At 30.7% G+C, this 57,671-nt stretch carries 61 protein-coding genes, 1 tRNA gene and 1 riboswitch (1 of these 63 running past the window's edge); of the genes, 28 read left to right on the top strand and 34 right to left on the bottom strand.

From position 1 onward, the window contains the following. Positions 1-3,008, bottom strand: the 5' portion of a protein-coding gene (gene dnaE / locus RSC72_RS04110) for a DNA polymerase III subunit alpha (RefSeq protein ID WP_332543496.1). 1,396 nt of this gene lie to the left of the window's left edge; the window shows 3,008 of its 4,404 coding nt (coding positions 1-3,008); its start codon is at positions 3,006-3,008; its stop codon lies off the left edge, out of view. 124 nt (positions 3,009-3,132) lie between these two features. On the opposite strand from dnaE, the gene RSC72_RS04105 reads away from it, so the two are divergent. Together RSC72_RS04105 and RSC72_RS04100 are read left to right on the top strand one after the other, a co-directional pair. Then, positions 3,133-3,633, top strand: a complete 501-nt coding sequence (locus RSC72_RS04105) for a hypothetical protein (protein ID WP_332543495.1) — start codon at positions 3,133-3,135, stop codon at positions 3,631-3,633. Between the two features lie 11 nt (positions 3,634-3,644). After that, on the top strand, positions 3,645-4,010 hold the full coding sequence (locus RSC72_RS04100) for a DUF7674 family protein (RefSeq protein WP_332543494.1): 366 nt from the start codon (positions 3,645-3,647) through the stop codon (positions 4,008-4,010). A gap of 20 nt (positions 4,011-4,030) precedes the next feature. Here the strand turns inward: RSC72_RS04100 and RSC72_RS04095 are convergent, their stop codons facing one another. Then, the gene (locus RSC72_RS04095; protein ID WP_332543493.1) at positions 4,031-4,399 is read right to left on the bottom strand and encodes a MerR family transcriptional regulator; all 369 of its coding nucleotides are present in this window, start codon (positions 4,397-4,399) and stop codon (positions 4,031-4,033) included. Between the two features lie 9 nt (positions 4,400-4,408). Then, positions 4,409-5,359, bottom strand: a complete 951-nt coding sequence (locus RSC72_RS04090) for a M23 family metallopeptidase (protein ID WP_332543492.1) — start codon at positions 5,357-5,359, stop codon at positions 4,409-4,411. Positions 5,360-5,458: 99 nt separating this feature from the next. On the opposite strand from RSC72_RS04090, the gene alaS reads away from it, so the two are divergent. From alaS to RSC72_RS04070, 4 genes are all read left to right on the top strand, one after another. Further along, entirely contained in the window at positions 5,459-8,068 is a 2,610-nt protein-coding gene (alaS, locus tag RSC72_RS04085) for an alanine--tRNA ligase (protein ID WP_332543491.1), read from the top strand. An 85-nt stretch (positions 8,069-8,153) separates the two neighbouring features. After that, positions 8,154-9,062: a DMT family transporter gene (locus tag RSC72_RS04080; protein WP_332565868.1), complete on the top strand. Its 909-nt coding sequence runs from the start codon at positions 8,154-8,156 to the stop codon at positions 9,060-9,062. A 186-nt stretch (positions 9,063-9,248) separates the two neighbouring features. After that, positions 9,249-9,665, top strand: coding sequence for a nucleoside-diphosphate kinase (locus RSC72_RS04075; protein WP_332543489.1), 417 nt, complete (start codon positions 9,249-9,251; stop codon positions 9,663-9,665). Between the two features lie 100 nt (positions 9,666-9,765). Continuing rightward, a complete protein-coding gene (locus RSC72_RS04070) occupies positions 9,766-10,221 on the top strand; it encodes a copper resistance protein NlpE (RefSeq protein ID WP_332543487.1) in 456 nt (151 codons plus the stop codon). Between the two features lie 139 nt (positions 10,222-10,360). Here the strand turns inward: RSC72_RS04070 and RSC72_RS04065 are convergent, their stop codons facing one another. The 6 genes from RSC72_RS04065 to RSC72_RS04040 form a co-directional block, all read right to left on the bottom strand. After that, positions 10,361-11,101, bottom strand: a complete 741-nt coding sequence (locus RSC72_RS04065) for an acyl-[acyl-carrier-protein] thioesterase (protein WP_332543485.1) — start codon at positions 11,099-11,101, stop codon at positions 10,361-10,363. Between the two features lie 13 nt (positions 11,102-11,114). Next, the gene (gene ribH / locus RSC72_RS04060) at positions 11,115-11,612 is read right to left on the bottom strand and encodes a 6,7-dimethyl-8-ribityllumazine synthase (RefSeq protein WP_332543483.1); all 498 of its coding nucleotides are present in this window, start codon (positions 11,610-11,612) and stop codon (positions 11,115-11,117) included. Between the two features lie 115 nt (positions 11,613-11,727). Next, a complete protein-coding gene (locus tag RSC72_RS04055) occupies positions 11,728-12,435 on the bottom strand; it encodes a tetratricopeptide repeat protein (RefSeq protein WP_332543482.1) in 708 nt (235 codons plus the stop codon). 74 nt (positions 12,436-12,509) lie between these two features. Continuing rightward, the gene (locus RSC72_RS04050; RefSeq protein ID WP_332543480.1) at positions 12,510-13,106 is read right to left on the bottom strand and encodes a porin family protein; all 597 of its coding nucleotides are present in this window, start codon (positions 13,104-13,106) and stop codon (positions 12,510-12,512) included. Positions 13,107-13,116: 10 nt separating this feature from the next. Then, positions 13,117-13,887, bottom strand: a complete 771-nt coding sequence (locus tag RSC72_RS04045; protein WP_332543478.1) for an ABC transporter ATP-binding protein — start codon at positions 13,885-13,887, stop codon at positions 13,117-13,119. Further along, positions 13,887-14,633, bottom strand: coding sequence for an MlaE family ABC transporter permease (locus RSC72_RS04040; protein ID WP_332543477.1), 747 nt, complete (start codon positions 14,631-14,633; stop codon positions 13,887-13,889). The genes RSC72_RS04045 and RSC72_RS04040 overlap by 1 nt, the downstream gene beginning before the upstream one ends. A 53-nt stretch (positions 14,634-14,686) precedes the next feature. On the opposite strand from RSC72_RS04040, the gene RSC72_RS04035 reads away from it, so the two are divergent. Together RSC72_RS04035 and RSC72_RS04030 are read left to right on the top strand one after the other, a co-directional pair. After that, on the top strand, positions 14,687-15,277 hold the full coding sequence (locus RSC72_RS04035; RefSeq protein WP_332543475.1) for a SprT-like domain-containing protein: 591 nt from the start codon (positions 14,687-14,689) through the stop codon (positions 15,275-15,277). A 9-nt stretch (positions 15,278-15,286) separates the two neighbouring features. Continuing rightward, a complete protein-coding gene (locus RSC72_RS04030) occupies positions 15,287-16,381 on the top strand; it encodes a mannose-1-phosphate guanylyltransferase (protein ID WP_332543473.1) in 1,095 nt (364 codons plus the stop codon). 68 nt (positions 16,382-16,449) lie between these two features. Here the strand turns inward: RSC72_RS04030 and RSC72_RS04025 are convergent, their stop codons facing one another. Beyond that, positions 16,450-17,424, bottom strand: a complete 975-nt coding sequence (locus RSC72_RS04025; protein ID WP_332543472.1) for a hypothetical protein — start codon at positions 17,422-17,424, stop codon at positions 16,450-16,452. A 138-nt stretch (positions 17,425-17,562) separates the two neighbouring features. Then, positions 17,563-17,973, bottom strand: coding sequence for a hypothetical protein (locus tag RSC72_RS04020; RefSeq protein WP_332543471.1), 411 nt, complete (start codon positions 17,971-17,973; stop codon positions 17,563-17,565). Positions 17,974-18,062: 89 nt separating this feature from the next. On the opposite strand from RSC72_RS04020, the gene RSC72_RS04015 reads away from it, so the two are divergent. From RSC72_RS04015 to RSC72_RS04000, 4 genes are all read left to right on the top strand, one after another. Next, complete coding sequence (locus RSC72_RS04015) at positions 18,063-18,959, top strand: glycerophosphodiester phosphodiesterase family protein (protein WP_332543469.1); 897 nt, start codon at positions 18,063-18,065, stop codon at positions 18,957-18,959. Further along, positions 18,960-20,558, top strand: a complete 1,599-nt coding sequence (gene bshC, locus RSC72_RS04010; RefSeq protein ID WP_332543467.1) for a bacillithiol biosynthesis cysteine-adding enzyme BshC — start codon at positions 18,960-18,962, stop codon at positions 20,556-20,558. Between the two features lie 42 nt (positions 20,559-20,600). Further along, entirely contained in the window at positions 20,601-22,466 is a 1,866-nt protein-coding gene (locus tag RSC72_RS04005) for a LysM peptidoglycan-binding domain-containing protein (RefSeq protein WP_332543466.1), read from the top strand. A gap of 128 nt (positions 22,467-22,594) precedes the next feature. Beyond that, the gene (locus RSC72_RS04000; protein WP_332565871.1) at positions 22,595-23,764 is read left to right on the top strand and encodes a dicarboxylate/amino acid:cation symporter; all 1,170 of its coding nucleotides are present in this window, start codon (positions 22,595-22,597) and stop codon (positions 23,762-23,764) included. A 121-nt stretch (positions 23,765-23,885) separates the two neighbouring features. On the opposite strand, the gene RSC72_RS03995 is transcribed toward RSC72_RS04000, so the two are convergent. Continuing rightward, entirely contained in the window at positions 23,886-26,291 is a 2,406-nt protein-coding gene (locus RSC72_RS03995) for an outer membrane beta-barrel family protein (protein ID WP_332545884.1), read from the bottom strand. Between the two features lie 189 nt (positions 26,292-26,480). Here RSC72_RS03995 and RSC72_RS03990 point away from each other — a divergent pair, with 189 nt between their 5' ends. From RSC72_RS03990 to RSC72_RS03965, 6 genes are all read left to right on the top strand, one after another. Further along, a complete protein-coding gene (locus RSC72_RS03990; protein WP_332545883.1) occupies positions 26,481-27,245 on the top strand; it encodes a Rossmann-like and DUF2520 domain-containing protein in 765 nt (254 codons plus the stop codon). Then, positions 27,242-27,766, top strand: coding sequence for a KdsC family phosphatase (locus RSC72_RS03985; protein WP_332545882.1), 525 nt, complete (start codon positions 27,242-27,244; stop codon positions 27,764-27,766). Before RSC72_RS03990 ends, RSC72_RS03985 begins: the two co-directional genes overlap by 4 nt. A gap of 264 nt (positions 27,767-28,030) precedes the next feature. Continuing rightward, on the top strand, positions 28,031-28,615 hold the full coding sequence (locus tag RSC72_RS03980) for a Maf family nucleotide pyrophosphatase (protein WP_332545880.1): 585 nt from the start codon (positions 28,031-28,033) through the stop codon (positions 28,613-28,615). A gap of 75 nt (positions 28,616-28,690) precedes the next feature. Beyond that, positions 28,691-29,257: a nicotinate (nicotinamide) nucleotide adenylyltransferase gene (gene nadD / locus RSC72_RS03975; RefSeq protein WP_332545879.1), complete on the top strand. Its 567-nt coding sequence runs from the start codon at positions 28,691-28,693 to the stop codon at positions 29,255-29,257. Between the two features lie 18 nt (positions 29,258-29,275). Then, the gene (locus RSC72_RS03970) at positions 29,276-29,740 is read left to right on the top strand and encodes a hypothetical protein (RefSeq protein ID WP_332545878.1); all 465 of its coding nucleotides are present in this window, start codon (positions 29,276-29,278) and stop codon (positions 29,738-29,740) included. A 16-nt stretch (positions 29,741-29,756) separates the two neighbouring features. Continuing rightward, entirely contained in the window at positions 29,757-30,197 is a 441-nt protein-coding gene (locus RSC72_RS03965; protein WP_332545877.1) for a GNAT family N-acetyltransferase, read from the top strand. Here the strand turns inward: RSC72_RS03965 and RSC72_RS03960 are convergent. The 3 genes from RSC72_RS03960 to pth are packed head-to-tail and all read right to left on the bottom strand — an operon-like array spanning position 30,194 to position 31,393. Continuing rightward, positions 30,194-30,424, bottom strand: a complete 231-nt coding sequence (locus RSC72_RS03960; RefSeq protein ID WP_332545876.1) for a DUF3820 family protein — start codon at positions 30,422-30,424, stop codon at positions 30,194-30,196. The two genes, RSC72_RS03965 and RSC72_RS03960, sit on opposite strands and share 4 nt — an antisense overlap. Beyond that, entirely contained in the window at positions 30,424-30,837 is a 414-nt protein-coding gene (locus tag RSC72_RS03955) for a rhodanese-like domain-containing protein (protein WP_332545875.1), read from the bottom strand. Before RSC72_RS03955 ends, RSC72_RS03960 begins: the two co-directional genes overlap by 1 nt. Continuing rightward, a complete protein-coding gene (gene pth, locus RSC72_RS03950; RefSeq protein ID WP_332545874.1) occupies positions 30,827-31,393 on the bottom strand; it encodes an aminoacyl-tRNA hydrolase in 567 nt (188 codons plus the stop codon). Before pth ends, RSC72_RS03955 begins: the two co-directional genes overlap by 11 nt. 105 nt (positions 31,394-31,498) lie before the next feature. On the opposite strand from pth, the gene RSC72_RS03945 reads away from it, so the two are divergent. The 3 genes from RSC72_RS03945 to RSC72_RS03935 all read left to right on the top strand — a co-directional run bounded on the left by RSC72_RS03945 (position 31,499) and on the right by RSC72_RS03935 (position 35,182). Beyond that, on the top strand, positions 31,499-32,014 hold the full coding sequence (locus tag RSC72_RS03945) for a TlpA family protein disulfide reductase (RefSeq protein WP_332545873.1): 516 nt from the start codon (positions 31,499-31,501) through the stop codon (positions 32,012-32,014). A 184-nt stretch (positions 32,015-32,198) separates the two neighbouring features. Then, positions 32,199-33,179, top strand: a complete 981-nt coding sequence (gene gshB / locus RSC72_RS03940; RefSeq protein WP_332545872.1) for a glutathione synthase — start codon at positions 32,199-32,201, stop codon at positions 33,177-33,179. Then, entirely contained in the window at positions 33,176-35,182 is a 2,007-nt protein-coding gene (locus tag RSC72_RS03935; protein ID WP_332545871.1) for a flavohemoglobin expression-modulating QEGLA motif protein, read from the top strand. Before gshB ends, RSC72_RS03935 begins: the two co-directional genes overlap by 4 nt. Positions 35,183-35,232: 50 nt before the next feature. Here the strand turns inward: RSC72_RS03935 and RSC72_RS03930 are convergent, their stop codons facing one another. The 7 genes from RSC72_RS03930 to RSC72_RS03900 all read right to left on the bottom strand — a co-directional run bounded on the left by RSC72_RS03930 (position 35,233) and on the right by RSC72_RS03900 (position 45,057). After that, a complete protein-coding gene (locus tag RSC72_RS03930) occupies positions 35,233-35,472 on the bottom strand; it encodes a hypothetical protein (protein ID WP_332545870.1) in 240 nt (79 codons plus the stop codon). Beyond that, positions 35,473-38,661: a GEVED domain-containing protein gene (locus RSC72_RS03925; RefSeq protein ID WP_332545869.1), complete on the bottom strand. Its 3,189-nt coding sequence runs from the start codon at positions 38,659-38,661 to the stop codon at positions 35,473-35,475. 113 nt (positions 38,662-38,774) lie between these two features. Continuing rightward, positions 38,775-40,055, bottom strand: coding sequence for an APC family permease (locus RSC72_RS03920; RefSeq protein WP_332546152.1), 1,281 nt, complete (start codon positions 40,053-40,055; stop codon positions 38,775-38,777). A 70-nt stretch (positions 40,056-40,125) separates the two neighbouring features. Beyond that, positions 40,126-42,519 (bottom strand): TonB-dependent receptor plug domain-containing protein, encoded by a 2,394-nt coding sequence (locus RSC72_RS03915; RefSeq protein ID WP_332546150.1) that lies wholly within the window; start codon positions 42,517-42,519, stop codon positions 40,126-40,128. 64 nt (positions 42,520-42,583) lie between these two features. Continuing rightward, positions 42,584-42,688, bottom strand: a riboswitch (SAM riboswitch). A gap of 61 nt (positions 42,689-42,749) precedes the next feature. Then, positions 42,750-43,346: an aminotransferase class IV gene (locus tag RSC72_RS03910; RefSeq protein WP_332546148.1), complete on the bottom strand. Its 597-nt coding sequence runs from the start codon at positions 43,344-43,346 to the stop codon at positions 42,750-42,752. Then, positions 43,330-44,289, bottom strand: coding sequence for an aminodeoxychorismate synthase component I (locus RSC72_RS03905; protein WP_332546146.1), 960 nt, complete (start codon positions 44,287-44,289; stop codon positions 43,330-43,332). Before RSC72_RS03905 ends, RSC72_RS03910 begins: the two co-directional genes overlap by 17 nt. A gap of 15 nt (positions 44,290-44,304) precedes the next feature. Then, a complete protein-coding gene (locus RSC72_RS03900) occupies positions 44,305-45,057 on the bottom strand; it encodes a hypothetical protein (protein ID WP_332546144.1) in 753 nt (250 codons plus the stop codon). Positions 45,058-45,129: 72 nt separating this feature from the next. Here RSC72_RS03900 and RSC72_RS03895 point away from each other — a divergent pair, with 72 nt between their 5' ends. Both RSC72_RS03895 and RSC72_RS03890 read left to right on the top strand, forming a co-directional pair. Then, the gene (locus tag RSC72_RS03895; protein WP_332546143.1) at positions 45,130-45,702 is read left to right on the top strand and encodes a nitroreductase family protein; all 573 of its coding nucleotides are present in this window, start codon (positions 45,130-45,132) and stop codon (positions 45,700-45,702) included. Positions 45,703-45,808: 106 nt separating this feature from the next. Next, on the top strand, positions 45,809-46,630 hold the full coding sequence (locus RSC72_RS03890) for an alpha/beta hydrolase (RefSeq protein WP_332546142.1): 822 nt from the start codon (positions 45,809-45,811) through the stop codon (positions 46,628-46,630). Positions 46,631-46,665: 35 nt separating this feature from the next. Here the strand turns inward: RSC72_RS03890 and RSC72_RS03885 are convergent, their stop codons facing one another. Together RSC72_RS03885 and RSC72_RS03880 are read right to left on the bottom strand one after the other, a co-directional pair. Further along, a complete protein-coding gene (locus RSC72_RS03885; RefSeq protein ID WP_332546140.1) occupies positions 46,666-47,163 on the bottom strand; it encodes a GNAT family N-acetyltransferase in 498 nt (165 codons plus the stop codon). Between the two features lie 23 nt (positions 47,164-47,186). Beyond that, a complete protein-coding gene (locus tag RSC72_RS03880; protein WP_332546139.1) occupies positions 47,187-47,648 on the bottom strand; it encodes a DinB family protein in 462 nt (153 codons plus the stop codon). 134 nt (positions 47,649-47,782) lie between these two features. On the opposite strand from RSC72_RS03880, the gene RSC72_RS03875 reads away from it, so the two are divergent. From RSC72_RS03875 to RSC72_RS03865, 3 genes are all read left to right on the top strand, one after another. Then, entirely contained in the window at positions 47,783-48,883 is a 1,101-nt protein-coding gene (locus RSC72_RS03875; RefSeq protein WP_332546138.1) for an Mrp/NBP35 family ATP-binding protein, read from the top strand. Positions 48,884-48,898: 15 nt separating this feature from the next. Beyond that, positions 48,899-49,192, top strand: coding sequence for a NifU family protein (locus tag RSC72_RS03870; RefSeq protein ID WP_332546137.1), 294 nt, complete (start codon positions 48,899-48,901; stop codon positions 49,190-49,192). A gap of 110 nt (positions 49,193-49,302) precedes the next feature. Continuing rightward, entirely contained in the window at positions 49,303-50,073 is a 771-nt protein-coding gene (locus RSC72_RS03865; RefSeq protein WP_332546135.1) for a DUF3108 domain-containing protein, read from the top strand. Between the two features lie 29 nt (positions 50,074-50,102). Here the strand turns inward: RSC72_RS03865 and RSC72_RS03860 are convergent, their stop codons facing one another. The 3 genes from RSC72_RS03860 to RSC72_RS03850 form a co-directional block, all read right to left on the bottom strand. Next, positions 50,103-50,492 (bottom strand): DUF1398 domain-containing protein, encoded by a 390-nt coding sequence (locus RSC72_RS03860; RefSeq protein ID WP_332546133.1) that lies wholly within the window; start codon positions 50,490-50,492, stop codon positions 50,103-50,105. Positions 50,493-50,504: 12 nt separating this feature from the next. Then, the gene (gene aat / locus RSC72_RS03855) at positions 50,505-51,149 is read right to left on the bottom strand and encodes a leucyl/phenylalanyl-tRNA--protein transferase (RefSeq protein WP_332546132.1); all 645 of its coding nucleotides are present in this window, start codon (positions 51,147-51,149) and stop codon (positions 50,505-50,507) included. Between the two features lie 90 nt (positions 51,150-51,239). Next, positions 51,240-51,611 (bottom strand): DUF3127 domain-containing protein, encoded by a 372-nt coding sequence (locus RSC72_RS03850; RefSeq protein WP_332566259.1) that lies wholly within the window; start codon positions 51,609-51,611, stop codon positions 51,240-51,242. A gap of 118 nt (positions 51,612-51,729) precedes the next feature. Between RSC72_RS03850 and RSC72_RS03845 the strand changes: the two genes are divergently transcribed. Both RSC72_RS03845 and RSC72_RS03840 read left to right on the top strand, forming a co-directional pair. Next, positions 51,730-51,811, top strand: a tRNA-Leu gene (locus RSC72_RS03845). A 341-nt stretch (positions 51,812-52,152) separates the two neighbouring features. Beyond that, the gene (locus tag RSC72_RS03840) at positions 52,153-52,386 is read left to right on the top strand and encodes a CsbD family protein (protein ID WP_332546822.1); all 234 of its coding nucleotides are present in this window, start codon (positions 52,153-52,155) and stop codon (positions 52,384-52,386) included. A gap of 55 nt (positions 52,387-52,441) precedes the next feature. On the opposite strand, the gene RSC72_RS03835 is transcribed toward RSC72_RS03840, so the two are convergent. Genes RSC72_RS03835 through RSC72_RS03805 form a run of 7 tightly spaced genes read right to left on the bottom strand, consistent with a single transcriptional unit; the run spans position 52,442 to position 57,506 of the window. Next, positions 52,442-53,563: a GTP cyclohydrolase gene (locus RSC72_RS03835; RefSeq protein WP_332546824.1), complete on the bottom strand. Its 1,122-nt coding sequence runs from the start codon at positions 53,561-53,563 to the stop codon at positions 52,442-52,444. Between the two features lie 45 nt (positions 53,564-53,608). Then, positions 53,609-54,130: a DUF4833 domain-containing protein gene (locus tag RSC72_RS03830; RefSeq protein ID WP_332546826.1), complete on the bottom strand. Its 522-nt coding sequence runs from the start codon at positions 54,128-54,130 to the stop codon at positions 53,609-53,611. Between the two features lie 53 nt (positions 54,131-54,183). Beyond that, positions 54,184-54,822, bottom strand: coding sequence for a VTT domain-containing protein (locus RSC72_RS03825; protein WP_332546828.1), 639 nt, complete (start codon positions 54,820-54,822; stop codon positions 54,184-54,186). Between the two features lie 55 nt (positions 54,823-54,877). Further along, positions 54,878-55,543 (bottom strand): DedA family protein, encoded by a 666-nt coding sequence (locus RSC72_RS03820; protein ID WP_332546830.1) that lies wholly within the window; start codon positions 55,541-55,543, stop codon positions 54,878-54,880. A 9-nt stretch (positions 55,544-55,552) separates the two neighbouring features. Next, positions 55,553-55,918: a YraN family protein gene (locus tag RSC72_RS03815; RefSeq protein WP_332546832.1), complete on the bottom strand. Its 366-nt coding sequence runs from the start codon at positions 55,916-55,918 to the stop codon at positions 55,553-55,555. Positions 55,919-55,927: 9 nt separating this feature from the next. Further along, the gene (upp, locus tag RSC72_RS03810; RefSeq protein ID WP_332546834.1) at positions 55,928-56,563 is read right to left on the bottom strand and encodes a uracil phosphoribosyltransferase; all 636 of its coding nucleotides are present in this window, start codon (positions 56,561-56,563) and stop codon (positions 55,928-55,930) included. Positions 56,564-56,567: 4 nt separating this feature from the next. Next, positions 56,568-57,506 carry a S66 peptidase family protein gene (locus tag RSC72_RS03805; protein ID WP_332546835.1) on the bottom strand — a complete coding sequence of 313 codons (939 nt, stop codon included), beginning with the start codon at positions 57,504-57,506 and terminating at the stop codon, positions 56,568-56,570. Between the last annotated feature and the right edge of the window lie 165 nt (positions 57,507-57,671).

Genomic DNA, 57,671 nt, shown 5'->3' with positions numbered 1-57,671 from the left:
CCCATCGCTTTACGCAAAACATCGGCATCACCTTTTGAGAAACCTGCTAATTTTTGCGAAAGTAACATTACTTGCTCCTGATAAACGGTAATTCCGTAAGTTTCAGACAAATATTCTTCCATCGCATCCAAATCATATTTTATCGGTTCTTCACCATTTTTACGGCGAACAAAAGACGGAATATATTCGATAGGACCGGGACGATAAAGAGCATTCATGGCAATTAAATCTCCAAAAACTGTTGGTCGAAGATCTTTCATGTATTTCTGCATTCCGGCAGATTCGTACTGAAAAACTCCTACTGTTTCACCACGTTGAAAAAGCTCGTACGTTTTCTCATCATCAATTGGAAGCGCATCTGGATCAATCTCAATTCCTGTTCTGGCTTTTACTAATTTGACAGTATCTTTGATTAAGGTTAATGTTTTTAATCCCAAGAAATCCATCTTCAATAATCCAGCACTTTCTGCAACCGAGTTATCAAATTGCGTGACATATAAATCTGAATCTTTCGCCGTTGTAACTGGTACATAATTCGTAATATCATCTGGTGTAATAATCACTCCACACGCATGAATACCCGTGTTACGAAGAGAACCTTCTAATATTTTTGCTTGCTGAATAGTTTCTGCTGCTAAATCATTTCCATGCGATAATCGCTTCAATTCACTTACCGAATCAAACTCTTCGGGTTTCAATGATTTTTTTAGAACATCTTCGTCTAAATTGAAGATTTTCGCCAATTTCATATTTGGAATTAAACCTGCAACACGATTAGCATCAAACAATGGTAAATCCAAAACACGCGCAGTATCTTTTATAGAAGATTTTGCCGCCATTGTACCATACGTAATGATCTGTGCCACTTGGCTTGCTCCATATTTATCAATCACATAATCCATTACCAAAGATCGACCTTCATCATCAAAATCGATATCAATATCGGGCATGGAAACACGATCTGGATTTAAGAAACGTTCAAAAAGTAAATCATATTTAATAGGATCTAAATTGGTAATCCACAAACAGTACGCAACTGCAGAACCCGCTGCTGATCCACGTCCTGGACCTACAGAAACATCCATAGAGCGTGCTGCTGCAATAAAATCTTGCACAATCAAGAAATAACCCGGATAACCTGTTTTTTCTATTGTTATTAATTCAAAATCTAAACGTTCTTTTATTTCGTCTGTTAATTCTGGATAACGCTTTTTTGCACCTTCGTATGTTAAATGTTTTAGATAAGCATTTTCGCCTCGTTTTCCTCCATCTAAATCATCTTCATGATTGATAAATTCTGCTGGAATATCAAATTTTGGAAGTAATACATCACGATAAAGCGTGTATTCTTCCACCTTGTCTATAATTTCTTGAATATTAATAATTGCATCAGGCACATCTTGAAACAAGTGTTTCATTTCTGTTTCTGACTTAAAATAATACTCTTGATTTGGTAAACCAAAACGAAATCCGCGACCTCGACCAATTGGTGTAGATTGCTTTTCGGCATCGCGAACACACAACAAAATATCGTGTGCATTAGAATCGTCTTGATTGATATAATACGTGTTATTTGTCGCCACAATTTTTACATCATGTTTACGCGCAAATGCTATCAAAGTCTGATTTACACGATCTTCATCTTCTTGACCATGACGCATTAATTCAATATAAAAATCTTCGCCAAATTGCTCTTTCCACCAAAGCAAAGCTTCTTCGGCTTGTTTTTCTCCAAGATTTAAAATTTTATTCGGAATTTCTCCTTGAAGATTTCCTGATAAAATAACTAAATCTTCTTTATATTCTTCGATAATCGCTTTATCAATTCGTGGCACATAATAAAAACCTTCTGTATATGCCTTCGACGCCATTTTTGCTAAATGATGATAACCATTTTTATTTTTTGCAAAAACAACGATTTGATAACCATTATCTTTTTTTGATTTATCTAAATGATTTTCGCAAACAAAAAATTCTGAACCAATAATTGGTTTTATAACAACTTCTGTCGGCTCTTTTCCTTCTTCTATTAGTTCTTCATTTTTTGATTTTGCAGCCTTGTTGTGATTTTGTACAGCAGCGTTAAAATGAAATGCACCCATCATATTTCCATGATCGGAAATTGCCACAGCAGACATTTTATTTTTTGCCGCAGCTTTCACCAAATCATTAACTGAAATAGTAGATTGTAAAATAGAAAACTGAGAATGATTGTGTAAATGTGCAAATTGTGCTTTTTTAAATTGCGCTAAAACTTCATCAGAAATTTCTACAATTTCATCATCACCTCCTTCTTTTATTTTTGCTTTTGCAATTTCTTCAGAAGCTTTTTTAAGATTGATGTGATTTAAGCCAACTGGCTGAATATTGGTTTGATTGATTTCATTAAATCGAACAAAATAATCATCCTCAACATTTAATTCTTGTTTCGTGAAAATTTTGGTACGAATCAATTCAAAAAAACAACGCGTAGTCGCCTCCACATCGGCTGTTGCATTGTGCGCTTCGCCAAACGGAACTTGAAATAAATACTGATGTAATTCTGTTAACGTAGGCAATTTATAACGACCACCACGACCACCAGGAAGTTTTAATAAACCTGCTGTAATTTCTGTACAGGTATCTAAAACAGGAATTTCTGTTAAATTATTTTCATAATTCAAACGATAAAATTCTGCTCCCATAATATTGATGTCGAAACCAAGATTTTGACCAACAATAAATTTAGCTTTTCCTAAAGCTTCAGAAAATTTATCTAAAACTTCTTTCAGAGGAATACCTTTTTCGGTTGCTAAATCTGTCGAAATTCCGTGAATACGTTCCGAATCATAAGGAATATCAAAACCATCTGGACGAACCAAATAATCTTGATGCTCGATTAATTGTCCCATTTCGTCGTGCAATTGCCATGCAATTTGTATACATCGTGGCCAATTGTCCGAATCCGAAATAGGCGCATTCCAATTTTTCGGAAGACCAGTCGTTTCTGTATCGTATATTAAGTACATTGAATTTTCGTTTGAATCTGTAAATTTACGAAATCTTAGCAGAAGATTTTCTTATGATAAGTTAAGAAAAAATCGTCTTAAAATCTATTTTATAATTAGTACATTTAAATCAACTAATTGATTTATGCAAAATAAAGTACTCTATATTATTTATTGGACTGTAATATTTATTGTTTCAACTTCTATGTTTGTTTATGGAATTATAAAACCTTTTCAGTTCATGGAAATAAATAATTCTGTAAATAATCTATCAGAAGGGCATAAGTTGATGTGGAATTTCTATAGCTACACAAAGACTTATCCTATAATAATTGGAGTTTTTGAAATAATTGGTGCAATTGGTTTATTATTTAACCGTACCAGAATTTTTGCTTGTTTATTATTAACTACAATTTTAGTAAACATTATTTTACAAGATTATTTCTATGAAATTTCCGCACTAAATTCTTCCATATTTTATCAAATCTTAATTTTTATCATTTTATTAATTGATCGAAAAAAAGTTGTTGAAATATTTTCAAAATTATTTGAAGTTAAAACTAAAATAAAACCAAATTGGCTTTTAATTGTTCTTAGTTTACTATTTGCAGTTGGATTTAAATTAATAGAAACTAACTTTTTATAAACAAAAAAAAGATGAATAATTTTGAAGAACTAGATAACATTATATCTAAAATGATTAAAGATAAACTTTATGAAATGGTTCCTGAATATTCTAATGAGAAAAATAATGAGGATGGTATTTATTTTTTCATGAACGAATTTACTTTGTCATTAATTGATGAAATAGAACAATCTCAATCAAATAAATTTATAGATAATTCTTTTAAGTTCATTAATCATCTTGGAGAAAGTAATAATCTAGAAATACTAAATATTGTTAAAGTAGGAGTTTTAGAAATTTTATACACATCTGAAAACTTAAAAAGACAAAAAATAGAAAAATTACTGAGTGAAAAACTTAGACTTATTTTTCGAGATTTTTCAAAACACTATTATTAAAAAACAAAAAAAAGATGAACTTAATTCAGTTCATCTTTTTCTAAAATTTCTTCCGATTCAAAACTCATTTTAAGTTTGATGAGTTCATCTTTTATATTTTCAAGACGTTTTACAACATCTATTTCTTCTTTTGTTGTAATAATTCCCTTTTTACCAATTGCTTGTTTAGCGCCATCTAACGTATATCCTTTTATTTTTACCAAATAATAAATGTTCTTGAAACAATCAATATCATTTTTGGTAAACAATCTATTGCCTTTTGCATTCTTTTTGGGTTGAATAATTTCAAACTCTTTTTCCCAAAAGCGAATCAACGATGCGTTTACATCAAAGGCTTTGGCAACTTCGCCAATCGAGTAATATAGTTTATCTGGCAGGTTTACATTCATTATCAGGGTTTAATCCAAAGATAATGACATTTTTTTAGAGTTTTGATAAATTTTAATGAAATCATCTGGATCTACATCATTATAAAAATACATCACAGGATCTACGGTTTCTCCATTTTTATGAATTTCATAATGCAAATGCGCTCCAGTAGACAATCCTGTCGATCCTACATAACCTATTACATCACCACGTTTCACATTTTGTCCACTACGAACTTTTGCGCGCGACATGTGTGCATACAAACTTTCGTAACCATTTCCATGTTTCAAAACAACCATATTTCCGTAACCAGAATTAAATTCAGAAACTTTTACAGAACCATCTCCAGTTGCATAAATTGGCGTACCTGTAGATGCTGCAAAATCTAAACCTTTGTGCATTTTGTTTACTTTAAGTATCGGATGAAAACGAGTTCCATAACCAGAAGCCAAACGATTTACATATTTATCTGCAACAGGTTTTAATACTGGCATTGACGATAAATTTGCATCTTTAACGCCTGCAGAACGTAAAACCTCATTCAATGATTTTGATTCAGCCTCGATTTTATCAATCAATTTCTCAATATCTTCTGCTGTATAATTATCTATTTCGCTGTTCACAGAATCTATGTTCTCACTAACGCGCATATCATAAATTGTACGGTAAACATTCTGATCTTTTGCTTTAATTTCTTCTAAAGCAACTTCAACTTCTTTAAATTTTTTATGTAATTCTTGATTTTCATTCTCCATCTTTTCCAATTCAGCTAATAATTTGCTTTCATTGTTTTTAAATTTTCCTGCTCGAAGTGAATATTCAGAATCATTAAAATGATAACCAATCATACCTGCAGAAATTGTCGATAGACACAAAAAAAGTAGTACGTATAATCCTGTTTTAGAAGTTTTCTGAATTCTTTTCTTCATCCAACTCATTATAAATTTTACAGAATTATACTTATAGTTTTTATTTTCCATTACTTAACCAACCTTTTATTATCTTTGTAAAACGTTTGCAAAGTAACGAATATTGTGCGAGCTAACGTGTTAATCAAATGATAAAAATAATTTAAATAGATGAATTCCAAAGATATAAGAAAAGAATTTTTGCATTTTTTCGAAACAAAAGGCCATTTAATTGTAGACTCAGCGCCAATTGTTTTGAAAGATGACCCGACATTAATGTTCAATAATTCGGGAATGGCACAATTCAAAGAATACTTTTTAGGAAACGGAACACCAAAAAGTAATCGTATCGCGGATACACAAAAATGTCTTCGTGTTTCTGGTAAACATAATGATTTGGATGATGTAGGAAAAGATACTTATCACCACACCATGTTTGAGATGTTAGGAAACTGGTCTTTTGGCGATTATTTCAAAACTGAAGCTATTGCTTGGGCATGGGAATTGTTGACAGAAAAATACGGAATTTCTAAAGATCAAATTTACGTAACTGTTTTTGAAGGAGATAAAGGCGACGGAACATCTTTGGATAAAGAAGCGTTAGAACTTTGGAAACAACATATTGCAGAGGATAGAATTCTTTTCGGAAATAAGAAAGATAATTTCTGGGAAATGGGTGATATCGGACCATGTGGACCATGTTCTGAAATTCACGTAGATATTCGTCCAGAAGCAGATCGTTTAGCTGTTGACGGAAAATCTTTGGTTAATATGGATCATCCACAAGTTGTGGAGATTTGGAACTTAGTATTTATGCAATATCAGCGTAAAGCGGACGGTTCTTTAGAATCTTTACCTGCTCGTCACATTGATACAGGAATGGGATTTGAGCGTTTAGCAATGGTTTTACAAGGAAAAACGTCTAATTATGATACAGATGTTTTTCAACCAACAATTCAAAAATTAGAAGAAATTTCGGGAGTAAAATACGGAGCAGCAGAAAAAACAGATATTGCAATTCGTGTTATTGTTGACCATTTACGCGCTGTTGCATTTGCAATTGCAGATGGTCAATTACCATCAAATACAGGAGCTGGTTATGTAATTCGTCGTATTTTACGTCGTGCAATTTCTTACGGATACCGTTTCTTAGGACTTAAAGAGCCTTTTATTTATCAATTATATCCAGTTTTGAAAGCTGAAATGGGCGATTTTTTCCCAGAATTAGTAAAACAAGAAACAATTGTAACTGGAGTTATTCGCGAAGAAGAAGCTTCTTTTTTACGTACAATAGAACAAGGATTAAATCGATTAAACCAAATCATTGAGCAATTAGGAGATTCTAAAATTATTCCTGGAGATGTTGTGTTCGAATTGTATGACACATTTGGTTTCCCTGCAGATTTATCTCGTATTGTTGCAGAAGATCACGGTTTCACAATTGATGAAGCTGGTTTTGAAGCTGAAATGGCAAAACAAAAAGAACGTTCTAAAAAAGCAACTGCTTTGGTAACGGACGATTGGGTTATTTTGGATGATAAAGGGAACGAAACGTCTATTGCTTACGACAACACAGAAGCTGAAGTAAAAATTACACGTTACAGAAAAGTAAAAAATAATAAAGGAGAATTTTTCCAATTAGTATTCAACCAAACGCCATTCTATGCAGAATCTGGAGGACAAGTTGGTGATACTGGAACAATTTCTACGTTGAATGAAACAATTGAAGTTGTTGACACGAAGAAAGAAAATAATTTAGTTATTCATTTTGTAGAGACTTTACCAGAAAATGTAAATGCAACATTCAATGCAAAAGTTGATACAGAAAAACGTAACGAAATAACAAAAAATCACTCTGCAACACATTTGATGCACGAAGCTTTACGCGAGGTTTTAGGAACACATGTAGAGCAAAAAGGTTCTTATGTTGGAGATGATTATTTACGTTTTGATTTTTCTCATTTCGCTAAAATGACAGATGAAGAAATCGCAATCGTTGAGCAAAAAGTAAACGATAAAATTGCGGAAGCTTTACCATTAATCGAAAAAAGAGATTACGATATCAAAGATGCAATTGCAGAAGGTGCAATGGCTCTTTTTGGAGAAAAATATGGAGATAAAGTTCGTGTAATTCGTTTTGGTTCTTCAATCGAATTATGTGGAGGTACACATGTAAAAAACACGGCTGACATTCGTTTGTTCAGAATTTTATCTGAATCTTCTACTGCGGCAGGAATTCGTCGTATCGAAGCTATTTCATCAAACAAAGCAATCGAGGCATACAAAGAAGCAGAGAAAAACTACAACGAAGTTTTAGTTGCTCTTAAAACGAAGAATGATGCTGTAAAAGCGGTTCAACATTTATTAGATGAAAATGCTGAATTGAAAAAACAGTTAGAATCTTTTGTTGCGCAACAAGCTTCTGCTGAAAAAGCAACTTGGAAAGCCGCTATTCAAACTATTAACGGTGTTAATTTCTTAGCTGTAAAAACTAATTTAGATACAAATACTGCAAAGCAAAATGCCTTAGATTTGACAAAAGAAATCGAAAATGCATTTATCGTTGTTGGTACAAATGATGTGGTAAAACCATCAATCACAATTTCTATCGCAAAAAATCTTGTAGACGAAAAAGGCTACAACGCAGGACAAATTGTAAAAGAAATTGCCAAACACATCAACGGTGGCGGAGGTGGACAACCTTTCTTAGCGACTGCTGGTGGTAAAGATGTTTCGGGATTAGATGCTGCTCTAAAACAAGCAGAAGATTTTGTAAAATAAAATCTTCTTTCATAAATATATTAAAAGCGACTTGGTTTATCAAGTCGCTTTTTTTTATCTTTATAAGTCATTAAAATAACACATTTTGAAAGACACAAAACTATTAATCGCCATTACTATTGTAGCCATTGTTTGGGGAACTACATTTCTCGGAATTCGAATTGCGGTAGAAACCATTCCGGGTTGGTTTGTTGCAGGAATTCGCCAGTTTTTAGCTGGAATAATTATGCTGATTATTCTACTTTATAAAAAAGAATTAAAATGGATTGGTTGGAAAAACCTTTCTTATCAACTTATTTTCTCAATCTTGATGTTGATTATTGCAAATGGCTTAACCACTGTTGCAGAAGAAAATGTGTCGAGTAGTTTAGCTTCATTAATTAATGCAACTTCACCTATTTTGGTTTTTATTGGTAGTGTTACCATAGGTTTACAAAAATTTAGCATCAAAGGATTAATAGGAATTATCATGTGTTTTAGTGGTATTTTATTTATTTTTTGGGACGGTTTACAAGAGTTGGTAAGTCCAGAATATCGCACAGGAATTATTCTTCTTTTTTGTGCTATTACGGGTTGGGCTGCTGGAACAATTTTTACAAAAAAAATGAATATTCAATCCAAAAATATTTCTCTAAATCTTTTCTATCAGTTTATGTTTGCAGGAATTGTACAAATTTGTTTTGCATTTATTTTTAGCGAAAATTATAATTTCGAGAATTGGAGTTTAAAAAGTATTTCAGCAATGATTTATTTAGCAGTTTTTGGTTCTGTGACTGCATTTTTCTCATTTCATTATGCGTTAACTAAAATTTCACCAATACAAGTTTCTATTTTGTCATATTTCAATACAATAATTGCAATTCTTTTGGGATGGCTAATTTTGGACGAAGAAATTTCGTCTAAATTTATTATTGCAGCAATCTTAATTATTTGTGGTGTTTTTATCACCAATTATAAACCCGAAATGTTTCAGCGAAAATCTGTTAATCTTTAAAACAACTTTTGTCAAAATCATTTATTCTTAATATTTGGTAGATAATTCAAATTTTAACCTATCCTTATTAAATAAATATTAATATATTTATCATAATAAGAAATTTTAATTACAATAATCGTCAGTTCAAATGATTTTTGTAATTTTGCACTCTCAAAAAATTAGTAATAAATACAAATCAATAAAATGGCAAACATTACATTTACAATGATTAAGCCTGATGCAGTTGCAAAAGGACACATCGGAGATATCTTAAAAGACATTACTGACGCTGGTTTCACAATCAAAGCGGCTAAAATAACACAATTAGCTAAGCAAGATGCTGAGGCTTTTTACGCTGTTCACAGTGAGCGTCCTTTCTTCAAAGATTTAGTTGAATTTATGACTTCTGGACCTATCGTTGCTGCAGTTTTAGAAAAAGACAATGCTGTTGCTGATTTCCGTACTTTAATTGGTGCTACAAATCCAGCTGAGGCTGCTGAAGGAACAATTCGTGCAAAATATGCTGAGTCTATCGACGCTAATGCTGTTCACGGATCTGATTCTGACGAAAATGCTGCTATCGAAGCTGCTTTCCACTTTGCTGCGAAAGAAATTTTCTAGTCAAAAAAGAACAAAAAATTATAAAAAAATCCTTCTGAAAATTTTCAGAAGGATTTTTTTTGGCTCAAAAAAGTACTATCTTTAATCAAATTCTAAAAAAATGAAGAACGTAATTTTAGCCATATTTGCAGTTTCAGCATTGTTGATTACAAGTTGTAAAAGCGAAAATGAGCAAGTTAAAAATGAAGTAGAAAACAATGTAGATTCCGTTACAACAGAAGTAAAAACAGCTGAAAAATCTATCAAATACGAAGGTTCTTACAAAGGAATTTTACCTTGTTTTGAGAAAGATTGTAAAGAGGTTGAAATGGAAATAAAATTACTTCCGAACAATGGTTATGTTTATTCGACAAAAAGATTAGGTGTAGATAAAGAAGCGATGATGACAACGGGAACTTTTAAGTTTGAAGCGGACGGAAATACAATTGTTTTACCAGAAATTGCAAACGTACCGAATGCTTTTTTAGTAGAAGAGGGAAAAATAGTACAATTAGATAAAAACAAACAAAAAATTGAATCTGCTGATTCTGCAAAATTTGTTTTGACAAAAAAATAAAGGTTTCGTAATGAAACCTTTTTATTTTTTCTTTATTCTGAACTAATTTCAGAACAACGTATAATATTTGATGAGAAGCTGAAAAAATTCTACTTGACAAATTATCAAAATTGTTCGACAAGCTAAGAATGACAAAATATCACTTTAACTCTAATCGACAAACAAAGTTTACTTGCTCATTGTGCAGAATTTTGAAGTGAACAAAGTTTTCTTCTTCTAATTTCTGAATTTCTACTGTATCATTTAAACTCAACTCTTTCAGAAAATTCATATCAATTGCTTTTACACGATTTTCTAAAATAATTTTTGGATCAATAAAATCTAAACACCATTCTAAATATTTGATATTATTAGCGTGTTTTACAATATCTAAATCAGAAAATTTGACTTGATAAATTTTGGTTTCTGTTGCTACAAAATCAAGCGATAATTTGGAATTATCTTCTTCTGTTGGCTTTAAATCTGGAAAACGATCAATGTGTGACGAATCAATTTGTAAAATATCTGGTCGACGTGTTTTTGTATTAAAAACCGCCCAAAGACTTGAGGCACCAACTATTTTTTTTCCTTGTTTTTCTATTGTAAAATCACGAATAGATTTTGCGCCTTTCAAAATTTCAATCCATGTTATTACTTCAATAAAATCTGACCAAGAAGGCAATTCTTCAATTTCTATTCGGATACGATTCATTACCCAAGATTGATCAAATTGTTGTAAATCAGAAAAACCTAAACCTCCTTTTGTTGCATGTTCTGATGCTGTTAACTGAAATAGATTAGCTAATTCGGTTAATTTCATCTTTCCGTTAGGCGAACATTGAGAAAAGTAAATTTCCCATTCTTTTGCATATTTTGATTGAAAATCTGAGGAAATTGACATTTATTTAATCTTATTATTTGGCTAATTTAGCTTTAAAATCTGCCATCATAACTGCAGCAACTCCTGCTTCTATTCCTTTATTTCCGTGTTTACCACCAGAACGATCAATAGATTGTTGTTCGTTTTCATCTGTCAATACACAAAAAATAATTGGCATATCATGTTTTATATTCAAATCTTTGGTTCCTTGTGTTACGCCTTCACAAACATAATCAAAATGTGCTGTAGCGCCACGAATCACACAACCTATAACAATAATTCCATCCAACTCTGGATACGCTTTTGCTATTTTATCAGCTCCGTAAATCAATTCAAAACTTCCAGGGACTTGATATAAGGTTACATCGCCTTCATTAGCTCCTAAATCAATCAAAGTATCTTTAGCGCCATCTCGTAAGTTGAATGTGATATGATTATTCCATTCTGATGTTACAATTGCAAATTTTTTACCTGCTACATTTGGTAATTCTGCTTTATTATAATGTGATAAGTTTTTATTTTCTGTTGCCATTTTTATTTTATTGAATGGTAAAATTACAAAAATGATTTAGTTTATACTTTGACTTATATCAATAAAAAAAGCTGAACATATTGTTCAGCTTTTTGATTTTATACTATCTATTGGATTATTTTGCTGTTTCTGAAGCATATTTTAAACGCTCTATAAACTTTGCAGTTTCTCCATTGTTTGCGTTTGGATATTTATCTTCTAACGCTTGAAAATATTTTAAAGCATCAGCATTTTTTCCTAATTCCATTGCAATTTCTCCAGCTTTTGTATAGTAAGTAGACTGTAAAGTTTCTACTTCCGTTGCTTCGGCAGCTTTTATATAGTATGGTAAACCTTCGTCCATTTTATTAGATGCAACTAAAGCATTTCCCATCATTCCATATTTTTGAGCTAACATAACGTTATCATCTGTATCAAAATCTTCTAATAATTTTACAGCAGATGCGTAATCTCCTAATTTATAGTAAGAACTAGCTGCTTTGAAACGTGCTAAATTACCAGCTTCAGTATTTCCGTATTCGTCTACAATTTGTTGTAAACCTTGGAAACTACCTGGGCTACCATTAAGTGCTACGTTGATAGAATCTTGGTCGAATAAACGTTCGGCTTGCACCATTTCTTTTAATGCATCTTCTGATTTAGGTTCTACGACTAATTTTAAGTAAGCAAAATAACCTAAAACAGCTACAATAATTACTCCTAAACCAATCCCTATTGCTTTAGCATATTTTTCAACAAAAAACTCTACGTTGAACGCTGTTCTATCTAATTTTTCTACGAATTGCTCTGTAGCGAATTCTTCTTTTTTATTATTTTTTGCCATTTTAATAATTTACGAGGTTGCAAAAATACATTATAGGTTAAATATATCCAATAAAATTATTTACAAACAACTCTTTAGAATAAATATGCGACTGTTAAGTTTAACATTTGTGGACGATTTTCTGTTTTGTAATCGTAGCTATCATGAATAAATTCTGAAGCAACTTTTCCAAAGCCAAATTCGTAACGCAAATCAAATAATAATTTTGATACCTCTACTCCTGCACCAATTTGCATTCCTACATTAAAATTATCTTGTTTTGCATTTTTAATATCATTAAATGAAATTTTATCATCAAAATAGTAAGAAAATACTGGACCAGCCTGAATATGGGCTAAACCTAAGAATTTTTTCCCAACGTTAACTGGAACATCCATACGTTTTTTTGTAACATTAAAATTATCTCCGTTTACATCATACTCATTTTTATACTGAGAATATAATAATTCAGGTTGAATGTAAATTCCTGCTAAAGATATTCTAGCTAATGCACCAGCCTGAAAACCAGCTGAGGCTTTACCATCTTTTTTGAAAATATTTCCTGCATCTTTAAAAACTTCTCCTTTGTCTGTATTAAAAATTGCTCCACCTTTTATACCAAAATTGATATTTTGTGCAAATGCAAAATTTGATAATAAGCCTACAAAAGCAGCTAAAACTAATTTCTTCATCGTATTTTTTTTATTGTTTTTCTTTAAGTAATGCTTCTCTCAATTTCTTGAAAAGATTTGACGAATATACAAAATCTATAACATTTGGATTATCAGCCACCAAAATCTCTTCTTTTGTTCCTTCCCACTCTAAAAAACCATTTTTAAGAAATACAATATGATCACCAATTTCCATTACCGAATTCATATCATGTGTATTGACTACTGTTGTCGTATTGTACTCTTTTGTAATATCATAGATTAATTGATCGATAACTAAAGCTGTTTTCGGATCTAATCCTGAATTTGGTTCATCAGCAAATAAATATTTAGGATTATTTACAATGGCTCTTGCAATGGCTACACGTTTCTGCATACCTCCAGAAATTTCTGAAGGATATTTTTTTAATGCTGTTCGTGCAATTTCTACGCGATCTAGAACTGCGCGTGCACGTTTTTCTATTTCAGCGTTTGATGAATCTGAGAACATTTCTAAAGGAAACTTTACATTCTCTAAAATATTCATCGTGTCATATAATGCCGAACCTTGGAAAACTACACCAATTTCTGAACGAAGACGTTGTTTTTCTGCATAATCAAATTCGACCATATTGTCTCCTTCATAAAGAATTTGACCCGATGTTGGAGTTAATAAACCAATCAAATTTTTAAGAAAAACTGTTTTTCCTGATCCACTTTGTCCAATAATCAAACTAACATTTCCTTTTTCGAACGGAACAGAAAAACCTTTCAAAACCTCTACACCATCAAAAGATTTGCGTATTTCTTTAACTTCAATCATTAGCTTAAAATTGTTTGTGTTAAAATTAAATTGATTACAATAATTGTAACAGATGTCCATACTACGGCTGTTGTTGCTGAACGTCCTACTTCTAATGATCCTCCTTTTACTTTATAACCATAGTAAGCAGGAATTGTTGCGATGACAAAAGCGAATACCATTGTTTTTAGGAATGTGTAAACAAATAATTTGGTTGCCATATTCATCTGTAAACCAGTTATAAAATCAGCTGCAGACCACATTTTTGTAAAAACACCAATATAATATCCTCCTAATAATCCAAAACCGATACTAACCATAATCAAAAGTGGATTAAAGAAAATACAGGCAATAATTTTTGGTAAGATTAAAAAGTTTGCAGAGTTAATTCCCATAACATCTAACGCATCAATTTGTTCGGTAACACGCATTGTTCCTATACTCGAGGCAATGTAAGAACCTACTTTACCTACTAAAATTAATGACATAATTGTAGGTGCAAATTCTAATACCAATACTACTTTTGTTGCATAACCAATGTATGCATCTGGGACAGGAATTGCGGAACCTTGAAAGTTCTGCGCCATTTGAATTGCAACTACAGCTCCCATAAACGTAGAGATGAAGGTTACAATACCTAACGAGTTAACTCCTAAATCGTATATTTCTCTTATAGTCAATTTCCAGAAAACACTCCATTTTTGAGGTTTACTAAATACTTTACCCATAAGCATAAAGTATGACCCTATATTTTCGATTAATTTCATTACGACAAAATTAATATTTTTATTGGAAAGGCTTTTTATTTATCTTGCACAATGTGAATTTAGAACATTTAATTTCTTATCTGCCCATAAATGCCGACTTGTTTGTAAGAAATTGGTTAGAAAATCATTTCGTAACCCTTAAAATTACACAAAGACGTGAAACAAAGTTAGGCGATTATCGTAAACTTTTGGCGTCAAATCGTCATCAAATTACTGTAAATGGCGATTTAAATCCTTATGCCTTCTTTTTTGTTTTTACACATGAAGTAGCGCATCTCAAAACTTTTGTACAATTTGACTCGAGAACAATCAATCCACATGGTAAAGAATGGAAAGCTATTTTTGGTAAATTGCTTACAGAATCTATTCATGTTTATCCAGACGAGTTAAAACCGTATATTTTACATCATGCAAAACATCCAAAAGCAAGTTTGGGTGCAGATATTAATGTGTCTAAATTTATAATTGCTGATAAAAATCCTACTCAAACCTACCTCGAAGATTTAGAAGATGGCACGGTCTTTTCTATCGGAAAAAGAGTTTTTCAAAAAGAATCCAAACGTAAATTGAGATATCTTTGTTTAGAACTTAAATCCAAAAAAAAATATTTGATTAGTGCAACTGCTACAGTTAATAAACTTTAAAAAAATATCATGAATAATAAAGATAACTACGCTGTTATTCTTGCAAGTGGTACAGGAGTGAGATTATGGCCATTGAGTACAATAAAAAAACCAAAACAATTTCATGATTTACTTGGAATTGGAAAAACTTTTATCCAATTAACTTACGAAAGATTAAAAAAAATAATTCCGGTAGAAAACATTTTTATTGTTACGGTAACCGATTATAAAGAATTTGTAAAAGAGCAAATTCCTGAATTTTTAGAAACTAATTTTATTTTTGAGCCGCGTGTTATGAATACTGCTGCATGCAATTTGTTAGCTGCGATGACAATTCAGCAAATAAATCCGAATGCAAAATTGATTATTTCGCCTTCAGATCATTTTGTTTTACATGAAGACGAATTTATAGAAAAAGCAATGATTGCATTTGAAAATTCGGACGATGATAAATTGATTACGCTGGGCGTTGCTCCTACACGACCAGATGTAAATTACAGTTATATACAGTTTATAGAGCAACCAAAAGCTATAAAAAAAGTAAAATCTTATGTTGACAAACCTGATTTAGAATTTGCAGAATCTTTTCTTTTAAGTGGTGAATTTATCTGGAATACAGGAATCCTTATTTGGTCTGTAAAAAGTGTTATAACTGCTTTTAAAGAACATCTACCTGTAATGTATGAAACGTTGGGAAAATATTTTGAGCTACCAAAAGAAATTCAGAATATAAAAACACTAAAACCTATTTATACAACACTAGATGTAACTTCTATAAATAAAGGTATTTTAGAAAAAGCTGATAACGTATATGTTATTCCGACGACTTTTGGCTGGAGTGATATTGGAACTTGGTCGGCGATTTATGAAAAATATAAATATACAGGCGAAGATCAAGACGAAAATCAAAACACATTGTTGTGTAATCATTTTTCGGGTTATAATACTGCAAACAATTTTATTTATTCGACAGAAGATAAAGCTATTATTATAGATGGTTTGGAGAATTATGTTGTTATAAATTCAGACAAGGGTTTATTGATTTGTCCACGTAGTAATGTGCAACAAATTAAATCGTATGTAAGTGATTTAAAATTACAGAAAAAAGGAGAAAAATATTGCTAAACATATCCTTAATCAAAAAAATCTACTCAAATTTGAGTAGATTTTTTTTGATTTATAATTAAATATGATTATTTCAGTGTAATTACATTTTGACCAACTTTGTAACCATTTTGATAAATGTTTATTTGATATTCTCCTTTCGGAAAATCATAATCAACCCAATCAAACGTTACACGAGAACCAGACATGTTATTGTAATTTACATTTACACGATCCGAATATTCAATTGTTGCTCCCGAACGTAAATTTATTTTACCAGAATTAGCACCTTTAAACTTTCCTATTTCGCCATTTGGTTTAAAAATAGTTACAAATAATTCTTTGTTTTCAGATTCTGCATTCAAGTTTTTATCCAAATCAAACGAAACACGAACTTTATCAATTCTTCTTGCTCTAGTCGTTTCTACTTCTTTACCACTCGATTTTACGCGTAAACCTATAATCTTATAATTCGAAATAGATAAGGTAGAATTTGTTTCTTTGATTAAGTTTTGACGATTTTCTTTTTCTTCACTTAAATTCGACTCTACATTTTTCTTTTGTTCAGATAAATTAGAATTTTCAGAAGTAAGAACTGTATTTTTATTTGTCAATTTCACGTTTTCTGCTTTCAAACGATCAATTTCTTTTTTGTATTGCTTAATATCTGTTTGCAACGAAACAATCAAACGCTTTGCACGTTGCAATTCGTCACTTGTAATTTCTTCTTTGTTTAAAATAGATTGAATTTCTTTTTGCTTATCTAATATTAAACGATCTTGGTAACTTAACGAAGAATCTTTTTTAACAATATGCGTTTTTGCATCTTCAAAATCTGCACGTACGATACGCAACTCTTGTTTCAAAATCTCTCTTGATCGTTCCAAATCATTAATATTCATCTGCATTTCAGAAGAATTTTTGTTGTTTGTCTCTTTCTGATAAACAATATAACCAACAGCAAGTAACAATAAAATTGCTAATGCAGTTATTATAATGTTTTTGACAAAATCTTTGTTGTGTTTAGAATTTTTAGAAGGTTCTAAATCTTTGTATTCGGTCATTATTTTATTTTATTTCGGAGAGAGCACTTTTCAATCACAAAAACTAAACCATTTATATCCTTTATACAGAAAAAACCGAAAATTTAACACTTATAGCTTCTAAAAACTAAAGTCTTGCATATTTATGCAAGACTTTAACTAATTTTCTTCTTTTTTTATCGTTGTAGAAGTATCCTCCAATTTAGTTTCTGCTTTTTCTTCAAGTTCCGATTTTTTATCTTTCAAAGCATCTTGTATGTCCGATACTTTTTCTTTTACAAATTCACTCGTTTCATTCATTTGCTTTTCCGCAACATCTTTCACTTCATTGTACTCTTCTTTTGTACGTTCTTTAAAATCTTGTGCTGCTTCTTTTGTTTTCTCTTTCAATTCTCCTGAAGCTTCTTTTAGATTCTCGAACGTTCTTTTAGCAAATTCAGACGCGTCATCAGCAATCAATGTTCCTGTTTTTTTTACTGTAGACGATACGTCATCAAATTTATCTCCTGCAACATCTATTGCAGTTTCAGTTTTTCCCAATAAACTCTTCAAAAAATCTCTAAGTCCCATAATAATTATTTTAGTTGATTATTTCAGTTTAAATTTACATCTCTTTAAAATTATACATACTATTTTTTTACATTTTTTTAGACAAGTTTATGAACATCAAATACCTTAAACGATTATTATTTGGATTAATAATTTTAAACCTAACCATTTTTTATAGTTGCAATTCTACAACTAATCAAGTAAAAGACGCGTCAATTAATTCATCTGATGAAATAACCTTCAAATATTCTACCAAAAATAAAAATTATGTCAGCGCTCATCGTGGTGGAAGTGGAATTACAAATTATCCTGAAAATTGTATCGAAACATTTGATTATTTACACAAAAAAGGCATACAAATTTTTGAAATTGATGTTAGTGAGACTAAAGACCAACATCTGGTTTTGATGCACGACAATTCATTACAACGAACAAGTACGGGGCGACAAGATGTCAATCAAATTAACTTAAATCAGATTAAGGAATACTTTTTGGTAGATGATTTCGGACAACAAACATCATATAAAATTCCGACTTTTGCTGAAGCACTGAATTGGGGAAAAGACAAACCAATTTACTTTATGGTCGATATCAAAAAAGGTGTAGATTATGCGGCTATTGTATCAACTATTAACCAAGCAAATATGCAAAATAAAGTTGTTTTAGTGACGTATACTGTTGGACAAGCAAAAAAACTAAACCGAATTGCGCCAAATATGCTTTTGTCTGTTTCGATGAGAAATGAACGAGAATTTAATGAAATGATGAACAGTGGCATTCCAACTGACAAAATGGTTGCTTTTACAGGAACACGCCGTAATGACAAATCATTGTTTGATAAAATTCATGAAAAAGATATTTTAGTAATTTTTGGTACATTAGGTAACTTGGATAAAAGTGCTGCGGCAAAGGGAAATCAATTTTATAAAGATTTAGAAAAAGATGGTGTTGATATTTTTGCAACCGATCGTGCACTTGATGTTCAACAAACAATAAATAAAAATTAAATGGAAAAAATATCATTAAAGGATTCAAATTATTTTTCAAAATTGATGTTAAATTACATCGATCAAGATGAAAATTTATCCGAATTATACAATCTATTTCCAATCAAAGAAAACTATATAAAACAAGCAAAAACTAAGCTTGAAAATTATAAAAATCGAGAAATTTTAGTTGAACAAATTAAGCAACAACTTAATGGTTTAGATTTATCAAAAAAGCAACAAAAAAATCTTAAAAAACTATCCGAAAAAAATACAGTAACCATAACAACTGGACATCAATTAAATTTATTTACTGGTCCAATTTTCTTTTTCTATAAAATTCTTCAAGTCATAAAAGCATGCAAAGAATTGAATCAAGAACAAGATGAAATAAATTATGTTCCTATTTTTTGGATGGCAACGGAAGATCATGATTTTGAAGAAATCAATCATTTTAAGTATGGTGATAGAAATATACATTGGTCAAAAAAACATGGAGGACCAGTTGGACGTTTATCAACAGAAGGTTTGAAGGATGTTTTTGAATCATTTTTGTTGATTTTACCAAATGGAACAAAGAAAACACAATTACAAGAATTAATCGACCAATCTTATTTATCGCACGATAATTTAACCGATGCAACAAGAGAATTAGTTCATTTATTATTTAAAGATTATGGTTTATTATTTGTAGATGGTGATGATAAAGAGTTAAAAAAATTAATGATTTCGACTTTTGAAAAAGAATTAATTCAACAAAAATCTTATCAACATGTCATTCCTCAAAACGCTAAATTAGAAGCTTTAGGCTATTCAATTCAAGTTAATCCACGCGAAATAAACTTGTTTTATATGAAAGACGATAATTCGCGCGAACGAATTGTTGAAGAAAATGGAACGTATTTTGTCAATAACACTTCTATCACGTTTACACAAGAAGAAATTATTGCCGATTTACATCAAAATCCAGATAAATTTAGTCCCAATGTAATTTTGCGTCCACTTTATCAAGAAACCATTTTACCCAATGTCGCGTACATTGGTGGTGGTGGCGAAATAGCATATTGGCTGCAATTAAAAGAAATGTTTACTCAATTCGAGATAGATTTTCCGTTGTTAGTTTTACGAAATTCTATGTTAATTAGAACCGAAAAACAATACGAAAAGCAACAAAAGTTAAATTTAACTAATGAAGATTTATTTTCAAATAGTTTGATTATCACAAAAAAAAGAGTGATGAATTTATCTGAAATAGCACCAAAAATTCCTGCTTTGGAAGAGGAGTTGAAAAGCATTTTTGAACGATTGGAAAATTTGAGCAGTTTAACAGATTCTTCTTTTGCAGACATGATACAAGCGCAGCGCACAAAACAATTGAAAGGTTTTGAACGAATTAAAAAACGACTAATTCATGCTGAAGTGAAGCAAAATGAAGATATTTTGAGAAGAATTGATGAACTTTTGACTGATTTAAATCAACAAAATGGCTTACAAGAACGTGTCAAAAATTTTGCAGATTTTGATTATATCAATCTTCACTATTTTATTGATTTTATTGCAGATAGTCTTCAACCTTTCGAGTTTGAGTTTATAATAAATACGCTTGACGAAAAAATTTAAACGAAACATAATTCGTATATTTGACAACGAAAATTCATCTAAATGAAAAAAATATTAGCTTTATTGTTATTTGTTGGTGCAACAGCACTTTATGCTCAACAAAAAACGCATACAGTTCAACCAAAAGAAACAATTTATGGAATTTCAAAACAGTACGGAATTTCACAGGAAGAATTATATAAAGCAAATCCTAAAATTGAGAAAAATGGTATACATCCTGGTGATTTAATCGTTCTTCCAACAAAAGGAAATGAAATAAAATCTCAGGAGACAAAAAAAGTCATTATAAGTGATGAAGGACCAACTCATTTAACTGAATTTGATGATCCAAATTTTAATTATATAACTATTCAACCAAAAGAAACAGTTTATAATTTAACAAAAAAATATAATGTTAGCGAAGCGACATTAACATCGTTAAATCCACAAATTAAAGAAAGAGGTTTAGAAATTGGTGATGTTTTGAAACTACCTAAAACTATCATAAATAAAGACAATTTTACAGTACCAAAAGGTTCTCATTTAGTAAAAAAAGGAGAAACGCTATACACGCTTTCTAAAGATTATAAAGTAAGTGTAGATGATATTTATGCTGAAAATCCGACTTTACAAACTTCAGGCTTAAAAGAAGGAATGGTAATTTCTATTCCTAAAAAATCTGGCGCTGTAGTTATCGAAGAAAATACGATAAATTATGTGGTTCAAAACGGAGATACCGCATACAGTATTTTAGAACGTTATAATACAAATTTAGACGATTTGTTACGTTTGAATCCTGAGGTTATAAATGGATTAAAAGCTGGAATGACGCTTAAGTTACCTTTGCAAAAGAATGCTAAAATTATAAAATATAGTAAAGCAGGAAAACTAAAACGTGCAGATGATAACGAAATCAATATTGCAATTATGTTGCCTTTTGATGTGGCAAATAATCCGCAATTAAAGAATTCGCAAGCAACACAATTTTTTACTGGCGCCAAACTAGCGTTAACACGTTTAGCAAAAAAAGGTAAAAATGTAAATGTAAAAGTTATCGATACTAAAAATGGTACGATTCAAGATATTTTGTCAACCACAGATTTTAGTAAAACAGATGCTGTTATTGGACCTTTAAATACATCAGATGTAACAGAAGTTGCTCACTTTTTTGACAATTCTGGTATTGCTGTAATTTCACCTTACGCGAATGATGATTCTTTAAATTCTTTCAATGATTTATTGATTTCTAATCCAAAAGATGAAGTAATTGCAGATCAAATTATAGAAGAAATCGCGAAGAATTTCGCAGGAGAACAAGTCTATTTATTAACAAATAGAGATGATCAGGAATTAGCAAGTTACACGAAAAAGCAATTAGAAAAACAATTGAAAGCTAATGTTGTAATTGTAGATAATGCCTCAAAAATTGTACAACCACATGATAAAGTAGATGGTGTTGATTATTACACACCAATTATTACGGTTATGGTTGGAGATGATGACAATTTAGGAAAACAATATTTAGAGAAACTAAAAACATTTAACAAGGATAATATCAAAGCTTACGGAATAAAATCTGTTTCTGTTTATGATGTTTATAGTCCAGAAAATGCAAAAAATATTGATGCTTTCCGCGAATTTGGTTTTGTGTACAGCACTGCTCGTTTAATCAATACACGTGATACGGAAGTACAAAGTGTACTAAAAGATTTTAAAGAAGTTTATTGTGAATTTCCTACTCGTTACGAGCAATTGGGATATGATGTAACATACGATATTGTTGATAGAATGAACAATAAAGGTGATGTAACAAACAATATTACAACAGAAAACACAAGAGTTTCATCAAAATTTGCTTACAAAAAAGTAAGTGGAAGTAAAGCTTACACAAACGATGCAAGTCGTGTGGTAAGATTGCCTAAAAAGTAATTTTATTAAAAGAAAAAATATACAAAAGCGATGTCAAAATTTGATGTCGCTTTTCTTGTTTTCAAGACAATATTTAGAAAGAAAATACAGAGCAAAGCAAGTTTAAAAAATTGTTATTAAATTCGCTGATGCACAAACTCAAAAACAATTTACTCGTAAAAGTCATTCTTGCCATTGTATTAGGAATCGCATTAGGCGGAATTATTCCCGAAATTATTGGTCGTATTTTTATTACGTTCAATGATTTTTTTAGCGAATTATTAAACTTCTTAATCCCATTAATTATTGTAGGATTAATTGTTCCATCGATAGGACGATTAGGACAAACCGCAGGAAAATTACTATTAACAACCGTTTTTATTGCCTACGGATCTACAATTTTTGCAGGCTTATTAGGATATTCTGCAAGTATGTCAATTTTTCCTAGTTTATTAGAAAGTCAAACAGGACAAATTAATTTGGCTGAAAAAGCAAAAGAATTCAAACCATTTTTCTCTATAGAATTTCCACCATTGTTTGATGTAATGCCTGCCTTGGTATTTTCTTTTTTATTTGGAATTGGTTTATCACGTTTAAAAGATTCAACTTTCGGAAAATTCGCAGATGATTTTGAAGAAATTATAACTTATTTAATTCAACATTTAATCATTCCATTATTACCAATTTTCATCTTCGGAATATTCTTGAACATGTCTTATTCAGGACAAGTTGTAACGATTATGAATGTTTTCTTAAAGATTATAGGTATAATTTTTATTCTTCATGTTTTATTATTAGTTATTCAATTTACATTGGCAGGAATCGTTGCAAAGAAAAACCCTTTTGTAATGTTGAAATTGATGTTACCTGCTTATTTTACAGCTTTAGGCACACAATCTTCGGCAGCTACAATTCCAGTAACTTTAGCGCAAGTAAAGAAAATTGGAGTTCGTGATGAAATTGCAAGTTTTGCAGTTCCACTTTGCGCTACGATACATTTGTCGGGTTCTATGTTAAAAATCGTTTGTTGTTGTCTAGCTTTAATGTTAATACAAGGAATTGAAATTGATTTTATACAATTTTTAGGTTTTATGTTGATGCTAGGAATTGCAATGGTTGCAGCGCCTGGTGTTCCTGGTGGAGCTATTATGGCTGCAATTGGTATCATTGCTTCTATGTTAGGTTTTAGTCCAGAAAATCAAGCATTGATGATTGCACTTTACATTGCTATGGATAGTTTTGGAACTGCAGGAAATGTGACTGGAGATGGAGCTATTGCTGTTACTGTTAATCAAATTTTTAAAAAGAAAATAATTTAGAATCTGATTCAAAATCAAATAAATTTTAAAATAACTTACTTATATAAAAAAAGAGTTCCTAAAATAATTTAGGAACTCTTCTTAGTTTTAAAAAAATATATAAGTATTAGAATGTACTTTCTTAGAAACCTACTCCACCACCATTGTTATCAGATTTATTTTGTTGTACGTCTGCACGATTACGAACTTTTCCTCCAAAATTATATGTAAATCCAATGTTTAATGTCTGTGCTTCCCAACGGAAATTTCCATATCCATTGTAAGGATTTGTTGTTTCTAAACGTCCATAGAATGTTCTGAAAATATCACTTACACGAGCGCTTAAACTTGCTTTTCCATCCATAAATGTATAACGTGCTCCTAAATCCATACGCCACATTTCTTGCATCTCTCCTTGAATATTTTTATTTTTTCCAACAAGCATGAAGAAATGTTGTAAACTAATAGATTTATTTAACTTAAAAGTATTATTCATACGTGCTGTTAAACGATTAGCGTTAATTTCTACATTTCTAAATTCTCCAGTTTTAAGATCTACTTCATTATCAACAATTACATTATGTGTCCAATCTCCACTAATGTTAGTCGACCACCATTTTTTAGGAACAAGGTTAAAACTTAACTCAAAACCATAAGCGTTTGTATCATCATAGTTAACAAAATTTTGAATGATACCGTTCTCAATGTCTGGATTTTTAAGAATAGTTCTTACAATATCATCCTTTACTATGCGATAAAATACATTTGCCGAAATAGAGTTTTTACCAAATCGTTGTAAATATCCAACTTCAAAATTGTTTGTATATTCTGATTTTAAATCTGGGTTTCCTTGGCTTGACATCAAAGAAGTTGCCCAATCAGGCACAGGAGATAATTGGCCAATTCCTGGACGATCAATACGACGGCTATAGTTTAAAGATATTTGACCTTTTTCCGTTACATCATAAGTAAAGAAAGCTGAAGGAAATAGATCAAATTTATTATTATCTATTTGACCTTTTTTATCTACATTGTACAAATAATCTCCTTTATCTTCTACTTGTTCTCCTCTTAATCCTAATTGCATTCCGAATTTCCCAAATTTCTGACCATAGTTTAAATAGGCAGATAAGAAATTTCTTGAAAAATCAAAATCAGTACTTGGATTAATTTCTATTGCATTTACAATTCGTCTATTATCAGTAATGAAGATATTATTGTTCGTTTCTTTTCTAAATTGTAATCCAGCTTCAATTTTTCCTCCATCTTTGATTTGATTCGTATAATCTAAGTTGATTCGTATGTTATCTGTATTATCATCACGGTTTTCATAATAAGATTTAGTTACCGGATATTCTTGATCCATGTTTCTAATATCTGATCCTTTAGAAGTTGCATAAAAAGCATCTAATATAATATTGTGGTCAGGTTTATTAAAATCACGTTTAAAGTTTAAGCTATAATCCTGATTTTGCCAATCTCCATCAAAACGTGAAGGATTATTATAAATTTTATTATTTACGGTATTGGTTACTATAGAATTAATATCTCCTGTTCCTTTTCCAAACCATTGATTGGTATAAACTGTCAAAGCCGTCTTGTCATTAATAAACCAGTCGAAACCAATTTTACCTGCTTGGCTTTCATCTTTGTTTACAATATCCATATCTTCATTTAGTAAAGTGTCATAATTATCCACTTTTCCCATAAATCTACTTGGACGTTTATTGTAACTATAATTTCCAAAAAAGTTGAAAGATCCTGTATTTACATTTGCAGTTAATGAGTTATTGAAACGACTTTTTTTACCTTGTTCATAACCTGTATTTAGTGCAACGTTGTAACCTTTTTTTGTTCCTTTTACCATTACAATATTAATGATTCCAGATTTTCCATCTGCTTCATATTTTGCAGAAGGATTTGTAATAATTTCTACACTTTTTATTTGGTTAGATGGAATCTGTTTCAAGACTTCAGATGCAGATAAAGACGAAGGTTTTCCATCAATATAAATTTTTACATTCTCGTTACCTCTCAACGATAATTCACCTGTTTGTTGATCTACATTTACAGATGGAATATTATTAAGAACCGCTGCCGCATTAGCTCCTGCGCTTACCAAATCATTTCCTACTTCTACTACACGTTTATCAATCTCATTACGATATTGCGAAACTTCTGCTCGTACAAAAGCTCCTTTTAGCTCTACTGTTTCCGTTTTTGAAAGCTGTAAAATAATGTTACCAATATTTAACTCTCCTCCTTTTACTTCAGCTATTGTTATAGATTGCTGATAACCAAACTCTGTAATTACTAAACGATAATTTCCATCTTCCAAATCTGGAATCAAAAATGTTCCGTCTGCATCTGCATACACTTCATCCAAAAGTTCTTTTACATCTACTTTATAAATCTGAATTGCAGCCATACCAACAGCTTCATTTTTTGCATTTTCAATCTTTCCTTTTACAGGATAATGTTCCTGTGCAAAACCGTATATAGAACAAACGGAGAAAAGAATAGCTAGTGTAATTTTGTTCAATTTCATGTCTTATATTTTTTAAAAGGTACTATGCTTTACATAATACAACCTCACAATAATCCTTATTTTACTTATAAGACGACAAAAAAAATATTTTGTTACAAAAAATTTAAAAAAAGTTTAAAATTTTATTTACTCAACTGAAAAACCTATTTTTATCATTCGATAAATACTAACACATAAAAGAGTTATACATTGAATTCAATTGTCATATTAGGAGCGGGAAATGTTGCATTTCATTTAACTCGTGCATTGATTGAAAACACATTAAATGTTCGACAAATATTCAATAGAACATTAGAAAAAGCTAGAGAAATTGGAGAAGCAAATCGCATATCTTATACTGATAAAATATCAGAAATAGAAAAAGCTGATCTATATATTATTGCTTGTGCGGATAGTGGAATAGAAGAATTTTCGCATTATATTCCTTTTGATGATGTTTTAGTTGTACACACTTCTGGCTCATCGCCAATGTCTGTTCTGAAAGGCGATTATCGAAAAGGAGTTTTCTATCCATTACAAACTTTTTCAAAAGAAAGAATACTTCGTTACGATAATATTCCATTTTTTATTGAAGCAGAAGATCCAACAGATTTAAAAAAATTAAATGATCTTGCAAATCGTATTTCAAATGAAGTTCATCAATTAGACTTTGCAGGTCGTATGCAAGTTCACATGACAGGTGTTTGGGCAAATAATTTTGTCAATCATTTATATTATATCGCAGGTGATATTTGCGAAAAAAATAATCTGCCGTTTGATGTTTTGTTACCTTTGATACAAGAAACTGCAAATAAGGTAATTGAAATGAATCCTAAAGATGCACAAACAGGACCAGCAAAACGTGGAGATCAAGTAATTATAAATCGTCACTTAGAAGCATTAGAAGATGATTCGAAATTATTACAGATTTACCAAGTTTTGACCGATTCAATAAAAAGAGTTTACGAAAAATGATGAGTTACAAAGAGAAACTAAATAACATAAAAACAGTTATTTTAGATGTAGATGGAGTTTTGACAGATGGAAATTTAATTTTATTACCAACTGGCGAAATGGTGAGAACTATGAATACACGTGATGGTTACGCAATGCAATTGGCCATCAAACAAGGAATTAGAATTGCAGTAATTACAGGCGGAAAAGATGAAGCAGTAGTTAATCGCCTTAAATATTTAGGCTTAACAGATATTTACGTTAATCGTCGTGATAAAGTAGATGCTTTTCAAGATTTACTTTTTTCTTATGGTTTAGATCCTGATGAAATCGCTTATATGGGCGATGATTATCCAGATTTAGCAGTAATGAGTTTGGTTGGTTTAGCCACTTGCCCCAACGATGCATGTACAGATGTACGCAAAGCTTCGGAATACATTTCACCAGAAAATGGAGGAAAAGGTTGTGTTCGCGATTTGTTAGAGCAAATCTTAAAAGTTCAAAACAAATGGTATAACGCGGAAGAAATTGCTTCTGTATAAAAGACTTTGAATAAATTAAACATTTAATTTTCAGCTTAAAATCGGCATTAAATATATCACGTTAAGAAAATGTTTGAATGCAACGTTAAGAAGATTTTAGCCACTAGGGTTTTAAAATCTTTAGTGAAATGAAAACATTTTTAGTGAATAGATTTACAGCCTTGACTTTTTTGTTTCGTTTTTGTGTCAAGACAAAAATGAAAGAAGTATAAAATTTAAGCTTGAAATAACAGATAAAAAAATCATCAGAATAACAATTATAAAATGTTATTAACAGAAAAATTAAAAGATACCAATATCATTTTGGCATCGCAATCACCACGTCGTAAAGAATTATTAGCTGGTTTAGGATTACAATTTTCGACTATTTCTTTAGATATTGACGAAACTTTTGACCGAAACGAATTCAAGAAAGAACAAATTACCGAATATCTTTCAGCAAAAAAAGCACAAGCGTATACAGCTATTCAACCAAAAGATTTAATTATAACTTCGGACACAACTGTTTGGGTAGATGATGAATCGTTAGAAAAAGCTGAAAATCGTGAAGAAGCTTACGAAATGATTAAAAAATTAAGCGGAAAAACACATTCTGTTTATACATCGGTTACGATTCGTTCTATCGAAAAAGAAGTAACATTTTCGGACGAAACGCAAGTTACTTTTGCAGATTTATCAGACGAAGAAATTTATTTTTATATTGACAATTACAAACCTTTCGATAAAGCTGGTGCATACGGCGTACAAGAATGGATTGGTTACATTGGTGTAGATAATATGAATGGTAGTTATTTCAACGTAATGGGACTTCCTACACACAAGCTATATAAAGAATTAATCAAATTCTAAAAAATATTTATCCAGCTTCGGCTGGATTTTTTTATTCTATAATTATCGTATTTTTGTTCTTCTAAAAACAATTCTATGAAGGTCGGTTTATATTTTGGATCGTTCAATCCTATTCATGTCGGGCATTTAATTATTGCCAATCATTTTCAACAATTCACAGATTTGGACCAAGTTTGGTTGGTTGTTTCGCCTCAAAATCCGTTGAAGAAAAAAAGTTCTTTGGCAAATGAATACGATCGATTAGAAATGGTAGAATTAGCCATAAAAGATTATCCAAATCTTAGAGTTTCTAATATAGAATTTACCTTACCGAAACCTTCGTACACAATTGACACATTAATTCATCTCAACGAAAAATTTCCTGAACACGAATTTGCTTTGATTATGGGTTCTGATAATTTGGATGGTATTTCGAAGTGGAAAAATGCTGATATTTTGATGCGAGATTATCAATTGTATGTTTATCCTCGTCCTGGATATTCTCAAGAAGAAAATTTGGAAAACGTAGAAATGGTGGAAGCGCCGTTGATGGAAATTTCTTCTACTTTTGTTAGAAATGCAATAAAAGAAGGAAAAAATATTAAACCCATGTTACCTCCAAAAGTTTGGGAATATTTGGATGGAAGTAATTTGTATGGATAATTTTAATTTGAGAATATTATGAGTGTTGATAGAGAAATTTCATTAGGAATCTTAACTAACAGAAATAAATTTTCTGATTTATTCAATGATTTTATGATTGAATTTGATTATAGTAATAATAATTTTAATTTTCTATCTCTTAAGGTTAATGATTTAGATAATTTTGATTACGTCAATTATAAAAATTTTAAAGATTTAAAACCTATTCTTGATGAAAGAGAGAATAAAGAATATTCAAATTACGTATCTTTTTTTATAGATTGTTTAAATGAGAGATTTTTAATAAGTTCAACTAAAATAGAAGATACTTACGAAGGTTTTTCTTCTCATTTTGAAATTAAAATTAATCTAGGTGTAGGAAAACGTATTGAAAATGCTAATCAATATACTGATTACGGATTTTATTTAAATAACATTCTACCTCGATTACTTAGGTTAAATTGTTACGTTATTGAAGTAATCTGCCGCGATTTAAATAATTAATAAAAATAAACATACCATGACAAAACAAGCCACTATAAGTAATTTGGGAGAATTAGCTCCTTTATTTGACGCATATCGTCAATTTTATGATAAAAAATCTGATATAAAAGCTGCGGAAGAATTCTTAGAAGCACGAATTGTAAACGACGAATCGGTTATCTTTTTAGCATATAATACAGAAGAAAACGCTGTTGGATTTGTGCAATTATTTCCTTCATTTTCATCAACAAGAATGAAACGTTTCTGGATTTTGAATGATTTATTTGTTTCCTCAGAATTTCGAGGACAAGGTTTTTCGAGAGAATTGATAGAAGAAGCAAAGAATTTATGCCGCAAAACAGACGCTTGCGCTATGTTATTAGAAACAAGTGTTACAAATGATATTGGAAATTCGTTGTATCCAAGCGCTGGATTTCAGTTACGAGATGATGCTAATTTTTATGAATGGGAAGTTTAACCAAATTTGCGTTTCAATTCGTAGATGATTTCTTCCAAACCGTTTAGTTTTATTTCATAAACAGTAGAAAGTTGAACGCCTAACTTACCTTTGGGGAAACCACCTTTTCCTACAAACCATTCTAGATAAGAAACAGGCAAATCGCACAACAAACGCCCTTCATATTTTCCGAAAGGCATTTTTGTTGTCACAATTTCTTTTAATATTTCGGGACGAAATCCTTCCATTATTTTGTTACAGTTCCTTTGTAAGTTGACATTCCATCTTTGAAATTCACTGCATTTTTGAAACCTTTTTCTTGCATTTTATCTGTCGCTAATTTTGCTCTAACACCAGATTTGCAATAAATATAATAATTCTTTTTTGTATCTAATTTTGAAATTTCGTCTGTAAAATTATTGTTTTTCACATCGATATTAATCGCTCCAGGAACATGACCTTCTGCAAATTCTTCGGGCGTGCGAACGTCTAATAAAACATTCTTTTTATTCTTGAAGTTAATCTCATTCACATTGTCTAATGTAGAAATTACTTCTTCTACTTTAGCATTTTTTTCCTCTGTTGTAGACGAATTACTGGCACAAGAACCTAAAAAAAGTGTCCCTGTAATCATTACAACTCCTAAAATTTTATTTACCATTATATTGATTCATTGTATTATTTAATCCCTGAAAAACAAAAGATAAAGCTGCATCTGCGGCTACATTTAATCGTTCACTCATTGTTGTCATTTCTTCTGCAGACCATTCTCCTAAAACATAATCAACTTGTTTTCCTTCCGAAAATTCATTTCCTACACCAAAGCGTAAACGTGCATAATTTTGACCGCCAATTTTATTCTGAATATCTTTCAATCCATTATGTCCACCATCACTTCCTTTTCCGCGCATACGAATTGTTCCGAATGGTAAATTTAAATCATCTGTAATGACAAAAATATTTTCTACAGCAATATTCTCTTTTTTCATCCAAAAACGAACCGCATCTCCACTCAAATTCATATAAGTATTTGGTTTCAAAAGCGTAACTGGACGTGCTTTGTATTTGAATTGTGCAACTTCTCCAAAATTTGAAGGACCAAATTTTGCATCAACTTTTTTAGCAATTTCCTCAACCACTTTAAAACCAATATTATGACGTGTATTTTCGTACTGAGCACCGATATTTCCTAGCCCAATAATAAGATATTTTTGCATAAAACAAAATTACATCTTTTTGTTGGAATAGAATTATTTCCTAACTTCGTTTTTAAATTCTACCAATTTGGTATAGAATTTGAATTATTAAAAATAATAGATATCATGAAAAATATAATTAGCGTTTTAATATTAGTTTTAGGATTGAATGTCTTTGGGCAAAAAATTCCTAACGTGATGAAAACTGAATTCCCTGCAGCAGCTTTACAAGATAGTTTAGTTGATCTGCAAGGAAATTCAATAACTATAGAAAAAGCTCTTTCCAGCTATAAAGGAAAAATTGTATTATTAGATTTATGGGCAACTTGGTGTGGAGATTGTATTAAAAATATACCTGCCTTAAAAACTTTACACGAAAAAAATCCAGATGTAGAGTTTGTTTATCTTTCTATGGATAAAAATCAAGAAGCTTGGAAAAATGGTATCGAAAAATATACTATAACAGGTCAACACTTTTACATGGGAAATAATTGGAAAGGTACTTTTGGCACAAGTATTGATTTGAATTGGATACCAAGATATCTCGTACTTGACCAAGAAGGAAAAATTGCAGATTATTATAGTGTGAAAGCTGATGATCCAAAAGTACAAGAGACAATTAATCATTTAAGAAAGAAATAGTTTATAGTTTACCAACTAAAGGGTGATTGAAATTGAAAAACCAATCACCCTTTTATTTTTTTATCCGTTAAAAATCAATATATTTAGTAGAAGGAAAATAAATATTCTATAATTTTTTATAGACTTATTTTTGTATCAAACTTTTAGTTATTATTGCACTAATTTAAATACCTTTTTTATATATATGAAAATATGCTTCGTAATGTACCCTTGGGACAAAGTAGAACCAGCTAAAGATTCTACTTTACGTATGATTAAAGAATGCGTTAACCGCGGATTTGAAGTATCCTATTTAACAAAAAACGATATCTCTATTGCCAAAGGTAAAGTTGTAGGAAAGTGCAAAAAGTTAATAACTAAAGACACAGAAGATCCTGTAGATTTTTATCATGCCATGCAATTCGAAAGTTCTATAAAAGATTTTACCGAATTTGATATGGTTTTCATGAGAGCCGATCCACCAATTGATCCGCTTTTATTGAATATGTTAGAATTGATTGAAGACAAAGTATTTTTTGTCAATAAAATTTCTGGATTACGCAAAGCGAATAATAAAATTTATGCCGCATCTTTTGATGATGGACAGGAAACTATTGTTCCACAAACGTTAATTACAAAAGATATTGACTTAATTCGATCATTTGTAGAAGAAAATAATTTTGATAAATTTATTGTAAAACCATTAGATGGTATGGGAGGAAAAGGAGTTGTCCTTTTTGAACGTAATAATATGGGTAATTTATCATCTATTTGTGATTTTTATATTAATCATACTGGTGCTTCACAACCTATTATTTGTCAAAATTATATAGAAGGTGCAGAAAAAGGAGATGTTAGAGCAATGGTTGTAAATGGCGAACCTATTGGCGCTATTATGCGTGTACCAGCTGCTGGTGATCACCGTTCTAATATTTCGGCAGGAGGTTCTGCTATAAAACATGAAATGTCTGAATATGAGTTAGAGCTTTGTCGTAAGATTGGTAAAAAACTAAATGAAGATGGGATTTATTTTTGCGGTGTAGATTTAATTAACGGTAAAATGGTCGAACTAAATGTAGTAAGTCCTGGAGGAATCGTTCCTCACAATGAAGTAAATAATAACACAGAAATGCAAGTACAAATCATTGATATGTTATTAGAAAAATATAAAGAATATAGAGCATGAAATCATTAAGTATTCAACAAATCCTTGATAATATTGAAAATGAAGTTGTATTTGAAGCATACTCAGAAGATGAATCTTTTAAAATAAAAATTGACGAGTACATACCTTACGTTTGTGCTGCAATACACGATGGTAGTCATATGCGCGATGATGTTCGCGATAAATGTCTATTATCTAATTACGAACGTTGGTACGAAGAAGATCCACATACAGCTGAGTTTGTAGAAACATTTCCTGTCTTAATACAAGGCTGTGATTCGCGATTTGAATATGATTTGAATCGTGCGCCAGAAACTGCAGTTTATGAAGAAGCATGGGGAAAACAAGTTTGGAGAGATCCATTAACATCTTCTCAAAAACAAGTAAGTTTAGCAAAACATACGGCATTTTACGAGGTAGTTGAAGCTTTAATCAAAAAATTAGAATCAAAATTTAAATCGTGTTTAGTTTACGATATACACTCGTATAACTGGAAACGTTGGGATCGTCCTGTACCTGTTTTCAATATTGGTGCAGAAAAAGTAGACAAAGAACGTTATGGAAGTTATGTTGAATCTTGGCGCGATGAATTGGCGCAGATTGAATTAGAAAACATTCATAATTATTCGGCAATAAATGATGTTTTTTACGGACGTGGTTATTTGTTGGAGTTTGTAACAAATCGTTTCAAAAATACATTGGTTTTAGCAACAGAAGTTTCTAAAATTTATTGTGACGAGTTGACTGGAGAATCTTTCCCAGAAATTATCAATCAGATAAAAGAAGGGTTTAAAACAGCGATTTTAAATCATGCATTTCAATTTGTAAAAAATGAAACAACATACAAAGTAGGTTCTAAACAAGTTAATATTTTACACAACGAGTTAGAATCGGATTTGATAAAAATTGATAAACAATTGTTTCAATTAGTAAACGATTTTGAGTTATTAAGTGTTATCAATCCAATTAATTTAGAATTTGAGAAGAAGAAATTTTTAGCATCTAAATATACCTACGAACCCCAGTTTAAATACAATCCGCTTAATATAAATCCGTTTGAATTTAAACGAAAATTATCTAATATTAAAGTAGAAAAGATAAACGATATTACCATACAAAATATGTATGTTGATACGATTAATTCTTACTTTGATAAAGTTGATTTATTAGCAAATTTGGGTACAAATAAGTTTTTATACAATTCGCTTCGTTATTTTGGAGAACCATCGAAAAAAGACATCGAAAATGCAAACTTTATCTTGTATTGTCCCGAATTTAGAATTGATAATCACGGTGATTATACAGAAGAAGAAGTAGTCAACTTATTTCAAAATGCAACCAATGATTATGGTTTTCAATTTGATATAGAGGTTTCTGATGATATCGCTTCAAAAGCTCTTGTTATCAATAGCAAGCGTAAAGTTGTGATAAAGAAAGGTGTAAAATTTGATAAACGTTTTACAAATGGATTAATAGAGCACGAAATTGGTGTACACATGGTAACAACAATGAATGCTTTGGATCAACCATTAAAAATATTTAGTGTTGGATTACCTGTTAATACCCTAACACAAGAAGGTTTAGCTATTTTGAGCGAGTATTACACTGATTCTATTAATCATAGTCGATTACGCGAGCTTGGGTTGCGTGTAATGGCGGTACATATGTTAACTAATGGAAAGTCCTTTAATGAAACTTTTATGGTTTTGATGGAGGAATATAAAATGACGCCAGAAGATGCATTTTATCTAACAACACGTGTTTATCGTGGAGGAGGATTTACAAAAGATGCATTATATTTAAAAGGTTTAAAAACTATTTTAAATTATGTAGATGAAGGTCGTTCATTGGACAATTTATTGATAGGAAAAACATCTGTGGAATACATTGATACTATTGATGAATTGGTTGAAAGAAAAATGATTAACAAACCGAAATACTACACAAAAGTTTTCAAGAAGCATCTTGAAAATCCAGAAATAAATCCTATTCTACAATATATTTTTAACGGAATAAAAGATTAATAAATAAAAAACGCAACTTATGAAAGTTGCGTTTTTTGTTGTTATATATTTTAGTTCTTCAGAAGATCTTTTTTCTTGATATAATAAATACCAAGAACTGTAGCGACTGCAATAAGTGGTAATATATAATCATTGATTGGTGATGCAGGATCAGGATCATCTACAACTCCAATATCACTATTGTTTGCTGTAGAAGATGATGAACTAAAAAAATCGGTGTTTTCTACATCATCATTTGCAAAAGCAAATGATGATAGAATAAGCGTAAAAGCTACTATTAATTTTTTCATTTAGTATAAGATTTTAGTGTTGTTAATTTTGTTGTCTGCTGTTGTAACTTTAATTACTAAGACTTGATTTGTACTTCTCAATCCAGTTAAAACAACTTCTTTTCCTGTAATAGATTTAGTGTAAATTTTTCTTCCTGAAATATCATAAACTTCAATGTTTTTGATTTCTTTTGGTGATTTTACAACTAATTGTCCATTTTGTTTGTAAACACTAATTTCCTGAACTTTAAGATCATCAGTTCCTAAAGTTTTATTTGTATAAACAAGTTCAAAACGATCATTGTAAATTCCTATTTCTGAATGAAATGAATAATCTGTTTTACTTAAATCTACAATTTGATTATCCGCTTTATCTTTTAAGAAAACTGTAGTTTCCTTGTCTAAATTTTCTACATTATTCAATTTTATTGTATAAGTCGCTTTCTCTTTCGCCTCAAATCCTACTTTCACAACATCGTCTTGATTAAATGGTAATGAACGTCCTTGAATTACAAAGTGATCAGTCAAATTATCAATTAATGAATAAAGTGTAGAACCTGTGTACAATTTGTTTACAGTAGCATCCATTTGGTTATCAAAGCTATTTGTAGCATTTTCGATGTATCCAATTAAAATTTGATTTTTTGGTGTTGTTCCTTCAAATAAATCAATCCAAATTCTTTTTTCATCTGATTCGGAAGTTTTATAAAATGATCCTGTTAAAGATCCTGTTCTTAATGAATTATCAAATGTTAAAGATCCAGATGCTGTTGTTTCTACAATAAATCCTTGTCCTGGATTTATAATATTATTTGGTATAAGACCTCCTGCAGCAGCTTGTGTACCACCAGTTAAATTATAAGAAGCATAATTGTTACTTGCATAACCTGTTGATGTTAATGGCGTTTCGTGCGTCCAGAAATGTAACGCTTGAATTGACGAATTTGCTTGTATTAATTTTTTCGCATCTATTGCTGATGGATAAGGATTTCCTAATAAATTGTAACCTGAACCATTTTTTGTAATTGGTTGAGTAATTAATCCATTATTTAATTTCCCTATAAATTTCCCTGCATAAGCCAAACCTGGTTCTGTCTGTGTTTGATTATTTGATACTCTAATGTGATAACCTAAACCAGCTACAAAATTGTACGTATTTGGATTTTGTAAGCTACTATTTGGGTACAACGGATCATTTACAAATAAACTTGCAAACTTATTTGTTCCTTCATTATAGATATAAAAACGCTTGTCTAGTGTTGCTGGTGAAAAACTACGAACATTTTGTCCATCTACTGGAGAAGACCACAATGTAGCATCGTTGAAAACCATAGGTGTACTATTTTTAAGAACAGTTACATTTCCTACATTGGCTGTAGCATTAGTTTGTAATACACTTGCACCATCTTCTACAATAAATTTATCTGCAGTTAAATTATTTACAATTTCATTTTCTACTGTTAATACACTTCCTTTTTTTACTATAACAGACCCAGATTCTACTGTTAGTTTTTTAGCAGAAACATTGGTTGTTAAAGATAAATTTCCGCGAACAATAGCTTCTTTTGCTGTTGTTGGTTCGCTACTCCAAGTTGTTCCATTCCAAATTACAGCAGCTGGAGCTGTAATTATAACAGTATAATCTTCAGCTTCGCCATAATATAAATTTCCACAAGCTGTTATACTATTTGCATAATCACCAACTACTCTCATTCTTAAAGGTATGTTTTGAACAGCAGTTGTAGGAATTGTAATTGCTGTTTTTAATAATCCATTAGTAGCTGTAGAAAAAGGAATAACAGTTTCATTACTTCCAAATATTCCGTCATTGTTATAATCAATAAACACACTAAAACTACCTTCAAAATCTACTCTTCCAGCAGTTAACTCTACATTTACTACAGAACCCTCTTCAACATTTGCCGTAAAAGCATTAGAAATACAACTTTTTGTAGTATTATCTGTATAAAACACAACCCCTGTTGTTCCCATTGGAGTTCCAGATGAAACATTTATAGTTCCAAATTTAACTTTTGTAATACCTATATTAAATAACTGACCATCTGCAGCTTTGTTTATTAAATTCTGAGGTCTACACTGACTTGGAATAGGACTAGAAGATGTCTCATTAGGGTTAATTGGAACTAATGCTTTACTTGTCTTAAAGCTTGGTCTCATTTGATTGATTACATCTACAGCATATTGTCCTTGACCTGGTGTAAAACGATCTAACCTTGATCCATAATTCATCATATTATATTGTACTCCATCAAATAAAGCGCCATTTGCACAATCATTAACTACCGTGTTATCTGGATATACTTTATATTGATTATATTGACCATTCTGATTAATTGATGCACCAAAAAATAATCCACTACGTGTAACCTGTGTGTCAGTAATATTATCATTTGCCAATGATCCACATGTTTTACCTTCTCCATCTCCTCCTTCAAATACATGTTTTACACCAAATGCATGCATCATTTCATGTGCTAATACTGTATCAGTTGATTTTATAACAACATGATATAACATTACAGATAAATCTACAGATTGACCGGGATATGTTGCAAAACCAGCCGTATATGAATTAATACCAGGAGTAGAAGGATTAACTCCGTTTATCTTATTTGTAATATAGATATTAAAATAAGAACTAGAATCCCAATTATAGGTTGAGTTAATTGTAGCATAAGGAATACCAGGATTTGACCCTCCATTTGCAACTCCACCATCTACATAAGTTTGATTTTGTGATAAATCATGTTTAACAATCCCTGTAGTTGCTTCACAACTCGGAGATCTTTTCGCTAACACCAAACGAACTGGTAAAGTAGTACCTCCAGCTCCTGGTCCTTTAATATCAGATGCGGATCCATCCCAAATTGCATTTGCTCTAGCAATCCAAGCATTTACCTGTGCATCGGTTGGTACGTATAAACCTTTTCCGTCATCTAGAATATGAACAACAATAGGAATTTCAATAATTTCTGTTTGTTTTTTAGAAAATTTACCTTGCTTTCTAGCTTCATTAAATTCTAATAATTTAGCATCATAAATTTCTTTAAATCCAGGATTTTTTTTAAAAAAATCAGCTTGTAGTTCTTCAGTTCCACAAACTTCAAGAGGCTTGTTTTGTGCAAAAGAAGCGTTGCTTAATAGAAAAGACAAAACTACACATTTAAATAGAAGTAAATTTTTAATCATAATTTTTATGTTAATTATTTCATAAAAATAACATAAAAAAACATGATTAAACGTTTTTAAGTACTTAATTATTACTAAAATAAGACATTAACTAAATCTAGATTCTATTAAAATTACTTACTAATCCTCTTATCAAAATAGAAAATGATTAATCCTAGAAAAATAATACCTAAACCAATCAAACTTTCTTTGGGTTTTTGCGTCAAAACAAAGTAGCAGATATATAAACTAAAAGCTAAAAATATTGTTGGAAGTAAATAGAAAAATCTACTTTTAATAATTGTTAATTCATCACGTTTTATAAAAAAAGCGGTACAAATTGCCAACGTTGCCAATACTTGTAATACGAAAGAAGTATAAGTAAAAATGACCTCAAAATCACCTGAAAAAATTAAGAGAATACTAATTGTTGTATGCACCCAAATAGCACGAACTGGAATTCTATTTTTATTTTCTTTCGCCATGAAACTCCACAACTTATTTTCTCTTGCTGTAGCCTGTGTTAAACGCGAACCAATCCATAAATAACCACTAATAGTTGCTATTAACTGTAAAGCGATAAAACAACTTACCCATTTTACATTAGATCCTAACAGATTTCGAAACGAAATATTAGCAACATCTTCTTTTCCTACCAACGAAACTGCTGAGGCATGTTTTAGAAAAACATAATTTAGAAAAACATATGCTATTGTCACAAAAATAACTCCAATAAAAAGTGCTTTGGGTAAATTTTTCTTTGGCTGATCAATTTCTTCAATAATATATGAGGCAGAATTCCAGCCTGTATATGCAAAAGTTACATAAACCAAAGAAGTTGCAAAAGCAGGTAGTAGCAATTCTTGTTTCCATGTATTATCTACTACAATTGCATTAGGCTCTATTGTTGGAACAAAATAAAGACCAATACCAATTAAAGTTAATATAAAAACAACTTTTAGAACTGTAAATACATTCTGAAATTTACTACTCAAATTCAAGCTAAACGATTGAAAAACGGCAACAATTAAAATCATTGCAATTGCAAACTCTTTTCCGAAATTAAATCCAAGAATATTCAAATACTTACTCATTGCCAAAGCTGCCAAAGAAATTGGCGCTGAGAAACCTACAAATAAAGAAATCCAACTTGATAAATAACCAAAAACAGGATGAAATGTTCGTGACAAATAAATATAGTCGCCTCCAGATTGTTTAAATTTTGATGCCAATTCCGAATAAATAAACGCACCTATCAACGCTAAAAAACCTCCAATTATCCATAATAAGAGAATAGAATACGTGTTTTTTAGATCATAAATCTGATAACCTAAACTTGTAAAAACACCAGTTCCGATCATATTCGAAATAACTAATGCTGCTGCGGTTTTCCAACCAATTTTCAAACTTGCCATACACAAAAAAGTGTCAATTTTAGATGTTCAAAATACATCAAAATTGACACTATATTTTATTTATTTTTAATTAGAATTTAAAACTTGCTCTTGCAAAATAATAAGCTCCCGTCATTCCCATTTGTACTGGTGCATTTGGAAAAACACCATAATACGAATTTTCATACGCTTGTTTATCAGGAAAAACATCAAACAAATTATTTGCGCCAATTGTTATATTAAAATTCTTTGTAATATCATATCCAATCGAAGCATCTGTTACAACTTTACCCGAGTTTTCTTGGACAACTCCCCATGGATAACCATCTTTGGTTACTTTTCCGAAATAAGTATTTCTTACCATAAAATTAAAGCCAGAAATGGCATAATTCAATCCCAAAGTTGCTTTCGTTTTCGGGCTTAAAGATTCGATAATATTGACTTGATCTGGTCCAAAAAATTCTTTTTGAGCAATTGTTAAAGCAGAAGGAAAGTGATAATCAACAATTTTTGTTTCGTTGATATTTCCAGATAAATTAACATTCAATTTTCCTCGTCCCAAACGTGTATCATACGAAACAACCAAATCAATTCCACGTGTTTCGGTATCTATTGCATTGGTAAAAATACGTGCCGTTGCAACATTATATTTTTCTAAAGCAGGATCTGTAATATCAGATGTCAACACAATTCTGTCGTCTACACGAATAAAATAACCATCTAAAGTGATGAATAACTTTGACGTCGGACGAAATGTAAGACCTAAACTCCCATTGATTGATTTTTCCTCTTTCAATTTATCTAAACCTATTTCTCTTGATAATTCTGACTCATTTCGAATAACTCCTTTTGTAACCAAAACCTGATCGCCATTATCGTTTAAAAATAAATCGGTGTACGAATTACTGAAATATTTTTGCTGTAAAGATGGCGCTCTAAATCCTGTAGAAATTGCTCCACGAACCGAAAAACCTTTTGCATATTCGTAACGCATTGCTAATTTTCCGTTGATTGTACTTCCGAAATCTGAATAGTTCTCGAAACGACCAGCTGCATTCGCTGTAAAATCACCAAATTTTAATTCTCCATCTACATAAACTGCAACAGAATTACGGTCTCCTTTTACAGCATTCAAAGGTGAGAAACCAACAAAAGATTCGGATCCAGAACCTATGTAAGATGACTCATCACCAGCTTCTATTTGATATTTTTCGTAACGATATTCTCCACCAAAAGCTAAACTAAAGTTTTGATTGATACGTTTCGAAAAATCTAAATTTACTGTATTTTGTAAAAACGAATGTTTTCCTGCATAAAAATTTGTTGGCGAATCTATACCTAACGAATAGTTGATTGAATTATCAACATTATATTTGAATGAGTTAAAACCAAATGTATTGCTCAAATCTATCTTCCAACCATCATACGAATATCGTAATCCTGTTGAATTAGAATAATCATTGATATTTGATTTTAAAGTTGCCTGAAAACCATTTGGATAAATCGTTAATGCTTCCGTAGGTAATTCGCTCGGTAAACGTCGGAATCCAAAACCTTCTCCTTGACGTAAACTTACTCCTCCAAACGAATAAAAATCTAATCGATCTGTTAAAGCTGTTTCTGCATTTATGAAAAACTGTTGATTTTTAATCGCTGCATCACCTACTTGAAATCTAAAATCTTTTCGTGTTAATCCTAAAGCAGCCAATTTCGCGTCATCTGCGGCACGTGCAGCAGCAGGATCATCTGCGAAATCATAGGCGAAATTATCTCCAAAAATATCTAAATTATTATCTTTAGAACGGTTTGTTTTTTTACGATCAGTAATTACTGCAGAAAAAACAAGAGATCCTGTTTTACCTAACTTTGTACCGAAACTTCCATTAAAATTATATGTTTCACCATCGTTACGAGAAGTTTGTCCATAAGTTAAAGATGCGTCACCTCCTGGTTTAGATTTTAAGACAATATTTACAACACCTGCAATGGCATCAGAACCATATTGCGCAGCAGCACCATCGCGTAAAACCTCAACTTTATCTATTGCAGAAATAGGAATTGCCCCCAAATCTGTACCAACAGAACCATTACCTACCGTATTTTGATAATTTACTAAAGACGTTGTATGACGACGTTTTCCATTAATCAAAACTAAAACTTGATCTGGCCCCATTCCTCGTAAAGTAACAGGATCGATATGTTCTGTTCCATCTGATGATGATTGACGAACGGAATTGAACGAAGGAATTACGTAATTTAAAATATCATTTACAGATAATTGAGGTGAAGATTTTTTGAATTGTTCAATATCAATAATATCAACAGGAACGGAAGAATTTACAACTGTTCTTTCTGATGTACGACCACCAATTAAAATAACTTCGTTAAGATTTGTTTGTTCCTCTTCTTTTTCTACTTCTTGAGCAAAAAGTAATGAAGATCCGAAAATTGCGAATGATGCAAGTAAAAATTTGTTTCTTTTCATGTTATTTAATCAAAAAACTCGCAAGAAACCAACATGTAAAAGCAGGATAAAAGTCAAAAACTTTTACTCATCTTTACCTTTTATTAGGTTGGATTTAGCACCTTGATTATTAAGTCATCTGGTTGCTAAGGTTTCACAGGGCCATTCCCTCCGCCTTTCTTGATAAGTTATGCAAATATAATGCTAAATGGACTAAAAAACAAATAAAACTCTATAATTTTAATAGAGTTTTAAAATAATTCTAAAATGCTAACTCCTTGACTTTCTTCTAAATTCATCATAGCATTGATTCTTTTAAATGATTGAAAGTTCGCTAAATCGGAAACTTTAATATTTTTTTCTTTAATTTTTTCTTCATTCAAAAGTGACTCTCTCATTGTTCCTTTCAGTAAGACAGCGCGTGGCGTAAACCAATTTTCGCCATCAAAAAAAACAATATTAGAGTAAGTACAATCTGTAATATAATTGGATTTTACCAAGACCAAATCATCGGTTTGAGCTTCTTTGATATATTCCTCAAAAAACCAACGGTCAACATATTTGTACGTATAATTTATCTTTGGGTCAATCTCAAAAAGTTTGATTGAATTGATTGGTTTGATTTGATAAGGTTGAAATTCGATACGTTGAATTTCGCGATCATATACAATTCTAACTTTATATTTTTCGTCTGATAAATCTGTAGGAAATTGAATAATTTCTTTTAATAAAATTGGTTGAATATCATTAAAATTATCACTTCGCGTACGATCAAATCTGGCTTGATGATAGTCTAAATTTCTAAGTTCTTTGTTAACACAACAAATCGATTCAATAAATTGGAACATATACTTTTTGTATTAATTCTTCATATTCTGCTTTCGCATTACTTTTCGCTGTAATTCCTCCTCCACTCTTGAAAAATAATTCATTTTTATCATTTTCTATAAAACGAATCATCACCGCACTATCTAAATTTTCGCCATCAAAAACACCAAAAACACCCGTATAAAATTTTCTATCGTAGTCTTCAGCTTCCAAAATAATATCAATAGTTTTCTTTTTGGGCGCACCACAAATGGAACCAGCTGGTAAAAGTTTATCAAAAATAGTTCCGATATTTTCATGAAAATCCACTTTCAAATCTCCTCTAATTTCTGAACTAACCTGTAATAAAGTCTTATCATTTGTTTTCAACTCATCGATATAACGGTATTTTATAACCTCAACATTATCGGCAACTAAACTAAGATCATTGCGGATTAAATCGACAATTGTTGCATGTTCTGCTGCTTCTTTTTCGTCATCTAAAATGATTTGTTTGGCATTTGGAATTGACGCATCAATTGTGCCTTTCATCGGGTTAGAAAAAATGTGATGATTTTCTATTTTCACAAAGCGTTCGGGTGAAAAACAGACAAAATTTTCTTTATATTTCAACTTATATTTTGCTTCGGAGAAATGATAAATCTCGTCTAAACTAAGATTTGTATTGATTTTTGTTGGATAAGTTAAATTAGTCAAATATGAATTTCCGAACAATAAATTATCGTGTACTAGTTTAAATTTTGATTGATAATCTGAAAAATCGATTGGAAATTTATCAAACAGAAAGCTACGATTGATTGAATAATTTTGAATAGAATTTAGTTCAAATTTTATCTCATCTGAAATTTCATTTAACGGAATAATTTCTCCATTTTCTTTGAGAAAATCAATCATAAAAAAAAAGGGAACTTTTGCAGCTCCCAATTCATTCATTTTATTAAAAATAGAATGCTTTGCTAACATTCGCTAAAATTAAGCTTATTCTTGGTTTGTACCAAGCAGATCTATTTCGGTTTTTGCATCGTCCGATAATAACATATCTTTTATCAATAAATATCCCATAATATAACCAAAAGGAATAGTTGCTAACAGACCAATATAACATGCAAAAGCGCCTAATTGTGATATGACACTTTGTAACAAAACAAATAACAATAAATACCAAAAATTCTTTTTCGCAATTTGAATGGATTGTTTAATGCTTTCTATTGCACCCATATTTCCGTAATAAATGAGGTAAGGTGGTAGAAAAATTAGAACACTAAATACAATACCGATTAACATAAAAAAGGGAAATATAAATACAATTGATAGTCCGACAAATGGAGATATTTCTTCAGGATTATCAGAAAATAAACCTATTCCGAATAAAAAGAAAAAATAAGGAATAATAAATAACAAACTAAATGCGAAAATGATAAGTATTAAAACTAAAAAATCTTGCCATTTATCAAATCCTTTAAAAAAATCCTTAAAAACAAAATTTTCTCCTTTTTCTATTTTTTCTGTCACAATTCCATAACCGATCATTAGTGGAAACATAATAAAATATGGACCAATAATTGTAAAAATAGAAAGCAAATATATACCTGCTGATGCTAATGCAAACAAAGTAAAATCTTGCCAATTATTAGAAAATATTGTAATAGCTTGATTAAAGTAATCTCCTATTTTGAAGTTAAATTTTTGTGTTTTAGCGTGATTTAATTTCGACTCATCTAATGTTTTCATCTTAATGTTAGTTTAATTGAATTTAATGTAAATTTGTCTTATCAGTAGAATTAAATTGTAAAAAGTTACAAGATGAATGCAAACGATTTATTATCAATTATAAAAGCAAGACGCTCTGTCTTTCCACCACAGTATAATACAGAAGAAATAACACGCGAGGAATTAGCTCAAATTTTTGAAGCTGCAAATTGGGCACCTTCTCATAAAAAAACAGAACCTTGGCGTTTTATCGTTTTGGAAGGTCCAGCAAAAGATCGTTTCAGAGAATATGTAAAACGAATTTATGTACAAGGAACTCCACCAGAACAATTGAGTGATAGAAAAATTAATTCTATGATTGAGAAATGCGATAAGTCGAACAAAATTGTATTAATCAATTTTTTCAATGCAGAAAAAAATCCTGAATGGGAAGAATTGGCTGCTGTATCTATGGCTGTTCAAAATATGTGGTTGATGGCTTCTACACTAAAAATTGGTGCATATTGGTCTTCTCCTCTTAATATTATTGCAAATGTTGACGAATTTACAACTATGCAAGAAAATGAAAAATGTGTTGGTATTTTTTATATGGGAAAATATGATGGAGAAAATCCTACGGCAGTTCGCCAACCAATAGAAGATAAAGTAAAGTTTTTGGATTATTAAAAACTTGTTCAGATAAAGAATTAAAAGATCGCAATCGCGATCTTTTTTTATTAATAATTATCATTTTTTCTAAAAATTGTATATTTGATTAACATGAAAAAATCTTATGAAATCAATTTATAAATTACTTTTACTTTTTGGATTATTTACTTGTATAATAAGTTGTAAAAACAATCTCCCAGAATACAATGATCCTATTCCGAAACACGATACTTTCACCGTAGATTCTAAACAATTAAATGAAAAACGTGTCATCAACGTTTGGGTTCCCGAAGGATATTCTACATCAAAAGATTCTCTTACTGTTCTCTACATGCCAGATGGTGGAACAAAAGAAGATTTTCCACATATTGCCAATACACTTGCCGAATTGATTAAAGCAAATAAAATAAAACCAGTTATTTTAGTAGGTATAGAAAATATACAACGTAGAAAAGATTTAACTCCTAAAACTGAAATTGAAGAAGATAAAAAAATAGCTTCTATTGTTGGCGAATCTAAAGAATTTAGAACTTTTATTCAAGACGAATTATTTCCAGAAATAGAAAAACGCTACCGTACAAAAGCAGAAAAAGGAATTATTGGCGAATCATTAGCTGGATTATTTATCATGGAAACTTTTATGGAGCAACCTAATCTTTTTAATTTCTATATCGCAATAGATCCTTCTCTTTGGTGGAACGATCATTATTTAGTGAAAAATGCGAAGCAAGATTTGAAAAATTTCCCTAAAACGACTAAAAAATTATGGTTTGCAGGTTCTGGCGCTACTGATATATTACAATATACTGAGGAATTAAAAAATATATTAACTCAAGAAAACATTCCTAATCTAAAATGGAATTATTCTCCCGAACCAAAAGAAGAACATTCTACAATTTATCGTGCTACAAAAGAAAAAGCATTGATATGGTCTATAGGAAAATAAATACAAAAGTCTCACTTTATGAAGTGAGACTTTTTTCATCCTACACGTTTACCCAAAATGGTTAAACTTCTTTCTATATCATCTAAAGTTGCGATATTCGGGAAATTTGCCCATTCCTCGAAACCAAAATGTTTGAATAATCTTATACTTGGTTCATTGTGCGAAAATACAAATCCTAAAATAGTTTTTATTCCAAATTCTGGAGCTTTATCAATACAATATCCCAAAACTTGTTTTCCCAAACCCTTTCCTCGTTGATTTGAATCTAAATAAATACTGATTTCTACTGTTGCATCATAAGCAGGTCGTCCATAAAAGGATTGAAAACTTACCCAACCTACAATTTCATTCAGTTCATCTTCAATTACCCAAAGTGGTCGTTTTTCGGGCGAATGTTCTTCAAACCATTTTATTTTACTTTCTACCGAAACTGGCTCTGTATCTGCGGTAACTAATCGAGAAGCGATGGTAGAATTATAAATTTCTGTTATTTTTTCTAAATCACTTCTTTTTGCATCTCTGTATATCAACATGTTTTATTATTCACAATTTTAGTTTAAAAAGGAATATTTTTCTTCATTGACAACATATAACCCAAATGCATTGCTTCGTGTATATTATTGAACAAAATAGCATCTTCGATAGACTCCAACGTCATTCCGAAACTTGTTTTATAGGATTTATAGTACGATAATTTCTCTGATCTATAATCTTTGAACATTTGCATTGGTGTGTTTTCTAACATTTCTTTCAACTCTTTTACGTCAGCTTCTGTGGCATCAGTATTTCCAAGTGTTCCTTTTTTATATTTTTGGATAAAATCAATATCTACCAACATTCGGGTATCTGTCAAATAATAATGAATTAATTGTTGCGTTGCCAATACGTGCGCAGCATTCCAAAACAAATTATTTTTATATCCCATCGGAATGTAAAGTAATTGTTTTAAAGAATGTTGTTCAAGCTCATCAATAACCTGTTTTCTAATATTTGTTAGATAAATAATATGCTCTTCCATAGTTAGATTTAAAGTTTAAATATACATTAAATTACATCTGTTTATCAAATTATAAAGCAAAACAATTAAAATCACGTTTTTAGATTATCTAAAGTCTTTGATTCTTTGTAATTTTGCCTAAATAAAATTATAAGATGGCTTATACAAGAGATCAAATATATCAAGTATTAGAAGAATTAGGTATTCGTAACTGGATGCGTAATGCTCAAGTGGTGGGAAATGATATTATTTTAGACATTGTTTCTCCTTCTCCAGCAATGCACGAACGTAAAAGGTTAGAAATTGCCTTGAAGAATGCATTCAAAGAAAATTTACCTGAAGCAAATTTAAAATTAAATATATCTGTTGAAGTAGAGGAAAAAAATCCAAACGAAATCAAAGGTTCTGAATTACCAGGTGTAAAAAACATCATCGCGGTAGCTTCAGGAAAAGGTGGAGTTGGTAAATCTACTGTTTCGGCTAACTTAGCAATAAGTTTGGCTAATATGGGATTTAAAGTTGGTGTATTAGATGCTGATATTTATGGACCATCTATGCCAATTATGTTCGACGTTCAAGATGCTCGCCCATATTCTGTAGAAGTTAATGGGAAAACAAAAATAAAACCAGTAGAAGCATACGGAATTAAGATTTTATCGATCGGATTTTTCGCAGATACAGATCAAGCAATTGTTTGGAGAGGACCAATGGCTGCAAAAGCATTGAACCAAATGATTCGTGATGCACATTGGGGAGATTTAGATTTCTTATTAATCGATTTACCTCCAGGTACAGGTGATATTCATTTATCTATCGTACAACAAGTGCCAATTACTGGTGCAGTTGTGGTTTCTACACCTCAAACTATTGCTTTAGCAGATGCAAGAAAAGGAGTTGGTATGTTCCAAATGGAAGCAATTAACGTCCCAGTTTTAGGAATTGTAGAAAATATGGCGTATTTTACACCTGAAGAATTACCAAACAATAAATATTATATCTTTGGACAAAACGGTGCAAAACATTTAGCAGAACAAATTGGTGTTCCTTTCTTAGGTGAAATTCCGATTGTACAATCAATCCGCGAAGCAGCCGATGTAGGACGTCCTGCGGCATTACAAGAAGATACAATTGTTGCCGAAGTTTATAAAAATATTGCACGTAATACTGTACAAAGTTTAGTAGAACGTAACACAACATTACCTCCAACAGAGGCTGTTCGTATTACAACGATGGCTGGTTGTTCAGCAAAAAATTAAAAAAAGAAAAAGATCATGACTCCAGAAGAAAAATATTCAGAAGTTGAAAAGGCTTTAGCTGAAATTAGACCATTCTTAAATTCAGATGGAGGCGATATCGAATTAGTATCTATAGAAGATAATATCGTAAAAGTTCGCCTTACAGGTGCTTGCATTGCTTGTTCTGTCAATCAAATGACTTTAAAGTCAGGTGTTGAAATGACTATCAAAAAATATGTGCCAGAAATCATTTCAGTAATCAATGTTTCCGACCTTGAAACTTCTACTGAAGCTGATCTCATCTCTTCGATTACGAAAGAAGAACATTAAATTAGTTAAAATAACATATTATTTAAAACGTCTTTATATCAATTTATAAAGACGTTTTGTTATTTTTGGCAAACAATTTGAATCTTAACCAATCAAACAAAAAAATTATAATGAGAAAATACATTTTATTCTTCACATTACTACTATTTACATTTTCTACTAAGATAAACGCTCAGGCAAATTACAAATCTGGAGAATTTCTAAAATTCAGAATACACTATTCAGGACTTAATGCAGGTTTTGCGACAATAGAGGTAAAAGATGTTACATTGAATGGAAAAAGTCATTTTCATATTATAGGGAAAGGGAGCTCTAGCGGAGCAGTACGTGCGTTTTTTAAGGTTGAAGATTTGTATGAATCTTATATTGACAAATCTGATTTTAAGCCAACAAAATTTGTTCGTAACGTTGTAGAAGGAAGTTACAAACGTCATCAAATTTATTATTTTGATCATGCTAATAAGAAAGCAAAAGTAGAAAATAAACGAGATGGAACAACAAAAACAGAAACAATACCGTCTGATGCACAAGATTTACTTTCGGCATTTTATAGCCTTAGAAATGCAGATCATTCTAAATTAAAAACAGGAGATTTTTTGAATGAAAATATTTTTTTGGGTGATGAAACACTAAAATTTAAATTAAAAATTCTTGGTCGAGAAGTATTAAAAACAAAGTTCGGTAAAATAAATGCAATCAAAATTCGTCCGTATGTACAATCTGGTCGTATTTTCGAAGAGTCAGAATCTGTAACAATGTGGGTTTCTGACGATGATAATTTAATGCCTCTTAAAATTAAAGCAGGATTATTAGTCGGCTCATTAAATGCTGATTTGTACGAGTATAAAAATTTGAAAGCAACAAGTAAGTTTACAAAATAACTTCTTTTCATATATAATAAAATCCCACATTACTGTGGGATTTTTTCTTCTAATATTTCTTTTTCGTCTTTATCAAAATACGTACACGTCATCTTTTCTAAGGAAACTATCCATTTTACAATACCTGTTTCGGCACAATGTCTACAAAATGTAAAGTAATCTGTTTCGCCTTGTTGATGAATTTTAAGATAAGCTGCAAATTTTTCTTTGTCAACATGATCTACAATTACCAAATCAGCATATTTAGGAAGAGAGGAAGTTTTAAAATCATCAGCTCCAAAATAATTGGTACTGCTATCTTTTACCCAAGTTTCGAAAGAAATAACGCCTAATTGTTTAATTTCTTTAATATAACTTGGGAAGCCAGCTCCAGATTTTATTTTATCATGTGCCGACTCTATTTGTGCTATTGTAAACATAGTTTTTTATTCTTAAGGTTGATTATTATCTTCAAGATAGTCTAAAAATATATCAGATGGAATTTCTACAGCACCCAAACTTGCCAAATGCTCGGTATAAACCTGACAATCTATCAATTCGTATTTCTTATGATATTTTGCAACAAATTGTATAAATCCTGCTTTGGAAGCATTACTCACTTTTGCAAACATACTTTCTCCACAAAAAATATTTCCCATTTCTATACCATAAAATCCTCCAACTAATTCGTTATTTTGCCAAACCTCAATGCTTTTAGCAACGCCTAACTCATTCAATTTACAATAAGCCTCTATCATATCATTTGTAATCCAAGTACCGTCCTGTCCCTTTCTATTAGCTTGAGAACAGTTGATAATAACTTCTCGAAATGCTTTATTCTCTGTAAATGTGAAAGTTTTATCTTTAAAAACTTTTTTCATCGATTTAGAAACATGTAAATCTTCTGGAAATAAAACAAAACGATCGTGCGGAAACCACCAAATAATTGGCTCATCTTCGTTAAACCAAGGAAAAATTCCTTTTTGATAAGCTAATTTTAAGCGTTCTACAGAAAGATCTCCACCAATTGCTATAATTCCTTCGTCATTTACTTCCGAGTGATCTGGAAATACCAAATCTTGTCCTAACCAATACATATCTTCTGGTACATTAAAATTTTATACAAAATAAAAAAACGTGTCCAATTTTTTGAACACGTTTATATGATACATTTTATTGTCTACAAATTAAAATGGTAAATCATCATCATCTCCATTAGAAAAAGTATCTACTGGAGGTGCTGGTGCAAAATTATCATATCCTTGTGGAGCTTGAGCAGCAGCATTTGCCATATTCTCTATTCTCCAAGCCTGAATTGTATTGAAATATCTTGCTACACCTTCTGGATTAATCCATTCGCGTCCACGAATATTGATAGAAACTTTCACTTCATCACCAGGATTGTAAGCATTCAATACATCTGTTTTATCTTGTGTAAGCTCAATTAAAATATCTTGTGGATATTGTTCTTGCGTTGTCACAACGAATTCTCTCTTCTTGAAACTTGCAGTAATATTTTGAGTTTCAAACACTTTTTTTAGTTTTCCTGTAATTTCCATTTTTGTAAAAGCTTTGTGCAAATTTAAAGTGTAAAAAAAGATAAAAAAAATTTTTGTTGGAAATTTTGTTCAAAGAAAAATAAATGTATATTTGCAATCCAATTCGGTGAGAATTTAAGCGGGCGTGGTGGAATTGGTAGACACGCTAGACTTAGGATCTAGTGCCGCAAGGTGTGGGAGTTCGAGTCTCCCCGCCCGTACTCAAAAGGACTTAAACAAAATTGTTTAAGTCCTTTTTTTATGGTTTATTGTTAGTATAATAATTCCAGCTAAATTTCTTAAATTTAGACCTTTATTTGGTTATAATTGGTTTGGTATGTATTCTAAAAGAAAAAGAAATTTAAAATCTGGGGGGAGAACTATCCCTATTTTTGAATTTATAGTGGTAGTCATCATCATTATTGTATTGATTTACTTCGCCGTTTTTTAAATGATAAAGCACTCATTTTCAATTTAACAATTATTTATAACTTATTCTTTTCTAAGTCGTAATGTTTTATCTAAATTTAGGTAAACAATCTTTTAACTAAAAAATAGAATTATGAATAAATTAGAATTAGAAGGAAAATGGAATCAAATTAAAGGATCTGTAAAACAAAAATTTGGAGATTGGTTTGATAATGATGACACAAGTTTAGAAGGAAAATTTGAAGAAATTGTAGGAAAAATTCAAGAAAAAACAGGAAAAACTGTTGATGAAATTGAAGACACAATTAGAAACTGGGTTGACAATGATGACGAAAATCAAGATAAAAAAGACCAACCACAATCTTAATTAAAATTTATAGTAGAAATATAAAAGGTTAGAATTTACATTCTAACCTTTATTTTTAATTTAATTTTTTACTAAATGTTTTTCTACGTTTATGAATTATTGGATCAAAATTTTTCCACAATTGCTGTACTTTCAAGTTTTCTTCTAAAAGTGGATTTGTTTCCAATGTTTTTATTCCTCTCGCTGTAAATCGATCATATAATTCTTTAAAAATAAGTGCATTTACACCTTTACTTTGATAATGCGGATCAATACCTATTAAATAAAATTCGACATGATTGTTTTGTTTTTGAGCTTTCATCAAATGCCACCAACCAAAAGGAAAAATACTTCCTTTCGCTTTCTGAAAAGCTTTAGAAAATGAAGGCATTGTTATAGCAAATGCAATCATTTTTCCATCTTTATCTTTCACACAGGAAATAAAATCAGGATGCAAAAATTTTAAATATTTTTTTTTGTAATGTTCTACTTGAAATTTTTCTATCGGAACAAAACTTTGTAGTTCAGCATAAGTTACATTCAACAAATCAAACATCTCGTCAACATAAGGCAATAAATCTTCAATTGTTTTGAATTGATAAGTTTCTATTTGATATCTTTTTTTTAGTAATTCACACAACTTATCCATTTCTTTTACACTTCCTAAGTTATCAATATCAATCAAATATTCTAACCATTCAGCTTCTGGTTGATAACCCAATTTTTGTATATATTTTGGATAATATTGATAATTATAGAGACCTATTAACGTTGCTATTTTTTCAAATCCTTCTGTTAACATTCCTGCTTTATCCATATTAGAAAATCCCATAGGACCTTCTATAAAAGCCAAATCATTCTGCTTCCCAATGTTTTCAACAGTTGTTAATAACGCGTTAAGAACATCTATATCATCTTTGAAAACTAACCAACCGAAACGTATTTTTGGTTTATTAAGTTCTTTTACCTCTTTCCAATTTATAATGGAAACAATACGCCCAACTAATTGGTTATTTTTATATGCAAGAAAAAATTTTGCATCTACTGTTTTAAAAATATCATTTTTAGAATCGAAACTCGCCAAATCATCTTTCTTAATTGGCGGAACCCAATAGGGATTATTTTTATAAACTTCGAAAGGCAAATCAACAAATTGCTTCATTTCTTTAGCCGATTTCGCCTCTTTTACTTCAATCATATCGTATCAGATTGTACTTCAAAATTCTAATTTAGGAAGATTTTTTTAGAGTACAACTTTCTCAAGTACAGATTTTCCGTGTTTATCTTTTCCATAAAACAACATATAATCTAGTTTTACAGATATTCCTGACGTTCCCTTTTTCTGTTTCAGAAACACACGATTTAGGGTTATCAATTTGTTATTCAATGTAGTTTGAACGATTGGTTTCTTGTTTTCATCTAACTTTAAAGTCAATTTTTGACTGGGATAGGAAACCAATGTTAATTGATAAACATTTTTCTCAATTTTTTTAATATCTAAACCGTAGGCTAATTTTTTTTGAAGTGGATTAAGCGGTTTTTTCTGTCCATCTTCGTCATACAAAATTCTATAAATATCAACAGGATTATCATCATCTAATACTCCTTTAGCAGCGAAAATAGCGTCATAAACAAAGGTGTTTTTGTTTTCGTTGTGCTGAATGTAAAATAATCTATTTTCTGACTTTGGTGGAGTTGGATAACCTTCTTGCGCTTTTGCAATAAAAGAAAAAAGGAATAAATAGATGAATAAAAAATAGTTCATAGTTTAGAATTTATATTTCTAAAAGTTATGAAATATTTTAAGAATAGATCGAATTATTTCTTCGATTTAGACTTTATAAATTCGATAACAATTGGAACAAGCGAAAAAGCGATGATTAACATTACTACAATTTCAAAATTATTTTTGATGATTGGAATTGTTCCTAAAAAATATCCTGCGAGCGTTATTCCAATTACCCAAATTGTGCCACCAATCAAATTATATTTGATAAAAGTCCCATAATGCATTTTAGAAACTCCAGCCACAAAAGGTGCTAATGTCCTAACAATTGGAACAAAACGTGCAATAACGATTGTTTTTGAACCATATTTCTGAAAAAAACTTTCTGTTTTCTGTATTGCCGAATCTTGTATAATTCGTTTTCCGAAAATTTTGGCTGTTACCAATTTTGTTCCGAGTGTCTTCCCGATTGTATAGTTTACCGTATCGCCCAAAATTGCAGCAATCCATAATAATCCTAAAATTATGTAAATATTTAGCTGATCTGGAAACGCCGCAGCTAACATACCCGAAGCAAATAGAAGCGAATCGCCAGGTAAAAATGGCATGACGACTAATCCTGTTTCGATAAAAATTAAAAGAAATAAAATGATATAAAACCAATTTTGATATTGATTAAGTAGCGTTTCTAAATATTTATCGATATGTAGTAAATAATCTAAAATTTCCATAAATAAAGGTATAAAAAAACTCGACCGAAGTCGAGTTAAATTTTGTTATTATTTTTTATTCTATGGGTTGTTTTTTACCAAATTTTTCTTTGACAACTTCTATAAGAATAGGAAGAACAGAAACAATTGTAATTCCTAAAATTACTTTAGAGAAATTATTTTTCACCCATTCTATATTTCCTAATAAATATCCTGCTAAACAAATACCGACAACCCATAAAAATGCACCAACAACATTGTATGTAAGGAATGTTTTGTATGACATACTTCCAATTCCTGCAACAAAAGGCGCTAAAGTTCTTACGATAGGTACAAAACGTGCAATAACGATAGTTTTTGAACCATATTTTTCGTAAAATTCGTGTGTCTTATTTAGATGTTCTTCTTTCACAAAGTTTTTTCCGAAGATTTTTATTTTAGTTGCTTTATATCCAACTTTTTTACCAATTTGGTAATTTAATGTATCACCCAATATGGCGGCAACGAGTAAAATACCCATCATAACCCATACATTAAGCTCATTTGTTTCTTGTGCAGCTAACATACCTGCAGCAAATAAAAGCGAATCACCAGGTAAAAATGGCATTACAACAACACCTGTCTCTACAAAAATGATTAAAAATAAAATACCATAAATCCACAATCCATATTCATTTGCAAATTCTGACAAATGTTGATCAATATGCATGATAAAGTCAAAAAGACCCATTACTACTTCCATAAAGTTTGATTAAATTTCTGAAGCATCAAACGCATTTTCGATGTGGTTAACGCTCCAAGATTGTTGTATTTTTAAAAGTGCTAAAATATCAAATCTTACTTCATAAATAAAATTATTTTTCTGAATAAAATCATCTGCAGCAAGAATTAACAATTTCTTTTTCTTTGCATTAACAGCTGTCTCTGGTTCAGAAACATGATTTGTTGTTCGACTTTTTACTTCAACAATAATTATTTCAGTTTCAAACTGAGCAATAATATCAATTTCAGCTTTTCGAAAAAAGTAATTTCGAGCCAATATTTTATATCCTTTCTGTATAAGATAATTTGCTGCAAAATCTTCTGCTTCTCGACCAAAATCGTAACTAATACTCAATTTTAAGTTTTATTTTGTTCCGTACAAACGATCACCTGCATCACCTAAACCTGGCACAATGTAACCGTCTTCATTCAATTTCTCATCTAAAGCCGCTAAGAAAATTTGAACTTCTGGATAGACATTTTGCACAGCAGTTACTCCTTCTGGACACCCTACTAAACAAGCTAAACGAACAGATTTCGCTCCTTTTTCTTTCAGAATTTCGATTGCTTTTACAGCAGAACCTCCTGTCGCTAACATTGGATCAACCAAAATAACATCACGCGACTCTAAATCTGTAGGCAATTTACATAAATATTCTACCGGTTGTAATGTTTCGTGATCACGATAAAGACCGATATGACCAACTTTTGCAGTTGGTATTAATTGATGAATTCCTTTTACCATTCCCAATCCTGCACGTAAAATAGGAACAATAGCTATATCGCTTCCTTTTATTTTATAACCGATTGTTTTGGTAATTGGCGTTTCAACTTCAATCTCATCTAATTCAAGATCGCGTGTAATTTCGTAACACATTAATCCTGAAATTTCGTCAACTAATTCTCCAAATTCTTTTGTAGTTGTAGTTTTATCACGCATTTGCGTAATTTTTGCTTTAACTAATGGATGATTAATTACGGTTAAATTATCTTGTTTCATATTTTTAATCTATAAAGTACAAATTTACATTATTTGAAGTAACATTTAGATTTACTTTTGCACCCATTTTTAATGCAAAATTATGTCCTGTATGTCCCGCAGGAAAACCAAAAACAACAGGAATATCTAATTTTTCTGTATAACTATGAATGACTTCGTAGGTTTTGGGATCGTAAGAATTGTTATAATGTTCTGCATTTTCTTCTTCGGTATCCATGTGCGTGAAATTTCCAAGAATAATTGCTTTCACTTGAGTTAAAATTCCGTTTCGTTTAAGATTCATCAACATTCTATCGACTGCATACCAATTCTCGAACCAATCTTCCAAAAATAAAATTTTATCCGAAGGATTATTGATCGCCGATATACTTCCCAAAAGGGAATAAACGATAGATAAATTTCCACCGATTAATTCTCCTTCTGTTTCGCCTAAATTATTGTAAAAATGAGGTACTATTTTATACTCAATTTTTTTTCCGAAAAGCGTATCATAAATACTTTGATATGATGTTGGATGATAATCTGTATTGGCTAATTTCTTAGCTGTAACTCCGTGTATTGTTTGAAATCCTAATCGATTAAAATGGTTATGAAAAACGGTGATATCCGAATACCCAATAACCCATTTTGGTAATTTTTTAAATTTTGTTAAATCTAATTCATCAATAATTTTAACCGAACCATAACCACCACGCGCACACCAAATTGCTTTAATTTCAGCATCGTCTAAAGCCCACTGAAAATCTTCGGTTCTTAATTCGTCTATTCCTGCATATTTATAACCAAAATCGTATTCTGCATAAATATTTTTTCCTAAAACAGGAATTAATTTCCATGATTTTATTAATTCTATTGCTTCGTCCAACTCACCTTGCAACATACGTTTTGCAGGCGCAACAATGGCTATTTTATCACCTTCTTTCAGAAAATCGGGTTGAATCATTTTAATTAAAATTTTGTCAAAGGTAAAAACAAAAAAAAGACGAACTACATGAGTTCGTCTTTTTATATAATTAAGATGTCTCGTCCTGAAATAATGATACAGAAAAAAGCATCATTATGAAAGAAGAGAGAGTTTATGTAAAGCGTACTCAACGGGATTACACTT

Source organism: Algoriella sp., assembly GCF_036647415.1.
Taxonomy (GTDB): domain Bacteria; phylum Bacteroidota; class Bacteroidia; order Flavobacteriales; family Weeksellaceae; genus Empedobacter.
This window is presented reverse-complemented; position numbering and strand designations above follow the sequence as displayed.

Excerpts from the sequence above, each read along its gene's own strand:
- RSC72_RS04005 (WP_332543466.1), top strand. The coding sequence starts at position 20,601 with ATGAAAAAAATATTAGCTTTATTGTTATTTGTTGGTGCAACAGCACTT.
- RSC72_RS03840 (WP_332546822.1), top strand. The coding sequence starts at position 52,153 with ATGAATAAATTAGAATTAGAAGGAAAATGGAATCAAATTAAAGGATCT.
- RSC72_RS04100 (WP_332543494.1), top strand. The coding sequence starts at position 3,645 with ATGAATAATTTTGAAGAACTAGATAACATTATATCTAAAATGATTAAA.
- RSC72_RS03895 (WP_332546143.1), top strand. The coding sequence starts at position 45,130 with ATGAATGCAAACGATTTATTATCAATTATAAAAGCAAGACGCTCTGTC.
- RSC72_RS03945 (WP_332545873.1), top strand. The coding sequence starts at position 31,499 with ATGAAAAATATAATTAGCGTTTTAATATTAGTTTTAGGATTGAATGTC.
- RSC72_RS04025 (WP_332543472.1), bottom strand. The coding sequence starts at position 17,424 with ATGACCGAATACAAAGATTTAGAACCTTCTAAAAATTCTAAACACAAC.
- RSC72_RS03995 (WP_332545884.1), bottom strand. The coding sequence starts at position 26,291 with ATGAAATTGAACAAAATTACACTAGCTATTCTTTTCTCCGTTTGTTCT.
- RSC72_RS03880 (WP_332546139.1), bottom strand. The coding sequence starts at position 47,648 with ATGGAAGAGCATATTATTTATCTAACAAATATTAGAAAACAGGTTATT.
- RSC72_RS03935 (WP_332545871.1), top strand. The coding sequence starts at position 33,176 with ATGAAATCATTAAGTATTCAACAAATCCTTGATAATATTGAAAATGAA.
- upp (WP_332546834.1), bottom strand. The coding sequence starts at position 56,563 with ATGAAACAAGATAATTTAACCGTAATTAATCATCCATTAGTTAAAGCA.
- RSC72_RS03965 (WP_332545877.1), top strand. The coding sequence starts at position 29,757 with ATGACAAAACAAGCCACTATAAGTAATTTGGGAGAATTAGCTCCTTTA.
- bshC (WP_332543467.1), top strand. The coding sequence starts at position 18,960 with ATGGAAAAAATATCATTAAAGGATTCAAATTATTTTTCAAAATTGATG.
- RSC72_RS03900 (WP_332546144.1), bottom strand. The coding sequence starts at position 45,057 with ATGAAAACATTAGATGAGTCGAAATTAAATCACGCTAAAACACAAAAA.
- nadD (WP_332545879.1), top strand. The coding sequence starts at position 28,691 with ATGAAGGTCGGTTTATATTTTGGATCGTTCAATCCTATTCATGTCGGG.
- RSC72_RS03960 (WP_332545876.1), bottom strand. The coding sequence starts at position 30,424 with ATGGAAGGATTTCGTCCCGAAATATTAAAAGAAATTGTGACAACAAAA.
- RSC72_RS03865 (WP_332546135.1), top strand. The coding sequence starts at position 49,303 with ATGAGAAAATACATTTTATTCTTCACATTACTACTATTTACATTTTCT.
- RSC72_RS03885 (WP_332546140.1), bottom strand. The coding sequence starts at position 47,163 with ATGTTGATATACAGAGATGCAAAAAGAAGTGATTTAGAAAAAATAACA.
- RSC72_RS03910 (WP_332546148.1), bottom strand. The coding sequence starts at position 43,346 with ATGTTCCAATTTATTGAATCGATTTGTTGTGTTAACAAAGAACTTAGA.
- RSC72_RS03805 (WP_332546835.1), bottom strand. The coding sequence starts at position 57,506 with ATGATTCAACCCGATTTTCTGAAAGAAGGTGATAAAATAGCCATTGTT.
- RSC72_RS03850 (WP_332566259.1), bottom strand. The coding sequence starts at position 51,611 with ATGGAAATTACAGGAAAACTAAAAAAAGTGTTTGAAACTCAAAATATT.
- RSC72_RS04020 (WP_332543471.1), bottom strand. The coding sequence starts at position 17,973 with ATGGGACTTAGAGATTTTTTGAAGAGTTTATTGGGAAAAACTGAAACT.
- RSC72_RS03825 (WP_332546828.1), bottom strand. The coding sequence starts at position 54,822 with ATGGAAATTTTAGATTATTTACTACATATCGATAAATATTTAGAAACG.
- RSC72_RS03820 (WP_332546830.1), bottom strand. The coding sequence starts at position 55,543 with ATGGAAGTAGTAATGGGTCTTTTTGACTTTATCATGCATATTGATCAA.
- RSC72_RS03915 (WP_332546150.1), bottom strand. The coding sequence starts at position 42,519 with ATGAAAAGAAACAAATTTTTACTTGCATCATTCGCAATTTTCGGATCT.
- ribH (WP_332543483.1), bottom strand. The coding sequence starts at position 11,612 with ATGGCAACAGAAAATAAAAACTTATCACATTATAATAAAGCAGAATTA.
- RSC72_RS03830 (WP_332546826.1), bottom strand. The coding sequence starts at position 54,130 with ATGAACTATTTTTTATTCATCTATTTATTCCTTTTTTCTTTTATTGCA.
- RSC72_RS03905 (WP_332546146.1), bottom strand. The coding sequence starts at position 44,289 with ATGTTAGCAAAGCATTCTATTTTTAATAAAATGAATGAATTGGGAGCT.
- RSC72_RS03925 (WP_332545869.1), bottom strand. The coding sequence starts at position 38,661 with ATGATTAAAAATTTACTTCTATTTAAATGTGTAGTTTTGTCTTTTCTA.
- RSC72_RS04055 (WP_332543482.1), bottom strand. The coding sequence starts at position 12,435 with ATGGCAAAAAATAATAAAAAAGAAGAATTCGCTACAGAGCAATTCGTA.
- RSC72_RS03890 (WP_332546142.1), top strand. The coding sequence starts at position 45,809 with ATGAAATCAATTTATAAATTACTTTTACTTTTTGGATTATTTACTTGT.
- RSC72_RS04075 (WP_332543489.1), top strand. The coding sequence starts at position 9,249 with ATGGCAAACATTACATTTACAATGATTAAGCCTGATGCAGTTGCAAAA.
- RSC72_RS04105 (WP_332543495.1), top strand. The coding sequence starts at position 3,133 with ATGCAAAATAAAGTACTCTATATTATTTATTGGACTGTAATATTTATT.
- pth (WP_332545874.1), bottom strand. The coding sequence starts at position 31,393 with ATGCAAAAATATCTTATTATTGGGCTAGGAAATATCGGTGCTCAGTAC.
- RSC72_RS04065 (WP_332543485.1), bottom strand. The coding sequence starts at position 11,101 with ATGTCAATTTCCTCAGATTTTCAATCAAAATATGCAAAAGAATGGGAA.
- RSC72_RS04090 (WP_332543492.1), bottom strand. The coding sequence starts at position 5,359 with ATGGAAAATAAAAACTATAAGTATAATTCTGTAAAATTTATAATGAGT.
- RSC72_RS03870 (WP_332546137.1), top strand. The coding sequence starts at position 48,899 with ATGACTCCAGAAGAAAAATATTCAGAAGTTGAAAAGGCTTTAGCTGAA.
- RSC72_RS04095 (WP_332543493.1), bottom strand. The coding sequence starts at position 4,399 with ATGAATGTAAACCTGCCAGATAAACTATATTACTCGATTGGCGAAGTT.
- RSC72_RS03970 (WP_332545878.1), top strand. The coding sequence starts at position 29,276 with ATGAGTGTTGATAGAGAAATTTCATTAGGAATCTTAACTAACAGAAAT.
- RSC72_RS03860 (WP_332546133.1), bottom strand. The coding sequence starts at position 50,492 with ATGTTTACAATAGCACAAATAGAGTCGGCACATGATAAAATAAAATCT.
- RSC72_RS03835 (WP_332546824.1), bottom strand. The coding sequence starts at position 53,563 with ATGATTGAAGTAAAAGAGGCGAAATCGGCTAAAGAAATGAAGCAATTT.
- RSC72_RS03920 (WP_332546152.1), bottom strand. The coding sequence starts at position 40,055 with ATGGCAAGTTTGAAAATTGGTTGGAAAACCGCAGCAGCATTAGTTATT.
- RSC72_RS04050 (WP_332543480.1), bottom strand. The coding sequence starts at position 13,106 with ATGAAGAAATTAGTTTTAGCTGCTTTTGTAGGCTTATTATCAAATTTT.
- RSC72_RS03875 (WP_332546138.1), top strand. The coding sequence starts at position 47,783 with ATGGCTTATACAAGAGATCAAATATATCAAGTATTAGAAGAATTAGGT.
- RSC72_RS04000 (WP_332565871.1), top strand. The coding sequence starts at position 22,595 with ATGCACAAACTCAAAAACAATTTACTCGTAAAAGTCATTCTTGCCATT.
- alaS (WP_332543491.1), top strand. The coding sequence starts at position 5,459 with ATGAATTCCAAAGATATAAGAAAAGAATTTTTGCATTTTTTCGAAACA.
- RSC72_RS04070 (WP_332543487.1), top strand. The coding sequence starts at position 9,766 with ATGAAGAACGTAATTTTAGCCATATTTGCAGTTTCAGCATTGTTGATT.
- RSC72_RS04040 (WP_332543477.1), bottom strand. The coding sequence starts at position 14,633 with ATGAAATTAATCGAAAATATAGGGTCATACTTTATGCTTATGGGTAAA.
- RSC72_RS03955 (WP_332545875.1), bottom strand. The coding sequence starts at position 30,837 with ATGGTAAATAAAATTTTAGGAGTTGTAATGATTACAGGGACACTTTTT.
- RSC72_RS04045 (WP_332543478.1), bottom strand. The coding sequence starts at position 13,887 with ATGATTGAAGTTAAAGAAATACGCAAATCTTTTGATGGTGTAGAGGTT.
- RSC72_RS04015 (WP_332543469.1), top strand. The coding sequence starts at position 18,063 with ATGAACATCAAATACCTTAAACGATTATTATTTGGATTAATAATTTTA.
- RSC72_RS04030 (WP_332543473.1), top strand. The coding sequence starts at position 15,287 with ATGAATAATAAAGATAACTACGCTGTTATTCTTGCAAGTGGTACAGGA.
- aat (WP_332546132.1), bottom strand. The coding sequence starts at position 51,149 with ATGTATTGGTTAGGACAAGATTTGGTATTTCCAGATCACTCGGAAGTA.
- RSC72_RS03980 (WP_332545880.1), top strand. The coding sequence starts at position 28,031 with ATGTTATTAACAGAAAAATTAAAAGATACCAATATCATTTTGGCATCG.
- gshB (WP_332545872.1), top strand. The coding sequence starts at position 32,199 with ATGAAAATATGCTTCGTAATGTACCCTTGGGACAAAGTAGAACCAGCT.
- RSC72_RS03985 (WP_332545882.1), top strand. The coding sequence starts at position 27,242 with ATGATGAGTTACAAAGAGAAACTAAATAACATAAAAACAGTTATTTTA.
- RSC72_RS03930 (WP_332545870.1), bottom strand. The coding sequence starts at position 35,472 with ATGAAAAAATTAATAGTAGCTTTTACGCTTATTCTATCATCATTTGCT.